The organism is Litorisediminicola beolgyonensis (genome assembly GCF_042679605.1).
GTDB classification, from domain to species: Bacteria; Pseudomonadota; Alphaproteobacteria; order Rhodobacterales; family Rhodobacteraceae; genus Litorisediminicola; species Litorisediminicola beolgyonensis.
The window spans coordinates 1-56,098 of the sequence record NZ_JBHTMU010000019.1 but is presented as its reverse complement, the minus strand read 5'-3'; the positions used below and the strand labels follow the sequence as shown (position 1 = coordinate 56,098).

Here is a 56,098-nt window from a genome sequence, read left to right as displayed (position 1 = left end):
ACGGCGAAGGAGGCCAGAAGCGGCGCGAAAAGCGACATCAGGATCACCGCGAAGGTGCCGCCGATGAAGGACGCGACCGCCGAGAGCGACAGCGCCCGGCCCGCGTCGCCGTTTCGGGCCATCGGGTTGCCGTCGAGCGTGGTCATCACCGCGCCCGCATCGCCCGGCACGTTCAGCAGGATCGAGGAGATCCGCCCGCCATATTCGGCGCCGTAATAGATGCCTGCGAGCAGGATCAGCGCGGATTCCGGCCCGAAGCCCAGGCCGTAGGCGATGGGGAGCAGGATCGCGACGCCATTGATCGGCCCGAGGCCCGGCAGCGCGCCGATCAGCGTGCCCGCGAAGCAGCCCGCGAGGACGAGGAACAGGTTGAAGGGATCGAGCGCGACGCCAAAGCCCGTCGCAAGCCCGGAAAACACGGCGTCCATCACGAAGCTCCTTGTTGGTCGGAGGCGGCCATCAGGTACTCGATCAACTCACCCTCGGGCAGGTTCAGCTCGAGCAAGGTCACGCAGAGCAGGTATCCCGCGACACCGGCGGACACGCCGAAGACCAGAGCGCGCACGATGCCGGCCCCCAGCATGGCGCAAAGCACGGTGCCGAAGAGGATGGTCGACAGGATGAACCCCAGCGGCTCGTAGAGCTCGGCATAGGCGCAGAGCAGGATGAGCGTGGCCGCAAGGCGGAACCAGGTGCTGCGCGTGACGCCCATATCAGTGGCGTCGGGTTTCCACAGGATCACGAGAAGGCACGCGATCGCGACGAGCGACAGGATCCGCGGCCAGCTTTCGGGGCCAAGCGGATCGTATTGGAACGGGGCTTTGATGGCAGTGAAGGCGATGACCGCGTAGGCCAGCGTCACGACCAGAAGCACCCCGGCAAAAATGCGGTCGACCATGACGGTCTCCTCAACTTCTGGGGTGAATTGGCAGATGAAAACCGGCCCGCCTCCCCGAAGGGCGCGGGCCGGAGAGAGATCAGGATCAGTTGCCCAGCAGACCGGCTTCGGTCGCGATCTCGCGCAGGGTCGCGACACTCTGCGCGATCCGGTCGGTCAGCGCGTCACCCGCCAGGTTCAGCGGCAGAAGACCGCGCTCTTTCTGAACGGCTGCGAACTCTTCGGTGGCATAGGCCGCCTCGAAGGCATCGACCCATTTCTGGTAATCCTCGTCGGACACCTCGCCGCCCATGTAGAAGCCGCGCATGATCGTCCACTCGACGTCGTAGCCTTGCTCCATCGCGGTCGGGATCTCCGCGAACGGCGCGTCCAGACGCTCGGGCGACATCACGCCGAGGATGCGCATCTGGCCGGATTCGATGTGCGGAACCATCTCGCCCACGTCACCCATATAGACCTCGATGGAGCCGCCGAGCAGCGCCGCGATGGCGTCGCCGCCCCCGTCGAAGGCCACGTAGCGCATGTCCATCGGCGAGGCGCCCGCCTCGCGCAGCAAGAGCGCGCCCTTCATCCAGTCCTGCGAGCCCACGGATCCACCCGCGCCCACGACGACCGATGCCGGATCGGCGGCGAAATCGTCCATCAGGCCCTTCAGATCGGTGTAATCGCTGTCGTTGCGCACGACGACCGCGCCGAAATCCGCACCCGCGGTGCCGACCCAGCGCACGTCTTTCTCGGTGAAATCGCCGTATTTGCCGGTCACGATGTTCAGCAGCGAGCCGGTCGAGAAGGCGACGATGGCCGAGCCGTCATCGGTGCGCGTGGTGTTGAAGAGGTTGTAGGCCACGGCGCCGATGCCGCCGGGCATGAAGGTGACCTGAACCGGCTCGGACAGGTGCGGCTCGAGGCCGGTCTGCGCGACGCGGCAGGTGAGGTCGAAGCCGCCACCGGGGTTTGCGGGCGCGACGCATTCCGGGTTGTCGATCTGGCTCTGCGCGAACGCGGGCGCGGCAAAAGCGGACGTGGCGACAAGGATCGTTGCGCCAAGGCGTGCGAATGACATGGATGTCCTCCCAAATTTCAAGCGTGCCGAGTCCTCCCCCGACATGAGCCCGTGTATCGCGGAGCAGCCTGAATGGGTCCTGACGCGAAGCTGACAGGACGCTGACTCGGGCCGGGCACCTCTTCGCCCTGCTTCCCGGCTTGTCCCGGCGCTGCTAGTTTGCCGCCATGCGCATGTTGCTTGTGGAAGACAATGACGACCTCGCGGAGACGATCATCGACCGGCTCCGGTCCGAGGGGCATTCGGTCGACCGCGAACGGGATGGCAACGAGGCCAACGAGCTGCTGCGTCACTTCAAGTTCGACCTGGTGCTTCTCGACGTGAACCTGCCGGGCCGAAGCGGCTACGAGATCCTGCGCTCGCTGCGCAGCCGCTCGGACGAGACGCCGGTGATCATCCTGACCGCCCGCAGCCAGATCGACGACCGCGTGATCGGCCTCGACGCGGGCGCGGATGACTACATGATCAAGCCGGTGGATTTCCGCGAGCTGTCCGCACGCTGCCGGGTCCTGGCGCGCCGCCGCTCGGGTCAGGCCAGCAATATCTTCTCCGCTGGAGCCCTGACCTTCGACCGCGCCGCCAAACGCGCGACCATCGACGGGAAAGACGCGCAGATGCGGGCGCGCGAGGTTCAGCTTCTGGAGATCATGATCGACAACATGGGACGGATGCTGACCAAGGAGGAGGTGGCCGACCGGCTCTACACCTTCGAGGAAGCGCCCAGCATGAACGCGGTGGAACAGCTCGTCACGCGCCTGCGCCGCAAGCTGGAAGGCACGCCACTGGTCATCAAGACCGCGCGCGGCCTCGGCTACATGGCCTATCTCTCGGACGATGACTGACCGCGCGGGCCATTCGCTTCAGAGGCGGCTTCTCGTGACCATGGCCGCGGGGTTCGCGATCCTGCTGGTTCTGATTTCGCTTCTGCTCTGGACCTATTCGCGCAACGCGGCGAACCAGACGCATGATCTGCTTCTCGCCGGGGCCGCGCTCTCGATCCTCGAACGGATGTCCGTGAGCCCCGATGGCATCACGGTGGACCTGCCGAACTCTGCGATGGAGATCCTCTCGCTCAACCCGGTCGACCGGGTGACCTACCGGGTCTTCGTTCCCGGCGAACGCACGATCACAGGCGCCGAGGACCTGCCCGCGCCGCCCGATCTGCGCCTGACCGCGACGCCCGAGTTTTTCGACATGCGCCATGACGGCACGGATTTCCGCTTTGCCCTTCAGGGCCGCCAATTGGCTATGGCACAGGGACGGCAATGGGTGGCGGTGCAGGTCGGGCAGACGGTCGAATGGCGCACCGAGCAGCAAATCTCGCTCTTCTCCACGGGCCTTGCCGGTCTCGCGGTGCTGTCGCTGATCGGTCTCGGCTTCGTCTGGGTCGCGATCCGGACCTCGCTCTCACCCTTGCGGCAGATCGCGTCCGACCTCGCGCATCGCGAACCTTCGGACCTCGGACTGGTGCAGGGCGCACCGCCGCGCGAAATCCGCGGGCTTTTCGACGCGATCAACGGCTTCATCGAAAGCCTGCGCCGCAATCGCACGCTGACCGAGACCTTCATCGCCGATGTCGCCCACCAGACGCGCACCGCTCTGTCGGCGGTGCAGGGCCATCTCTCCCTCGCCGCGGATGAGAAAGACCCCGAAAAGATGCGCTCGCGTCTGATCAAGGCGGACAGGCAGGCCGCGCGCACCGTGCGCCTGACGAACCAGCTTCTGGCCAACGCGATGGTCATTCACCGCTCCGACGGCGCAACGCTCCAGCCGCTCGCGCTGCGACCGCTGGTGCGCGATATCCTGGCCGAAAGCCTGCGCGACAGCCGGATGCGCGATGTCGCCCTGTCGTTCAACGGCGACGAGATCAAGGAAGGCGAGGACATGATCTGCGGAGATGCGGTCTCGATCCGGGAGGCGCTGCGCAACCTGATCGAAAACGCCCTGCGCCATGGCCCGCCCGACAACACGATCACGATCACCCTCGCCGCGACCGACAGCGATATCCGCCTCAGCGTCGAGGATGCAGGCCCCGGAATCCCCGACGCTGATCTCCACCGCGCCGCCGAACGCTTCACCTCACTATCCGAGAAGACGATGGGCTCGGGCCTCGGTCTTTCCATCGTGAAAGCGGTCGCCGAGGGGCACGGGGCCGAGCTGATCCTGCGCCGCTCCCGCCTTGGCGGTCTCGACGTGACCCTGATCTTCCAGCGCATCGCGGCCTTCTTGCTGCTCTTTGTCCTCGTCGCCGCGCAGCCTTCCGCAGGGCTCGCCCAGACGCTGCGGATTTTCAGCGCGACGGACACCCCCGCCATGCAGCCCCTGATCGCCGCGTTTTTGGCCGAAACGCCGGGCGCAGAGATTGACTACGTGGAGTTCCAGACCGTCGATCTCTACGAAGCCATGCTGGCGCTTGACGGCGCGACACCACCCGATGTCGTCATATCCTCAGCGATGGATCTGCAGGTCGATCTGGTCAATCGAGGCCTTGCCCGCCGCATCCAGCTGCCGCCGCAGGTCAGCCCGCCCGATTGGGCCACCTGGCGGTCCGAGATCTTCGGTTTTACCTTCGAGCCGGCCGTGATGGTCTACGACACGCGGGCCGTCGCCGCGTCAGAGCTTCCGGTCACCCATCGCGACCTCGCCACGTTCGTGCGCGAAAACGAGGCGCGCTTCCACGGCAGGATCGGAACCTATGACGTGGTCGCCTCGGGCATCGGATATCTCTACGCAACGCAGGACAGTCTACAGGGTCCGCAGGTTCTGCGCCTCTTCGAGAATCTGGGCCGCACCAATCTCAAGACCTTCTGCTGCACCTCCGACATGGTCGCGGCAACGGCGCAGGGGGAGCTGGCCTTCGCCTTCAACGCCATCGGGTCATACGTGTCAGAGCAGGTCGAGACCGATTCGCATCTCGGCCTCCATTTCTTCGACGACTACAACCTGGTGATGTCGCGTACCGCGTTCGTGCCGATGCGGGCGCCGAATGCGGAATTGGCGGCACAATTCATCACATTTCTTCTTTCGGCAGAGGGTCAACGGATCATTGCGGACCGAACTCCGCTGCTGCCACTTGTTCAACCACAACCGCCATCCACTCAGATCGGCAGACAGATCCAGGACCGGATCGGGACGTTCCTTCCGATACGGTTGACACCCAGCCTGCTGACCCATCTGGACGAGCTCAAACGACAGAGTTTTCTCTCCGCATGGAAAACGGCTTTGGGCAGGTAAGAGGGACTGGAAGCGTGGTTTCGTGCCGTTGTCACCGACAGTCCCCACGTCAGGCTGCCTGCCTTGGCCACCTGATCACGCTCGAACCTCTCCGACGGTTGGCGCTCCTATACCATTCGGTGGGACACTATCCCGAGATCACCGCACCCGCGCCGCCCTGACCACCACCATGAAGCTCAGCGGTTCGCCGCCCCGCCGGCCTATACGAACGCGCGTACCGACTGTATTGCTTCCAGAGCCCCAGTCGCCTCCGAGATGATGCCCGCCAAGCCCAGCATATTGTCCCGCCTGCACCTTCAGGGCCTGCGCCATCTCGAGGCGGTGGTGCGGCTCGGGACCTTCGATGCGGCGGCGCGCGAGTTGCATGTGACGCCGGGCGCGGTCAGTCAGCACATCAAGCGGCTCGAGGATCGGCTGGGCGTGTCGCTGTTCCACCGGTACGGCAACCGGTCCGAGCCGAACGATGCGGCGCGGCAGATCGCGCGGACCTTGTCCGACGCGTTCGAGCAGATCGAGCAGGCCCTGGAACAGGGCACCGGGCGGTCCGAGTCCGCATCGGTCAAGATCAAGCTCTACCAGACCTGGGCGAACCGCTGGCTCATTCCGCGGCTCGAGGCGTTCTCTGAGCAATACCCGGACATCTCGGTCGAGTTCGAGACCGGGATCGAGAGCGTCGATGCAGGGTGGGGCGATCTCGACATGGCGCTCAGCATGCGACCGGACACCTCGCCGAACTACACCCGCGTGCCGCTCTTCACGCCGCGCCTTCTGGCGGTCTGCACGCCCGCGGTCGCCGAGCGGCTCGGTCCCGAGGTGGACCTCTCGCGCACCGCGCGGATCGCCTCTCGCAACCGGATGGAGGACTGGCCGAACTGGATGGCGGCCGCCGGTCTCTCCGCGGACGACAAGAAACCCGTCATGGTGTTCTCGAACTCGACGCTGGTCTACGAGGCGGCGCTGGCGGGCTACGGGGTGGCCATCGCCCAGCTGGAACTGGTGCTTCAGGACCTGAGGGAGGGCCGCCTGGTGCGGCCCGCCCCGACCGTCATCGACGCGGCCTCGCCGATCGTCCTGTTGCAGCCGGTGTCGCGCGCGCGGCGCGGCGCCGCCCGACTGTTCCACAAATGGCTTGTGGTCGAGGCCGAGCGGCTGCGCACGCGCACGCAAGCCTATCTGGACGCCTCCGGTTAGGACGCGTCCGTCACGCGTTTGACGAAGGCGGTGATCTCGTCGGCGACGGGACCGGTGCGGAAGGCCTCGGCCCCGTGACCCACATGCGGCACGACCTGCAGGGTCGTGTTGACGCCCGCCTCGATCAGGCGCGTGGCGAACTCCGCGCTTTGCTGCCACGGCAGGACGTGATCCTCACGCCCGTGCAGAATGAGGAAGGGCGGCGCATCGGACCGGATGTAGCTCGCCGGGCTGACCTCGCGCAGGAGGTCCATGCGCGTCAGCGGCGGGGCGCCGAACATCAAACCCAAGGGGCTCTCTGCGCTGACATGGTCTGTCGAGAGATCCGTGGCGCCCTCGAGAAGCTTCGGCATGTCATAGGCGCCATAGACCGACACGATCCCGCGCGGCGCGAGCCCCTCGACCGGGTGAAAGGCGGCGTGGTCCTTGGCCAACACCGCGAGAGAGGCCAGATGCGCCCCCGCCGAAGTGCCCGCCAGCACCATGCGGTCGGGGTCGATGCCGTACTCGTCGGCGTGGTCGAGCAGATGGCGCAGCCCGTCATTAACGTCCTGCACCTGCGCCGGAAACCGGGCTTGCTGCGCGAGGCGGTAGCCGATGCTGACCAGAGCGAAGCCGTGCTCCAGCACGAACATGGTGCGCACCGCGCGCTTGTCGCGGCGCTGCCATGCGCCGGGATGGAGAAACACCACCACGGGCAGGGGGCGCGTCGCGCCTTCGGGCAGGTAGACGTCATAGGCCTGCCGCTCGTGCGCGCCGAAGGACACGTCGCGGATCACCTCGACGCCCGGCGGCACCTCGGGCAGGGGGATGGCGGTCCCGGTATGTTGCGGTTTCGCTGTGGTCTGCGTCTCGGTCATGCGAGATCCTCTTGGGTGGCCCGGACCTCCGCGGTCCGGGCAAGTCTTGGTTATTGAGCGAGGCTGAAGCCGACCGTCTCGGCGTACCAATCCGCGAGCCAGGCGCGCGCCTCGGGCGACATGCCGGTCACCGTGCCGCAGAGCGCCTGCGCATCCGCGCCGGTATAAAGCTCGTACCCGCCGAGCGCCTTTTCATTGGCGGCGCGGAACTCGGGATTGGCGATGACCTTCTCGAAGGCGGCGCTGTAGGCACCGACGACCTCGGAGGGGGCCGCGGAGGGCAGGACGATCGCCTTGCCGACGGTGATCGCGGCGCTGGTCAGGGCGTAATAGGCCTCGTAGGCCGGTCCGCTCAGCGGCGCGCCGTGGACCTCTTCGTAGAGCTCGATGAAGGTCGGCACGTCGGGGAAGTTCGGGTCGCGCACGATCTCGCCCGAGGGGGCGATGACGCCGCCCGCCATCAGCGTGACCGCCTTGCCCTCGTCGACCAGCGGCTGGACGCTCCGCAGGTAGGCGGCGGTGGTCTGGTGGTCGACATTGAACTCGCCGCGCTCGAAGCCGATCCGGCCGCCCCCGCGCTCCAGGCCCCAGACGGATTTCACGTCGAAGCCCAGAAGATCGAAGGACAACACGGTCAGGATATCGGCCGAGTCCTGGCGCCCGCCGCCGAAGACGAGGCTCGCGCCCTTTATCCCCGCGACGTCGCCCGTCTCCGTCGCCCCGGTCGAGGGCGAGACATAGTAGAGCGGCGCCATCGGAGCGATGAAGACCGGGACGAAATCGTCCATGGTGAAATCGATCTGCTTGGCGCCGAGCGTGTTGGCGATGAAGATCGACGAGGACATGGCAAGGAAGTCCGACCCGTCCGGGTTGGCGCGCTTGGCAAAGCGGTTCGACGCCGGAATGCCGCCGCCGCCCGGCTCGTTGCGCACGAGGATGGTCGGCTCGTTGGCAAAGGCGCTGGAGAGGTAGGGCGCGACCGCGCGCACCAGCGTGTCGCTGCCGCCGCCTTCGCCGAAGGGCACGGTGGCGTTGATCCGGCTCAGGCCGAGATCCTGGGCGCCGGCCGGCAGGGCGGCGGTTATGGCGACCGCCCCGGCCAGCAAGATGGACTTGAGTTTCATAGCTGTTTTCTCCACCTCAGAAGTAATCCCATGGGTTCAGCGACAGGACCCAGCCGTCCGGCAGGAAGGTCCCGGATTGATAGGTCAGGAACAGGTAGACGCCGACGATGGCCGAGACGCCCGCCAGCGTGGCGAGCGGGTGCGCACGCGCCTCGACCGTCAGGAACGACGCCATGAAAAGCGCGGCCCCGGCGAAGAAGCCGAAGCAGGCGATCGACAGCACCGCCGCGACCAGCCACGCCGCGGTGTGGGCAAAGGACACCGAGTAGCGCGGGCCGGTGACATGGCTGTCTTCCAGCGCCGAGGGCGCGCCGCGGCCAAGCTGCGCGAGGATCACCAGCGCGGCCACGAGCCCGAAGCCGCCCGCCACCACCGGGAACATCCGCCCGAGCGGCTGCAGGTCCCTCACCATCCAGAGGGCCGCGGCGAAGAAGGCCGCAAGAAGCGCGGGCAGGATCAGCTGCGCGGGCCGGGTCTGGCGGACGCGGTCGATCTCGTCCGACGGCTCCGCGGATTTCGCGAGCTGCTGCTTGATCGAATTGCCCAGGATCACCAGCACCACCACAAGGAGGATCAGCACGATGGGCCGCGAGAGAAACTCGGTCAGGCTGTAGAGCTGCGCCGTCTGGTAGAGCGACTTTTCGAGGTTCTGCTGCAGCACGACGCCGATCAGGAAGGCCGGGCGCGAGAAGCCGAAACGGCGCATCGCCACGCCGATCGCGCCGAAGATCAGGATCAGGAACAGGTCGCGCGGGTCGCGGTTGATCTGCAGCGTCGCAAAACTGATCGCCACGATCAAGAAGGGCGCGATCCACGCAAAGGGGATCAGCGTCAGCTTGGCCAGATGCCGCGCGAACAGGAAGCAGGCCCCGGCGCCCAGGATATTGGCGAGGGCAAGGCTCCAGATCATCAGGTAGGTCAGGTCGATGTCCTGCGTCAGCATCCCCGGTCCGGGCTGGATGCCGATCAGGATCAGCGCCGACAGGAGCAGCGCGGTCGAGCCCGAGCCCGGCACGCCGAAGAGGAGCGTCGGCACCAGCGCACCGCCCAGAACCGCGTTGTTCGAGCTCTCGACCCCGATCACGCCGCGCACGTCGCCCTTGCCGAACTTGCTCTTGTCCTTGGCCGACCGCACGGTCTGGCCATAGACGATCCAGTCCACGACCGCGCCGCCGACCCCGGGCATCGCCCCGATAAGGCACCCCACCGTCGCCGACCGCAGCACGATCCACTTGTTGCGCAGCACGTCCAGAACGCCCTGCCGCCTGCCGTTTCCGAGGCTCGGTCGGTCCGAGATCGAGCGGTTCTGCTGGATCAGGTCGACGATCTCGGGCACCACGAACACCCCGATCACGCAGGCGATCAGCGGCAGCCCGTCGCCCAGATAGAAGAGCCCGAGATCAAGCCGTTGCTCGCCGCTCGCCGGCGCGAAGCCGATGGAGGCGACGACCATGCCGAAGGCGCAGATCGCCACGCCTTTGGCAAGGCTCCTCCCCGAGAGCGCCGCGACACTGGCGACGCCGAAGAGGATCATCATCAGGATCTCGGGAATGCCGAACCACAGGATCACCTGTTTCGCCGATTGCAGCGTCAGCGTCAGGACGATCGCTCCGAAGAGCCCGCCGATCACCGAACTGAGGAACCCGGCCGACAACGCCCGCGCCGCCTGGCCCTGCTTGGCCATGGGAAAGCCGTCGAGCACCGTCGCCTGCGACGAGGCAGATCCGGGAACGCCCAGGAGAACCGAGGTGATCGTGTCGCCGGTGCTCACGGTCGCCAACATGCCGATGACCATCGCCATCGCCGCGCTCGGGTCCATGCCGTAGATGAAGGGAATGAGCAGCGAGAGCCCCGCCGCGCCGCCCAGAGCGGGGAGGATTCCGACGACGAGACCCAGCAAGGCCCCGAACATCAGGTAGAGCACCGCCGACGTGCCCGTCAGCGTCTGAAACGCCTCGATCATGCAACCTCCCAAAGCGGCTCTCCCTGCCGCTGGAGGTCACTGTCGCATCTGCGGAGGATTAGTTAAAATGACAAAATCTATCATTTCAATTAGCTGATCTAAAGCTCTGCGCCCCCGCGGTCTCCTGCAGATCGTCGTGCTGCCTCCGCAGCTAGCGCGTGAGCCGCCGCCATATCGCAAGCGGCGACCCGCAGGCGCACCGGAAGCGGCGGCTGAACTGCGCGGCGGCGGGCGAAACAAGCAGGCGTTCGATCCGCAGGCAATGTGCCGAGGATCGTTCCCCTGTCCCAAGCCGTGCCCCGGGCGTCGCGAGGATAACGATGCTCAGAACCGCGTCCCGGCGTTTCCGAATAGACAGGTCCAATCCCTCCGAAGGAGAAGGAAAACCGACCTCCCTCCGCGGCGCGATACAGGGTCGGGTATCGCGGAATACCGGCCAGCGCTGGAGGCGCCGGGTATCACTCAAGACCAAGCCGGTATTGGACTTTCGAGGCCGCGGCGCGGATTTTCGTGGGCAGTGAGCGCCCACGGAACGAGACCCAACGTGCCCCAGATCGACCGCATCGAGACGACCATCGTCGACCTGCCCACCATCCGCGGGCACATCCTGTCGATGACCACGATGACGGTGCAGTCCGCCGTCCTCGTCCGGATCCGCTTTTCCGACGGGTCGGAGGGGATCGGCGAGGGCACCACGATCGGCGGAATGAGCTACGGTGCCGAGAGCCCCGAGAGCATCAAATCGGTGATCGACACCTATATCGCCCCTGTTCTGGAAACGTGCGACGGCGACGGCATCAACGCGCTGATCGACGCGATGGAGCGCAGCGTGAAGGGCAACCCGATCGCGCGCTGCGCCGTCGAGACCGCGCTCTGGGACGGTCTCGCCCGGCGCCTCGGCGTGTCGGTCGCGCAGCTTTTCGGCGGCCCGGTCCGCACGGCGCTCCCGGTTGCCTGGACGCTGGCCTCGGGCAATTCCGAGACCGACATCGCCGAGGCGCGCGACCTGTTGGAGCGGCGGCGACACAACATCTTCAAGCTGAAGATCGGCACGCGCGACATGCGCGACGACCTGGCCCATGTCGCGACGATCTGCGAGGCGGTCGGCCGCGAGGCCTCGATCCGGGTCGACGTCAACCAAGCCTGGTCCCTGACCGAAGCGCGCTGGGGGCTGCGCGGCTTGCAAGAGATCGGCGTCGATCTCGTCGAGCAGCCGATCGGCGAGGATCACGTCGACCAGCTGAAGTTGCTGACCGACGGCTTTGAGATCGGCGTCATGGCGGACGAGGCGCTGAAGGGACCGAAGTCGGCGATGCGCGTCGCGGCAGGCCGGTCGGCCGATGCCTTCGCGGTCAAGATCGCCCAGTCGGGAGGCCTCAAGCGCGCCGCCGAGGTCATCGCCATCGCGCAGGCCGCGGGCATCGGCCTCTATGCCGGGACGATGCTCGAGGCGGGCGTCGGCACCGCCGCGGCGCTGCAGCTTTTCTCCACCGTGCCGGTGCTGGAGTGGGGGACGGAGCTCTTCGGTCCCTTTCTGCTCAAGGACGAGATCCTGACGCGCCCGCTCGAGTATCGCGATTTCGCCGTGCACCTGCCCGAAGGCCCGGGCCTCGGCGCCGAGATCGATCCCGAGCGGATCGAGCCGTTCCTGAGGGACAAACCCCGCCGGTCCTACATGGTCGGCGCCGGGACCTGACACGTGCGCTCGAGAGCAGGGGAGCGCCGAACAGACCCTGACCGGCTTGGAGACGCTGCTCGACAGTATGGTCGAAGAAGGAGACCCGACCGGTCTCTCCCGCGCAATCCGCGACATGTTCATCGAGGCCGGGATGATGCGCATCTCGTGAGAGCCAGATCCCGAGCCGACCGAGGGTCTGACGTCGGTCATCGTGCAGCTAATTCTGGACGAGCTGACGGAGCTGAAGCGCGGCGGCCTCGGAGGGGTAAATCGTCTGGACCGGACACCCGGCATGAGCCGCGCGGGTCCCGGGGCTGCATCGATCGCTCGGTGGCTGGCCCGTCAGAGGAGCTTACGCGCGACCTTCTGAGCGATCTCGATGAAGGTCTTCACATGCACGCCCTGTTCGTCGCAGCGGTAATTGATCGACAGGGCGGTTCGGCCGATCTCGGGCTCGATGTCGAGGAATTTCAAGTTCTTGCGCGGCGCGGATGAGACCGAGTCCGGCACGATGCACACGCCTTCGCCGACCGCCACGAGGCTGAGCGCGGTCTGCAGGTCCATGCACCACATCTTGAGCGGCACGTCGAAGCCCGCCGTCTCGCAGGCGTCCAGGACCACGTCCGCGTAGCTCGGCCGCGGGTGCTCGGGATAGAGGATGAGGTGCTGGTCCTTCAGCCGCTCGAGGCGCGCCACGCTGCGCCCGCCGGTGTCGATCTGGTCGGGCACGGCGAGGATCAGCTTCTCCTCCAGAAGCTCCCGGGTGATGAACTCGGGATCGGTCAGCGCCGGGCGACCGAAGGCCACGTCCAGCTCGCGCGCGACGAGCGCCCGGTGGAGCTGCGCATTGTTCATCGGGGTCAGGCTGAGGTTGACCTCGGGATGGCCGCGACGGAACGACTTGATGATGTTCGGCAGGATGCCAAAGGTCGCCGATCCCACGAAGCCGATCCGCAGCCGCCCCTCGGCGCCTTGTCCCAGTCGCTTTATCTCGAGCCGCTTGTCCTCGATCTGCGTCAGGATCGAGCGCCCGCGCTCCAGCAGGCGCTCGCCCGCCTGGGTGAGGGTGATCGCGCTCCGGCCCCGGTTGAAGAGCGTCGCGCCCAGTTCCTCTTCGAGCTGCTTTATCGCGCGGCTCAGGGGTGGCTGCGCCATGTCGAGCCGCTCCGCCGCGCGCCCGAAGTGAAGTTCTTCGGCGACGGCGATGAAATATCTCAGCTTCGTGACGTTCATGGGTCAGGGCCTCCAGGCCCGCGAAGGTGCAGCGCACCGGGGCAAAAAGAAAGCCTCCGCGAGGGAGGCTTCCAGTCGGTCTTCCGGGGGGGGAGGGTCCTATTCGGCGGCGATGCGGTCGCTGGCCGCGTCCTTCTTCAGCCTGAAGTCGAACGCGACATGCAGGTCGGTATCCAGGTCGGGACCGGCCTTGCGGAACTCGCCGATGAGGCTCTCCTTCACGGCGAAGACGCTGTCATTGTCCAGGTTCTTCGAGCTGCTGTCGTAGATCTGGCTGATCAGCGGACGGTAGCCGTCTTTCGAGACGATGAAATGCATGTGCCCGGGGCGCATCGGGTGGTGCCCCATGAAGCGCAGAAGCTCGCCCGCGGTCTCGTTGTCGGGGATCGGGTAGTCGACCGGGCGCAGCGCGCGGAAGGCGTAATGCCCGTTCTCGTCGGTCTCGAACCGGCCGCGCAGGTTGAACTCGGGCTGGTCGGGATCGTGGTTCTCGTAGAGACCGTTCGGCGCGTCCTCCCAGACGTCGATGGTCACGTCGGCCAGGGGCGTGCCGTCGGTGTCGCGGATATAGCCTTCGAAATACACGGTTTCCTGGTTCGGAAATTCCTTGATCACGGTCGAGGCGCCCTTGGGCAGGACCGGCGGGTTCTCGCGGTAGAACGGGCCCAGAACGGTGCTTTCGCTCTCGGTGCCGGTGACCGGGTTCGACAGCATGTCGACCAGCACCTCGACGCCGAGGATGTCGCCGAGCAGGATGAACTCCTGCCGTCCGCCGTCGCAGACGGCACCCGCGCGGGCGAGGAACTGGCAGGCCGCGATGAACTCGTGGTGCTGCAGCTTCACGTCCTTGCAGAAGCCGTGCAGGTGCTTGATCAGCGAGGTCATGATCTCGCGCTGGCGTGCGGAAATGTCGCCGTTCTTGCCGAGCGCGTCGGTGACTTCCTCGGTGATGTTGTCGAGCGTGATCTTGGCCATCCTGTGTCCTCCCTTGGATGCGGGTGCGTCTCGACGGCCAATCTCGCGATTGCGGCGGGCGCTTCCAATATCTCAGCCGGTATGAGGCGATACCCGGACGGTGCGGCGGGCGGCGGTCTCCTCGCATGCCCTTGAGGTCTGTGCCAGCGGGCGGGCCTCGGCAAGTTCGGGTCGACAAACGGGGGAGGGGCCGCGAGCTGATCGGCCTCTCGGAGACGCCAGAACGCACGCCTCTCGACATTCACGGCATCGTGCCGGTGGAGAAGCGGTCGCAACTCCCCGATCCGCAGGGGGTCCGGTTCCGGATGAGGCCGAGACCTTCTAGCGCGACGCTCTGGGCGCGCTCGGCCCGACGCACGACCGCTGTCGGAACCTGCTCCGCTCGATGACGCCGACCTCGCGGCCCGCGATGGGCGCCTGCGGTCCGAAGGTATCCGCCGATACCCGCGCCGTCATTGGAACAGGGGCGCGTCCCGGTCAGGGTGCCGACACGTCACGGAAGGAGGCCCGATGCGCGAAGAGGTTTTGCAGATGCAGTCCCGGCTGGAGGAACAGGCCCAGATCACCCGGCGGGGCCGGATGGTCTCGGAGACGGTGCTTCTGAAGATCGATGCCGATGAGCATTACCTCGTCTTCGAGAAGGGCCGGATCGCCGATGTGCTGCCCGGTCCCTCGAAGAAAATCCCGTACCGCTTCGCCATCGTCACCGATGGAGACGCGCTGGAGAAGTTCTGGGAGCCACGGCCCGAGCCCGGATTCCACGATCTCTTCGGGCTGGTGAAGATCGGCCGCGCGCAGATCCTCGGCGATATCCTGACGCTGGTGAAGAACCTGCGCTTCTTCAAGGACGTGCTGGCGCTCCCCCGGAAGAGCCGGACATGAGCATCGAACCCATCACCGGCCGCTACGTCACGGTCGAGATCGCCGGTCGTCCCCACCGCATCTATTTCGAAGAGGCCGGGTCGGGTCGCCCGGTTCTCTGCTTGCACACCGCCGGAGCCCATAGCGCGCAATGGCGGCACCTGATGAACGACGCCGAGATCACCGCGACGAACCGGCTGATCGCCTTCGACATGCCCTGGCATTCCAAATCCCTGCCGCCGGACGGCGCAGAGGACGAGGAGTACCTGCTGACGACCGAGACCTATATCGAGACCGTGCTCGCCGTGATCGACGCGCTCGGGCTGGAGCGCCCGGTGCTGGCGGGCTTCTCGATGGGGGGACGGATCGCCCTGCAGCTTGCCGCGCTGCGCCCAGAGCGGTTTTCCGGCTTCATCGCGATCGAGGCGTCTGATTTCCAGCCCGCATGGTACGATATCGACTGGTTTGACCGCCCCGACGCGCATGGCGGGGAGATGGGCGCGGCGCTCGTCTCGGCCAATATCTCACCCTACGCGCCGCATGCCGCGCGCTGGAACACGCTGTGGATGTTCATGCAATCGGGCCCGGGGGTCTTCCGGGGCGATCTCAGCTTCTACACGCAGGATGACAGCCTGATCGGAAGGCTGGGGCAGATCGACACCGCGCAGACGCCGGTCCACATCCTCGTCGGCGCCTATGACCTGACCTGCACCCCCGAGGACGCGCGCCGCACCGCGGACGCCATCCCCGGCGCGACCCTCGCGGTCATGGACGAGCTGGGTCATTTCCCCATGAGCGAGCACCCGGAGGGCTTTCGCCCGTATTTCCTGGATGCCCTGGACAGGATGCCGACCTGAAGAGAGGGCGGACCGAGGGGCGGGGTGCAATTTTCTAGACCTTCCGGACCGCTTGGGCTGAGGCATGTGCGCCTTGCGTTGTCGGTCTCCACGGATGAGCGCTCTGTCGCTCGGGTCTCGGGGGATCGAGTCATATGCCGTTCAGCGCTCTTCCTGGTGCGCAATGATCGGCCCTTCTTGGTTCACGTCCCGCTCTTGCTGACCGTCTCGGGGTAGGGGTAAATAGCCGCAAACCACTGAACTAAATACGTAAAAACACCGAAACTAGAAACGGCTTCCAATGTCCCTCGCCTTGTTATATGTAACACATAACGGGAGGCGATTTGATGAACGACACGACGGCAGCGACGGACGCTCTTGCGGCGCTGAGACGAGAGCTCGGTGCGAGCGGCTGTCTAGAAGGCGCCGATCTGCCCGCCCGCAATCGGACCGATTGGAGCTTCCTGCCGCAGACCTCGCCGCGCGCCGTCCTTCGCCCGACCTCGACCGAGGAGGTGGCCAGGATCATGCGCGAGTGCCACGCGGCGGGGTTCTCCGTGACCCCCCAAGGTGGCCTCACCGGCCTGTGCGGCGGGGCCCGCCCGGTCGACGGTGGTGTTGCGCTGTCGCTGGAGCGGATGTCCGGGATCGAGGCGATCGACCCCGCGGGCATGACCATGACCGTCCTTGCAGGCACGCCTTTGGAGAGGATCCAGACCGCGGCCGCGGAGGCGGGCCTCTATTTTCCCCTCGATCTCGGAGCCCGGGGCTCCTGTGCGATCGGCGGCAATCTCTCGACCAATGCCGGCGGCAACCGCGTGATCCGCTACGGCATGACCCGCGATCTGGTGCTCGGGCTCGAGGCGGTCCTCGCGGATGGCACCGTGGTCTCGATGCTGAACCGGATGATCAAGAACAACGCGGGCTACGACCTGAAACAGCTCTTCATCGGCTCCGAGGGAACGCTGGGCATCATCACCCGGGTCGTGCTTCGCCTGTTCCCGCAGCCCGCCTGCACGTCAGCCGCTCTCTGCGTCGCGCGGGACTATGACGCGGTCCTGGGCGTGCTCTCGGCCGCGCGACAGAAGCTCGGCCCGCTCCTGTCGGCCTTCGAGGTCATGTGGGCGGATTACTGGCACCAGGCGACCGAGAGGGTCGGGGTGCGCGCGCCGGTCTCGATGGGCGATGGCAGCCACGTGATCCTGATCGAGATGCAGGGGCTGGACGAGGCCATCGACGGCGCCCGGTTCGAAAGCCTCCTCGAGCATCTCCTGGAAGAGGACCTCGTTCAGGACGGCGCGGTTGCGCAGAGCCTGACCGACATCGCCGCGTTCTGGGCCACCCGCGACGCGGCGGCGGAGTTCGCCAATCCCGAGATCATCGGTCCGCATATCAGTTTCGACGTCGGGTTGCCGGTGTCGCGGATGGACGAGTTCGTCACCCGCGCGAAGGCCTCTCTGTCCGAGGGGATGGGCTGCCACTCGGTCTATTACGGCCATATCGGCGACGGAAACCTGCATGTCGTGGCCTGGGTGCCCGGTGCGGACCCGCAGCCGATCCCGGAGGCAAGCCGCATCGTCTACGGCCTGATCGGCGAGATGAACGGCACGGTGTCGGCGGAACACGGCATCGGCACGCTCAAGAAACCGTATCTCCCGCTTAGCCGCGGGCCCGCCGAGATCGACCTGATGCGGCGGATCAAGGCGGCCTTCGACCCCGAGGGAATTCTGAACCCGACGAAGATTTTCGACTGACCGCACCACCCAACCCGGACTGGAGGAGGATTCCGGCCGGACTGTCCTATCCAAGGAGGAGACCAAGATGACTTTCACCAAACGCAAGGTTCTGGCCACGCTGGCCGCGCTGATGACCACGACCGCCCTGCCTGCCGCGGCGCAGGACTGGCCCGACGGGCCGGTCACGATGATCGTGCCCTGGGGGGCCGGCGGCGGCACCGATGCCACCGCGCGGATGATCGGCTCGCTCCTGGAACGTAAGCTCGGCGTGCCGGTGCCGGTCGAGAACCGCACGGGCGGGTCCGGCGTGATCGGCCACACCGCGATTGCCGACGCGGCCCCCGACGGTCAGACCATTGGCGTCGCGACCCTGGAAATCGGCACGATGCACAATCTGGGCCTGACCGAGATCGACTACACGGCCTACACGCCGCTCGGCCTCTACAACTCCGACCCGGCTGCGATCTTCGTGAACACAAGCAGCGACTACGAGGATATCGGCGCGCTTCTGTCGGCGCTCGAGGAGATGCCCGATGGCGAGTTCAAGGGTTCGGGCTCGGCGCAGGGGGGCGTGAACCATCTCGCGCTCGCGGGGATGCTGATGGCCGCCGGAATGCCCGCCGACCGCGTGGCCTGGGTGCCCTCCGAAGGCGCCGCGCCCGGCCTTCAGGACCTTGCCGCGGGCGGTGTCGAGGTTGCCACCGCGTCTCTGCCCGAAGGTGCGGCGCTGATGGAGGCCGGGCTCATCCGTCCGCTGGCCGTCTTCGCGACATCGCGCATGGACGCGGCTCCGGATGTTCCGACCTTCAACGAGGCCACCGATTTCGAATTCGCCCTCGGCTCGTGGCGCGGGCTCGTCGCGCCCAAGGGCCTGTCGCCGGAGGTGGCCGAGAAGCTGACCGCCGTGCTGGGCGAGGTCGTGCAGGATGAGGAATACGTCAAGTTCATGAATGATCGCGGCTATGCCATGCAGTGGACGACCGGCGCGGAATTCGAGAGCTTCATGAAATCCTCCGACGACGCGCTGGGCGGAACGCTCAAGGCCGTGGGCCTGTCCAAGTAAGGACCCGCTCCCCCGGTGCCGGAGGCGATCCGGCGCCGGGGGCGCCGCGCGTGCAGAAGGGGTGAGGACGCATGAGATTCCATGACAGCGCCATCGGTGCCGTTCTGATCGCGTTCGGCGTCTGGATCGCCTGGACAGCCAGCGGCTTTCCCAAGCTCACCGGACAGCCGATCGGACCGGGCACCTTCCCCGTGGTCCTAGGCACGCTCTGCGCCCTCGGCGGAGCGGTGATCGCGATCCGGGGCGCGCGGGCAGGGGGGCCGCTGGTCGACGCCCATCCCGGGTGGCGTCGCCGCGACCGGCAGGCGACCGCCGTCGTGATGATCGCGGGCTCCGGCATCCTCGCGGTGTGGTTCGAGGAGATAGGCTTCGTCCTCGGGGGCAGCGTCTTGCTCGCGGCGCTCTTTTTCGCATCGGGCAAACGTCACCCGGTCTGGATCGGCGTCGGCGTGGCCTTCGTCACCCTCGTGCATCTCTCGCTGACCCGGTTCCTGAACGTGCCGCTTCCGGCAGGTCCGCTGAAAGGTCTGCTCTGATGCTCGGCCACCTGTCCGACGCGCTGCCACTCCTGATGTCCTGGGACCTGTTCCTGGTGATGCTCGGCTGTTCCGTCTTCGGCCTGTTCGTCGGCTCCGTTCCGGGCCTGTCGGCGACCATGGCGACGGCGATGCTGGTGCCGATCACCTTCTTCATGGACCCGGTGCCCGCCATCGCGGCCATCGTGACGACGGCGGCGATGGCGATCTTTGCCTCCGACATTCCCGCAGCACTCGTGCGCATTCCCGGCACCGCGGCCTCGGCCGCCTACATCGACGACCTGAACGCGCTCACGCGCGCGGGCAAGGTCGGGCGGGCCTTGGGGATCTCAGTCACGGCCTCGGCCATCGGCGGTATCTTCGGCTCGCTGGTGCTGATGGTCGCCGCACCGCAACTGGCGCTGGTCTCGCTGAACTTCACCTCGTTCGAGTATTTCTGGCTGGCGCTCTTGGGCCTGTCGGCCGCGGTCATGCTGGGAACGGGCTCGATCGTCAAATCGCTGATGTCGCTGCTCTTCGGCCTGCTGATCGCCAGCGTCGGGATGGACACCACCTCGGGCTATCCGCGGTTCACCTTCGGCGTCACCTCGCTTCTGGGCGGCGTCGCCTTTGTCCCCGCACTCATCGGCATGTTCGCGGTGCCCGAGCTGATCCGCACCTTCGTCAACCGCGAGGCGGTGCCCCCTGTGGCGCCCATCGGCAACCCCGCGCGCATGTTCCGCGGCATGGGAGCCCTGCTCTGGAAGACCAAGACCGGGCTCTTTCGCGGCTCGGTCATCGGCACCACCATCGGCATCCTGCCCGGCGCCGGGTCCGATATCGGCTCGTGGATTTCCTACGCGGTCTCCAAGCGCTTCTCGAAAAAGCCCGAGACCTACGGCAAGGGCAGCGAAGAGGGGCTGGTCGAGGCCTGCGCGGCGAACAACTCGGCGCTCTCGGGCGCCTATGTTCCGGCGATGGTCTTCGGCATCCCGGGCGACAGCATCACCGCCATCGTGATCGGCGTCCTCTACGTCAAGGGTCTGAACCCCGGGCCGATGATCTTCCTGACCTCCGGCGACAAGATCATGGCGATCTTTCTCGTCTTCCTGATCGCGAACCTGATGATCGTGCCCTTGGGCCTTCTGGCCGTGGCGCTGGCCTCGCAGGTGCTCCGGGTGTCGAAGCTCACTCTGGCGCCGCTGATCCTGGCCTTCTGCATCGTCGGCGCCTATTCGATCGACTCCTCGGCCTCCGGCATCGTGATCATGCTGGTCCTCGGCGTCTTCGCCTACCTGATGGAAGAGAACGGGTTTCCGGTCGCACCGGCGATCCTCGGCATCGTGATGGGGCTCCTCGTCGAGCGGAACTTCGTGACCTCGCTGATCAAGAGCGACGGTCTGCTCCTCGGATTTGTCGAACGTCCCATCGCGGCGGGTCTCGCGCTTCTGGTGTTGGTGGTCTGGACAGCGCCTGTTATCGTCTGGGCGGCGGGACGACGGAAGAAGAAGGCCCTGGCATGACCCTGACCCGCATTGTCCCCCAGAGATCGCTCACCGAGATGTCCGCGGAACGGATCCGCGAGGCCATCCTTTCGGGCGCGTTCCGCCTCGGAGAGAACATCTCGGAAGACCGTCTGGTCGAGATGCTCGGCGTCTCGCGCACGCCGATCCGCGACGCCATGGCGCTTCTGGCCCGCGAGGGGCTCGTCTTGGTCAGGCCCAAGCGCGGCTCCTTCGTGTTCGAGACCTCGCTCGAGGACATCGCGGCGATCTGCGACTACCGCGAGCTCATCGAGACGCAAGGAGCGCGCTTCGCGCTCCGCGTCGCGCGGGACGCCTACCTGTCCGAGCTGAACTCGGTGGTCTCCGCCATGCGCACGGCGCTCGACGAGGGCGATGTCGATGCCTATGGCACGCTCGACACCCAGTTTCACAACGCCGCGTTCCGCCATTGCGGCAATTCCTACCTGCAGGACGCGAACCTGCTTGCGGCCAGCAGGATCGCGGCGCTCCGCGCGAACATCACCGCGCCCTATGCAGAGCGCCGGGACGAATCCTTTGCGGAGCACGAGGCCCTGACCGACTTCCTCGCGCGCGGCGATCTTGCCGCCTTCGACGCCGCCCTCAGAACCCATATCCGCCGCACCGAAGAGGTCTACAGCAAGGCGCTGGAAGACGGCCACCTCGGCAATGCGGCCACGGCGAAGGCGCCCGCCCGATGAGACGGACCGGACTGACCGACGGGGCCACGCGCCTCCGCGCGCGCCTGGCCCAGCCGCATATCCTCGCCTGCCCGGGCGCGGCCGATCCCCTGACCGCCCGCCAGGTCGCGCTTGCGGGGTTCGAAGCCGTCTACATGACCGGTCTCGGTGCTACGGCGTCCCGGCTGGGGACGCCGGATCTGGGCTTCATGACGCAATCCGAGATGGCCGAGCAGGCCCGCGCCCTCGTCCGCGCCTGCGACATTCCCGTCATCGCCGATGCCGATACCGGCTATGGCGGTCCGCTGAACGTGCGCCGGATGCTTCAGGATTACGCCCTGTCGGGCGTCGCGGGGCTGCATCTGGAGGACCAGGTGAGCCCCAAGCGCTGCGGCCAGCTTTCCGGTGTCCGGCTCGTCGGACGCGCGGAGGCCGCGGCCCGTCTGCGGGCAGTCGTCGCCGCGCGAGAGGAGATGCAGGTCGACACCGTCCTGATCGGGCGCACCGACGCCTTGCAACCCGAAGGCCTCGCCAGCGCGCTCGACCGCGCGAAGGCCTATCGCGACACCGGCGTCGATCTCGTCTTTATCGACGGCGTGAAGACCCGCGCCGAGGTCGAAGGCATCGCCCGCGGGCTCGACGGCCCGAAGGTCGTGAGCCTCGTGGACGGCACCGACGCCGCGCTCCTGACCTTGCCCGAGCTCGAAGCGCAGGGCTTCACCGTCGCGCTCTACGCCGTGACCGCCCTGTTCGCAGCGATCGCGGGGGTGCAAAAGGCCCTGTCCGACCTCCACCGATCCCAGAAACCGGCATCCCCTCCACCCGCAAGCTACGAGGATTACGCCAGGATCGTGGATTTGGAAGGCCACCAGGCATTCTCAAGCGCATTCGAGGCGGACTGAGTGCGGTCCGGGAACGAGGCTCTTGCTCGTGCTGCGATCCTCCATGCCGTGCAGGAAACCCTGAACGGCAAGATGTGCAACCTCTCACGGCTGAACAAGCGGCGGCTGGCGCGCCTGAAGGCCCAGCTACCGCTCTCTCACGCGTAGCGTTCGGGGCCCAGATCCTCCATCGAGATCTCCGGGGTCTGCCCGAGGACCATGTCGGCGACCGCGCGGCCCGAGCCGCAGGCCATGGTCCAGCCGAGCGTGCCGTGGCCGGTGTTCAGGAACAGGTTGTCGAAGGGCGATTTGCCGAGCACCGGCGTGCCGTCTGGCGTCATCGGGCGGAGGCCGGTCCAGCCCTCGGCGCGGCCGAGATCGCCTCCTCCCGGGAAGAGGTCGTTGACCACGTAGCGCACCGTATCGGTCGCGTGGGGGCCGAGGCGGTTCGAATAACCGGCGATCTCGGCGGTGCCGGCGACGCGGATGCGGTCTCCGAGCCGGGTGATCGCGACCTTGTGGGTCTCGTCCATGATCGTCGATTGCGGCGCCCGTTCGTCGTCGAGAACAGGCAGGGTCACGGAGTAGCCCTTGACCGGGTAGATCGGCAGCCGGATCCCGATGGGATTGAGAAGCCGCGGGCCGTAGGTGCCGAGCGCGCAGACATAGGCGTCGCCCTCGAAGCGCCCGGCGATTTCGGTGTCGATCCCGGCGACCCGGCCGTTCTCGACGGTGATCGCGCGGATCGACTGGCCGTATTGGAACTCGACGCCCACCTCGGCGCAGCGATCGGCGAGGCCTTGGGTGAAGAGGCGGCAATCGCCGGTGCGGTCGGCGGTCAGGCGCAGGCCGCCGACGAACTTGTCCCGGACCCGGGCCAGCGCCGGTTCGGCGGCAATGCAGCCGTCGCGGTCGAGCACCTCGAAGGGCGAATCGAACTCGGCCAGAACCTCCTGGTCGGCCTTCGATCCCTTGAGCTGCTTCTCGGTGCGGAAGAGCTGCAACGTGCCCTGCGAGCGGCCGTCATAGGAAATGCCCGTCTCGGCGATGAGATCGGGCAGCAGGTCGCGCGAATAGTTGGAGATGCGCACCATCCGGCTCTTATTCACCCGGTAGCGCGTCTCGTCACAGTTGCGCAGCATCTGCGCGCCCCAGACCCACATGGTCGGGCTGATCAGCGGCCAGATGAAGAGCGGGCGGCGCTTCATGAAAAGCCATTTCAGCGCTTTCTTCGGAACGCCCGGCGCGGCCCAGGGCGAGGTCATGCCGTAGCTGAGCTCGCCCGCATTGGCGTAGCTCGTCTCGAGGCCGGGCCCGATCTGGCGGTCGAGCACCGTCACTTCGGCACCGCCCTTGGCCAGGTAATACGCGGTCGTCACGCCGATCACGCCGGCTCCCATCACCACGACCTTCATCGTCATCTCCACTCTGTCCGCACCAGCGTCTGCACCGGCGTCGCCAGTATATGGCTTTGCGGCGAGCTGTCAGGAGAAAGCCTTGAGAGGGTCTGTTCTCAGCGCGCGCGGGTGGGGCTTTCGCCGATTTCCTCGGCACAGCGCCCGTCTCTCCGCGGGTTCAGGGGCGGCTTCTCTGGACAGAAGCAGGAGGCTTTGGAGGTGTGTCTGGCGTTTTATTGGTTCATGCAATGCGTGAGAATTTGCGCTCAATAGTTTGGTAGATTTCAAAAAAATATAAATATCACACTTCCGTGATGACGAGAGCGGCCTCGGTTCAGCGCAATCTCCCGTTGCGCGTCAACCGGCAGGCGGCGAGCCCGCCAATGGCCGCTCCGGCCGCGGCGGCAACGAAGGTTGCCCAGACATTCTGACTTACGATCCAGGCGGTCGCGCTGGCGGTGAAGCCGCCGAGAGCGCAGAGCGGCAGGCATCGCACACCGCGCCCGACGCTCCTGCGAGACAGGTCGGGCACCACGACGGTAAAGGGGGTCTCTCTCCAGGACGCGGTCTCGGCGGGACCAGCCTGGTGCACGGGTTTGGCTGTGCGGGGTGAAATGACTTGTGACAATCGACGTCTCCGCGTTCTGCGACCCCAGAAAAAGGGGAATGCGAACTCTATACGAAAGGATAGTCTCAGGGTGTTGCGTCAGAGAAAAGGCGGGTTCTCGTAAAGGTTGTGAAAAAGACTGTTTCCTGTGTCTTTGAGTCCGCATCAGGCCCAGCGGGGCGGTGTCTTGTCGAGAAACGCGCCGATCCCGTGCGCCGCTTCCTCGCCCTCCCAGGTGTCGGCCAGCCGTCGGATGGTGTCCTCGATCACCGCGTCGTCGATTCTCGGCCCGAGGCTGCGCGCCAGCGCCTTGGCCGCGCCGACGGCCTTCGGGGCGACCGAGAGATAGGGCAGGACCTCGGCCTCGATGGCATCGTCGAGATCTTCGGGCGGCACGGCGCGGGCGATGATGCCCAGCTCGGCCGCTTCCTCCGCTTCGAAGAGACGGGCCGACATGAACACCCGCCGCGCCCGGCCTTCGCCCATGCGCGCCAGGACGTAAGGTCCGATCGTGGCCGGGATCAGCCCCAGCCGGGTCTCGGTCAATCCAAAGCGCGTGCCGGTCGCGGCGAGCGCCACGTCGCAGACGCAGGCCAGCCCGACACCGCCGCCCAGGGCCGCGCCGTGGAGCTTGCCGATCAGCGGTTTCGGCATCTCGTTGAGCGCGCGGAGCATCTGCGCGAGCTTCGTGGCCTCGCGGATGCGCGTCGCGCGGTCGGCGGCGATCTGCGCCTTCATCCAGGTCAGGTCGCCCCCGGCACAGAACACCTTGCCCGCGCCGGCCAGAACGACCGCGCGCATGGAGCCGTCGTCGCCAAGCGCGCCCGCGAGATCGGTCAACTCCGCGATCATCGCGCCCGACATGGCGTTGCGTGTTTCCGGCAGGTTCAGGGTGACCGTGACCACGCCACGGTCGTCGCGAGCAAGATCGAGCGTCTCGTAGGTCATTCTGCGCTCCTCAGGCTGCGCGCGAACTCCGCGGCGCGGTCGAGCGCGGCAATGTCGAGGCCGGTCTCGTAGCCCAGCCCGGACAGCCGCGCGACCACGGCCTCGGTCGCCACGTTTCCGCGCGCGCCCGGCGCGTAGGGGCAGCCGCCGAGCCCCGCGATGGCGCTGTCGAAGACCCGGAGACCGTGGCTCAGGCTCACCTCGATATTGTCCAGCGCGCGCCCGCCAGTGTCGTGGAAATGCCCCGCCAGCCGGTCGGGCGGGATCTCCGAGATCACCGCGGCCAGCATCGCTTGCGTCGTCTCGGGCGTCGCCGCGCCGATCGTGTCACCGAGGGACACCTCGTAGCAGCCGAGCGTGACGAGCGCGCGGGCGACGCGGGCGACCTCGGCCGGAGGGACGCTGCCGTCATAGGGGCAATCGGTCACGCAGGATACATAGCCGCGCATCGGCACACCGGCCGCGCGCGCGGCCTCGGCCACCGGCGCGAAGCGCTCGAGGCTCTCGGCGATGGAGCAGTTGATATTGGCGCGGCTGAACCCTTCGGAGGCCGAGGCGAAGATCGCCACCTCGTCGGCCTTCGCCGCCAGCGCCGCCTCGAAGCCGCGCAGGTTCGGCGTCAGCGCGGCATAGGACGTGCCGGGGCGGCGGGTGATCCCGGCCAGCACCTCGGCGGCATCGGCCATCTGCGGCACCCATTTCGGGCTGACGAAGCTCGTGACCTCGATCTTCGCGAACCCCGCTTCGGACAGGAGATCGGTCAGGCGGATTTTGTCGGCGGTCGCGATCTGCGCCTTTTCATTCTGGAGCCCGTCGCGCGGGCCCATCTCGAAGAGGGTGACCGAATCGCTCATGCCTCGTCCTCCAGCCGCAGCAGCAGCGTGCCGTCGCTGACCTGGTCGCCCTCGGCCACCAGAAGCTCGGCCACCGTGCCGTCGCGCGGCGCGGTCAGCGTGTGTTCCATCTTCATCGCCTCGAGCACGATGAGCGCGGCGCCGCTCTCGACCTCGGCGCCCGGCGCGGTCGAGACGCGCTTGACCAGACCCGGCATCGGCGCGGTGATCGCATCGCCGCCCGCGGCATCCGCATCGGCAAGCGCGAGCGGGTCGGGCAGGGTGAAGACCGCGCGGTGGCCCGAGGCGAAGACCGCGAGGGTCGATCCGATCCGCCGGATCTCGGCCGGGTAGCTTTGGCCGTCCTCGGTCACACGCAACTCCCCGCCCGCACGATCAAGATGCAGCGTGATCGCCTGCTCGTCCCAGCTGACCCGGACGCTCTGGCCGGTCTGCGCGACCTCCGCCGCAATCAGGGCGTCTCCCTGCATCACGAGCACCGTTCGCGTCGCCGGGCCGAAATGCCGGTAGCCCGACAGCCGGTCCCAGGGATCGTCGCCTGTGGCCGGACCGGTCAGACCCGCCGCCGCCGCGGCCGCGAGCGCGACCAGAGAGCCAACGACCGGGGCAGGGGCGGTCAGCGTGTCCTGGTCGCGGGCGATCAGACCGGTATCGACCTCGCCCCGTCCGAAGCCCTCATGCGCGGCCAGGGCCGAGAGGAAGTCGAGATTGGTCACGGTGCCCGCGACCTGCGTTTCTGCCAGGGCCTGGCGCAGGCGCGCCAGCGCGGCAGCGCGGGTGGGGCCGTGGGTGATGATCTTGGCGATCATCGGGTCGTAATGCGGGCTGATCTCGTCGCCCGAGCGCACGCCCGCATCGACCCGGACGGACCCGCGCGCGAACTCGGCGGCCTCGGGAAATTCCAGATGCGCCAGCGTGCCGGTCGCGGGCAAGAAGCCCCGCGCCGCGTCCTCGGCATAGAGCCGCGCCTCGAAGGCCCAGCCGTCGATGGAGAGATCCTCCTGCGCCATCGGCAGCGCCTCTCCGGCGGCCACGCGGAGCTGCAGCTCCACCAGATCGAGCCCGGTGATCGCCTCGGTCACGGGATGCTCGACCTGCAGCCGTGTGTTCATCTCCATGAACCAGAACCCGTCCTCGCGGAGCGGGCCGGAGCCGTCGGCGATGAACTCGACGGTGCCCGCGCCCCGGTAGCCGATGGCGCGCGCGGCCTCGACCGCGGCGCGGCCCATCGCGGCGCGCACCGCCTCGGGCATGTCCGGGGCAGGGGCTTCCTCGATCACCTTCTGATGGCGGCGCTGGAGCGAGCAGTCGCGCTCGAAGAGATGGAGGACGGTGCCATGCGCATCGGCCATGACCTGGATTTCGACATGGCGCGGAGAGGTCACGAATTTCTCGATGAGGCAGGCCGGATCGCCGAAGGCCGCCTGTGCCTCGCGCTGCGCGCTTTCCAGCGCAGCGGCGAAATCACCGGCGCGCTCGACGAGCCGCATGCCCTTGCCGCCGCCGCCAGCGCGGGCCTTGATGAGCACCGGATAGCCGATCGCTTCGGCCTCGCGCGCCAGATGCGCCGGGTCCTGATCGTCGCCGTGGTAGCCGGGCACGACCGGGACGCCTGCCTCTTCCATCGCGCGCTTGGCCGCGTCTTTCAGACCCATCGCGCGGATGGCGCTGGCGGGCGGGCCGACGAAGGTCAGCCCTTGGGCCTCGACCGCCTCCACGAAACCGGGATTTTCGGAGAGGAACCCGTAGCCAGGATGGATCGCGTCGGCGCCGGCCCTGCGCGCGGCGGCGAGGATCGCGTCCGCGTTCAGGTAGCTCTCGGAGGCCGGGGGCGGGCCGATATGCACGGCCTCGTCGGCCATCGCGACATGACGCGCGTCCCGGTCGGCATCGGAATAGACCGCGACGGTGCGGATCCCGAGGCGGCGGGCGGTGGCGATGACGCGGCAGGCGATCTCGCCGCGATTGGCGATCAGCAATGTGCGGATCATGCCGCCTCCTCCCCGAAATCATGGACGACCGCGAAGGTCTCGTAGATGAGCGGCAGGTCCTCGCGGAACCGACCCGCGCGCGTCAGGTAGGCGCGGTAGCCCGCGCGCCAGTCCGCCAGATCGCGGAACTCGCCCTGCGGCGGCACCCGGGCCTCGTCCATCTCGTCCCAGCGCAGCTGCTCCACCGCAAGCGTGCGCGTGGCGAGCGCGGGCTGTCCTGCCCAGTCGAGCGCGATATCCACCCGGCCGGGCTCCGGCGCGGGCTCTGCCTCGGAAAACTCCGAGAGCGCCGCGCAGGTCGCGGTCTTTCGCCCCGCCCGCATCAGGCCCAGGATCTCGGCGTTGAGCGCGGGTCCGTCGCCCGGCCGGTAGCGCACAGCGCCCGGAAAGAGCCGCTCCGCCGCATCGCCCGTCACATCCGGAACACGCCGAAGCGCGTCTCCCCGATGGGCGCGTTGAGCGCCGCCGAGAGCGACAGCGCCAGCACGTCGCGGGTGCGGCGCGGGTCGATGATGCCGTCATCCCAGAGCCGCGCCGAGGCATAGAGCGGATGCGCCTGCTCGGCGAACTGGTCGATCACCGGCTCTTTGAAGGCGCGCTCCTCCTCCTCGGACCAAGACCCGCCCTTGCGCTCGATGGCGTCGCGCTTGACGGTGGCCAGAACGCCTGCCGCCTGTTCGCCGCCCATGACCGAGATGCGGCTGTTGGGCCAGGTCCAGAGGAAGCGCGGATCATAGGCCCGTCCGCACATGCCGTAATTCCCCGCGCCGAAACTGCCGCCGACCAGAAGCGTGATCTTCGGAACACTGGCCGTCGCCACCGCCGTCACCAGCTTGGCGCCGTCGCGCGCGATGCCCCCGGCCTCGTATTTTCGCCCGACCATGAAGCCGGTGATGTTCTGGAGGAACACGAGCGGGATCTTCCGCTGCGCGCAGAGCTCGACGAAATGCGCGCCCTTCTGGGCGCTTTCCGAGAAGAGCACGCCATTGTTGGCGATGATGCCCACCGGAAGGCCCATCACATGGGCAAAGCCGGTCACTAGCGTGGTGCCGAAGCGCGCCTTGAACTCGTCGAAGCGGGAGCCGTCGACGATGCGGGCGATCACCTCGCGGATGTCATAGGGCGTCCGAAGATCGGCGGGGACGACGCCCAGAAGCTCCTCGGGATCGTAGAGCGGCTCTTCTGGGGTCTGGCGCGCGACGGTTACGGGCTTCTCGCCGTTCAGGTTGGCGATCGCCTGCCGCGCCAGCGCCAGCGCATGGGCGTCGTCCTCGGCCAGGTAATCGGCCACGCCCGAGAGCCGGGTATGGACGTCGCCGCCGCCCAGATCCTCGGCCGAGACGACCTCGCCCGTGGCGGCCTTCACCAGGGGCGGACCGGCGAGGAAGATCGTGCCCTGATCCCGCACGATGATGGTGACGTCCGACATCGCGGGCACGTAGGCCCCGCCCGCGGTGCAGGAACCCATCACCACGGCGATCTGCGGGATGCAAGCGGCGCTCATATTGGCCTGGTTGAAGAAGATCCGGCCGAAATGGTCGCGGTCGGGGAAGACCTCGTCCTGGTTGGGAAGGTTCGCACCGCCCGAGTCGACCAGGTAGACGCAGGGCAGGCGGTTCGCCTGCGCGATCTCCTGTGCGCGGAGGTGCTTCTTGACCGTCATCGGGAAATAGGTGCCGCCCTTCACGGTGGCGTCGTTGCAGACCACCATGACCTCGCGCCCCGCGACCCGGCCAATGCCCGCGATTGCGCCCGCTGCCGGGCTGGCGTTCCCGTACATGCCATGCGCCGCGAAGAGCCCTACCTCAAGGAAGGGCGAGCCGGGATCGAGGAGCCGCGCGATCCGCTCGCGGGGCAAAAGCTTGCCGCGCGAGACATGCCGCTCGCGCGCGGCCTCGCCGCCGCCGCGCTCGGCCCAGAGCGCGGCCTCCGCGACGGGCGCGAGCTGCGCCTCCTGCGCGGCGCGATTGGCCGCGAAACTCTCGGAGCGGGGCGAGATCTGCGAGGCCAGGACCGCCATCAGCGCATCGCCGCCATCAGCTCGCGCCCGATCAGCATGCGCCGGATCTCGGAGGTGCCTGCGCCGATCTCCATCAGCTTGGCGTCGCGGAACATCCGGCTGACGGGCGTCTCGTTCATGAAGCCCGACCCGCCCATCGCCTGCACCGCCTGATGGGCGACGGTCATCGCCTCTTCGCTGGCATAGAGCACGCAGGCGGCGGCGTCCTGTCGGGTCACCTCGCCCCGGTCGCAGGCGCGCGCGACCTCGTAGATATAGGCGCGGGCGGAGTTCAGCTTGGTGTACATGTCGGCGATCTTGCCCTGCATGAGCTGGAAATCCCCGATGGGTTTTCCGAACTGCTTGCGCTCGGCCAGGTAGGGCATGATCTCGTCGAGACAGGCGGCCATGATCCCGGTGCCGATCCCCGACAGCACGACCCGCTCGTAATCGAGCCCCGACATCAGGACCGCGACGCCGCGGCCTTCCTCGCCCAAGATGTTGTCATAGGGCACTTCGACCTCGTCGAAGCGCAGCTCCACCGTGTTCGAACCGCGCATGCCGAGCTTGTCGAAATGATCAGACTGGGTGAAGCCCGGCATGGTCTTTTCGATCAGGAAGGCGGTGATGCCGCGCGCCCCGGCCTCGGGATCGGTCTTGGCGTAGACGACGAGCGTGCCCGCCTCGCCGCCATTGGTGATCCAGTACTTGGTGCCGTTCAGCACGAAGCGGTCGTTCTTCTTCTCGGCGCGGAGCGACATGCTCACTACGTCCGACCCCGCGCCCGCCTCGGACATCGCGAGCGCGCCGACCCGTTCGCCCGAGATCAGGCCCGGCAGGTAGCGCGCCTTCTGTTCGGGCGAGCCGTTGAGGTTGATCTGGTTGACGCAGAGGTTCGAATGCGCCCCGTAGCTGAGCGAGACCGAGGCCGAGGCGCGGGCGATCTCCTCGACCGCGACGACATGGGCGAGATAGCCCATGCCCGCGCCGCCATCCTCTTCGGGCACGGTGATGCCCAGAAGGCCGAGCTCGCCCATCTCATGCCAGAGATCGTGCGGGAAGTCGTTGTCGCGGTCGATCGCGGCGGCCAGCGGCTTGACCCGCTCCTGCGCCCAGCGATGCACCATGTCTCGAAGCGCGTTCACCTCGTCACCGAGGTCGAACCGCATGGATGCGGTGAACATGATCCCTCCCATATGGTCCGTGCGGCGCCGCTGCGACGTGAGCCGTCGTCGGGTGCGCTCTTGGAGCCGAGTGTTCGGCAGGGCGCCTGGAAGGTCAATGGCCTGCGACCGCCGGAGCGGCCGATCTCCGTCGCGTCAGTCGCGGGTCTCGTCGAGCGTCGCCGGGGCCAGCGAGGCGTAATAGGCCGCCAGCGCCTCGATCTGCGCGTCGGTCAGCTCCTGCGCGGCGTGGTGCATCAATTCCGCCACGCGCCCGCCGCCCTGGATGCCCTCGCGCCAGAGCTCCAGCTGGGTCTTGAGATAGGGCGCGTATTGCCCGGCGAGCGAGGGGAAGGCCGGGTCGAGCGGCTTGTCCCAGGGGCCGTGGCAGGCGTTGCAGGCGGGAACCTCGACGGTGCCGCCCTCGGTCGCGAGCGCGCGGCCGGTCTCGGCCAGCTCCGTGTCGACGTCCCTAGCAGGCCCGCCCGAGGGCGCGTTCCCGGCGAAGGCGGCGGCGAGGCGCGGGATCGCGTCGGCGGGCACGTGGCTCATGGCCTCGGCCATGATGCCGCTGTCGCGGGTGCCCGCGGCATAGGCGGAGAGGCTCTGGGCGATATAGGTCTCGGACAGGATGTCGAGCCGCGGGATATGAGCGCTGCCCGAGACGCCGTCGAGACCATGGCACATCGCGCAGGTCTTGCCTTCGGGCTTGTCGGTCAGCTCGGCATAGCGCGGGCCGCTCATCTCGCCGACCTCCATCAGGAAGGCCACGACCGACCAGACCTCGTCCGACCGCTTCGCGGGCCAACCGGGCATGCCGCTCATCTTGACGCCCTGATGCACGATCCAGTGGAACTCGGACGCGGTCCAATCCCCGACCGCGTCGGTGATATGGGGCGGCTGCGGCACCATCGACAGCACCGTGGCCGAGCGCTCCTGCCCCGGAGCGGCGTGGCAATGGCGGCAGGCGCTGTCATAGTGGCCGGCCCCGAGCTTCACCCGGTCCTCGGTCTGAAGATCGGCGGGCGGCTCGGCATGGGCGCGCAGGTCGACAGAGTTGCGGAAGGTCTCGTGCAGGATCGGGCTGACGCCGGGCAGATGACCGACCTTGGCCGAGACGTTGTAGAGGCCGAAGGCCACCACCGCGCCGCCGCCCACCGCGCCCGCGACCGCCAGTGCGGCGACGAGGGTGCGGACCGTGCGCCAGTCGAGATCGGTGGTGAAGTGCCGCAGGAGCTTCATGCCGGGCGCTCCCGCAATTGCCGCGCGGTCAGGGCGAGACCGCCGAGAAGATAGACCGGCGTGCCGAGCGCCAGCATCAGAAGGCCGCCGAGCTGCTGACCGGCGAGGTCATGCGTCCCGTGCTCTGCGCCGTAAAGCGGCACCGGCGCCAGCACCAGAAGCGCGCCGAGAAGCGTCATGTGCATCGAGGTCAGAAGCAGCGCGCCCGCGCCCGCCAGAGGCGACGCGGGCGGCAGGGCGCTGGCCCAGACCGCCACTCCGACGGTCAGGAACAGCGCCTGTTCCAGCGCGAAGCCAAGGCCGCCCGCCTGCGACATGGCGTGGAGCGCGGGCAGGTGGAACGCCCAGACCACCGCGAACTCCAGCGCCGCGGCCAGTGCGACCGGCGGCGCGAGGCGCGCGAGCGCGGGCAGGGCCAAGACGAGGGCCGGGGCGGCGAAGGCCACCAGCGTCATGTGCCGCAGCATATGGGCGGGGAAGGGGCCGAAGACGCTCTCCCAGTCGGGTCCCCAGGCAAAGCCCAGAAGCGCCAACGCGGCGAGGGCAGGGACCGGGCGGATCACAGGCAGCTCCCGATCCAGAAGGCGGGGCTCGCGTTGAAGAGCACGCCGATGGCCGACACCAGCGCCAGGAGCCACCCGGCATGGCCCAGGAACTCGCGGCGGTGCTCCTCGGTCGGCTGGTCGTGCACGTAGTCGCGGTCGTCGAGGTAATCCCATTGCCGCCACGCCCGCCAGCCCGAGATCGCGATGCCGAGAAGCGCCGCGACGGTCGCCGCGACGATCCCGGTCCGCGCCAGCTCGGCATCGCCGGTCTTGGCGCAAACCGCGGCGGTCCAGCCGTAGATGACGCAGAAATGCAGCGCCCAGATCGTCGGCGCGGTGATCATGTGCCAGAGGCTGCGGTCGCGGCGCGGGATCATCAGAGCCCCCTCGGCACGAGGCCGATCATCGCGGCGGTCACGAGGCAGGTCACGACGAGGAAATGCCAGAAGAGCGTCGTGTTCCAGAGATCCGCGTCATAGCGCTGCGTCAGCTTGCCAGCAAAGGAGCCTGCGAGACAGTAGCACTGCATGATCACCCCGCAGAGAAGATGCGCGCAGGTCCAGACCACGAGCGCCCACATCATCGCGGGGTAGACATGGCTCGAGGGCGCCATGCCCGGCAGCCAGACCGCGCCGACCAGCGCCGCGCCGCCTGCGAGCCCCAGGAGAGGCGCGGCCCCGAGAAGCATCCGGGTGAGGCTCAAAGCGCCGCGCCGGTTCACGCCGCGCGCGGCGCGCGTTGCCGCCCAGCTTGCCGCCAGGAGGATCGCCGCCAGCGCCGTCAGCAGCGGGTGGGCATGGGTGGCGTCCTCGGGCGGGAAATCGGGGCGCGCGGTCCAGTAGAAGAACACGCCGAAGACGAGGCTCGCGAAGGCCGTGGCGTCGCCCAGCATGGTGATGAAGACCCCCCACCAGCCCGGCGCCTTCGCGCCCGAGACATAGACCGGCAGGCGCAGGCCGAGGCCCACATCTTTCATGGGCTTCTCCGGCACCTGCGCGGTCGAGGTCCAGAGCCAGTAGATCACGCAGGCGATGGCGAGCATGCCCGACACGATCGCGGGCGGATACCAGTGGAAGGTCGGAAAGATGAACGCGCCGCCGGTGAAGATCGCCGCCCAGACCGTGCACCAGGCGGGCCCGGTGATGCGCGCCACATGCTGCGGCTCGGCATCGACCGCCGAGGTCACGATGGTCTCGCGCAGGCCCTCCTCGGCATCGGGGATATAGAACCGCCCCGTGTCCAGCCGGTGCAGGAACTTGGGCTGGTCCCAGAGCGGGTAGCGCGAAGTGATGTAGGGCACGCCCCGGACACCCCAGCCCGGATCGGGGATGTCGTGGCTCCATTCCAGCGTGCCGCCGCCCCAGGGGTTGCGCTCGGTATAGGGCTGGCGCGACTTGGGCCGGATCAGGTCCCAGCCGAAGACCACGATGCCCGCGCCCACCACGAAGGCGCCCACCGTCGAGACCATGTTGAGCCAGTCCCATCCCAGATCGCCGGGATAGGTGTAGACCCGCCGCGGCATGCCCAGAAGCCCGGTCAGGTGCATCGGCAGAAAGCAGATGTTGAAGCCCACGAAGGTCAGCCAGAAGGCCCAGCGACCAAGCCGCTCGGACATCTTCTTCTTGGCGAAGAACGGGTAGTAGTAATAGACGCCGCCGATGATCGGGAAGATCATGCCTCCGAAGAGCGTGTAATGCAGGTGCGCCACGATGAAATAGGTGTCGTGGACCTGCCAGTCGAAGGGCGCGACCGCGACCATGATCCCGGTCAGGCCGCCCGCGGTGAAGACCGCCACCGCGCCCGCGATCCAGAGCATCGGCAGCGACATCTTCACTCGGCCGACCATCAGCGTGGCGACGAAGGCGAAGAGCTGCACCCCGGTCGGGATCACCACCGCCTCGGAGGCCGCCGAGAAGAACCCCAGCGAGATCGCGGGCAGGCCGGTGGTGAACATGTGGTGGACCCAGAGCCCGAAGCTCAGGAACCCGGTTCCGACGGCGGAAAGCACGATCCAGCTGTAGCCCACGATGGGCCGCTGCGCCGCGGTCGGCACCACCATCGCTGCGATGGCGATGGAGGGCAGGAAGATGATGTAGACCTCGGGATGGCCGAAGATCCAGAAGAGGTGCTGCCAGAGCATCGGATCGCCGCCCCGCTCGGGATCGAAGAACGGCCAGTCGAAGCTGCGCTGCATCTCGAAAAGGAAATCGCCCGCGATGAGCGGCGGGAAGGCGAAGAGGATCATGCCGCCGACGACCAGTACATACCAGGCGTAGAGCGGCATCAGGTTGATCCGCATTCCCGGCGGGCGGCACTTGACCACGCCCACGATCAGCTCGACCGCCGCCGCGATCGAGGCCACCTCGATGAAGCTCAGGCCCAGAAGCCAGATATCCGATCCCGGACCCTCGGCCTCGGTCGCGAGCGGGGGATACATGAACCAGCCCGAATCCGGCGCGACCCCGAAGAGAAGCGAGCCCAGGACGAAGAACCCGCCGATCAGGAAGGACCAGTAGCCATAGGCCGAGAGCCGCGGAAACGGCATGTCCCGCGCGCCAAGAAAGGCCGGCAGCAGCAGGATCGAGATCGCCTCGAACATCGGCACGGCGAAGAGGAACATCATCGCCGAGCCGTGCATGGTGAAGAACTGGTTGAACCGCTCGGCCGAGAGGAACTCGTTGTCGGGCACCGCGAGCTGGATGCGCATCAGGAGCGCGAGGATGCCCGCGACCATCATGAAGCCGAAGGCGGTCAGCGAATACCACGCGCCGACCTCGGAGTTGTTGACCGCGGACCAGTAGCGCCAGCCCTTGGGATCGTCCCAGACCGCGCGCAGCCGCTCTTCCTGCGCCTTCTGCAGCTCGGGATCGACCGGCTCGTCGAGCATCTCCTCTGTCGGCGGGTAGATGCCCTCGGGCGTCGGATCCTCGTAGGCCTCGCTCGGGGCAGGGATCGCGGTCTCGCGCCAGGTCTCGGTCATATCAGCCCCTCGAGATAGGCGGCGAGCGCCGAGAGATCCTCGTCGCTCAGGTGGTCATAGCCGGGCATCCGCGCGCCGGGTTTGATCGCGTCGGGTTTGCGCACCCAATCGATCAGCGCGGCGCGCTCCATCGGCAGGATGCCCGCCGCCAGCGTGGTGCGGCTGCCCATATGCGTCAGGTCCGGCCCGACCAGCCCCTGCGCCTCGGTGCCGCGCACCGCGTGGCAGGCGCCGCAGCCCTGCGCCGCGAAGATCGCCGCGCCGCGGATGGCCTCCGGACCCTCGGGCTCTGCGGCAGGCGCGGCTTCGCGCTCCAGCCACGCGGTGAAGTCCTCTTCGGTCATCACCACCGCGCCGAAGGCCATCTTGGCATGGCTGAGCCCGCAGAACTCGGCGCATTGGCCGCGATAGGTGCCGGGCTCTTCGGGTTTCAGAGACATCCGCGTCTCGCGGCCCGGGATCATGTCGGTCTTGCCGCCAAGTGCGGGGATCCAGAAGGAATGGATGACGCCGTTCGCGGCCAGCTCGATCTCGCTCCGCCGTCCCGCGGGCAGCCGGATCTCGTTGGCGCTGAGGATCGGCGCCTCGGCACCGTCGGGCGTGTAGGCCACGCGCCACCACCAGCTTTCGCCGACGACCCGCACGGTCAGCCCCTCGCCGGGCTCCCGCTGGCGCGGCATCTCGGAGAGCGCGTAGGACAGGAGCGCGGCCAGCACCACGGTTGGAAAGACGATGCCGCCGCCGATGATCAGGGTCTCCGCGGAACGGTGCGAAAACTGTCGCGGCGAAATGCGGGTGACGTAGATCACCAGACCGTTCATCGCGACCCAGAGGATCACCGCGCCGATAAGCATCACCCAGAAGAGATCGGCCAGAACACCCGCATCGCGCCCTGCGGGATCGAGCACCGATTGCGGCCCGCCACAGGCCGCCAGAGTTGCCACGAAAGACAGCAGGACGAACGGGCGGGGCGTCACGTGGGCTTCCAACTCCCTGGAAAAAATGACGCCCGGGTGCGCCTTTCCCCAGCAGATGGATCGACGCCAAATTTGTCAATGGAGAACGGCTGGGATTTCTTTTGATGGCGGATCGGTCGGCGGGCCTTGCTGGAAGTGGTCCCAGACAACCGGACAGTCAGCCGAGATGCATTGCAAACATCTTGAAGCGCGACTGGCGAAGCACCGACCGGTCGAGGGGATGGCTGATATGAGTGCCCGCAGCGGCAAGCCACAGAGGCCGACCGAGGCCGAGATCAGGGCTCTCCACGCCAGGATAGGGGGGCCGGTCCTCTTTCTAAGACACGCCTGTCGGCATCGCCGCGAACCGGCCGGCGATGATGGAGGACATTGCCCGGATGTGCCCCAGATACCCGTGCTCCGGGGCGCAAATGAACTCGGCCTGACTGTGAATAGAAGGCACGGTCGTCCTTCGGGACCGCGTCGCGCGGCTGACGGGCAGGATGGGCCGGAGCAATTCCGCGCCTGACCGCCTCACGCCTGACGATACATGTTGGGCGGGCTTGAAAGTGTGGAAATCGGCATGAAGTTAACATCATTACTCGGTATCAGGCCTGCAAAACTGTCCGAACAGCCGCAACCACGTCCGCTCTTCGCGCCGTCTTTCTTCCAACTTTTCAGGATGGTGCCTACATGAACATCTTTACCGGGACATCAGGACCGATGAGGTGAAATCGACCCGGTGGGCGTAGGCCAGTCGAACTGGTAAAGAGTTCCAGACCATCCGCGAGAGCCGACGTAGACCACGCTTTAGCAACGACGAGCCGAGGCTCCGAAGGAGCCGGAGGGCGGTGCAACAATTCGGGATAGGGTGCAACATGTGTTGCACCATCGCCGAAAACGCGGGCAAAAGGCCCCGAAACGGGAAAAGATCGGTCAGGTGGCCATGAGCACAGCGCCAGGAAAACAAGGGGTTTCGACCATCGAGAGGGCCGCGCGGCTAAGCGTGGCACCCATGATGGATTGGACCGACCGGCACTGCCGTGTGTTCCACCGTCACCTGTCGCGCGAGACGCTGCTCTATACCGAGATGGTGACCGCGCCGGCGTTGGTGCGCGGGGGCGCCGCGCATCTTCTGGACTTCTCGCCCGAGGAGCAGCCGGTGGCGCTGCAACTGGGTGGCTCGGAGCCCGGAGAGCTGGCCCAGGCGGCGCGGATGGGGGAAGAGGCGGGGTATGTCGAGATCAATCTCAATGTCGGCTGCCCCTCGGACCGGGTCCAGTCGGGCACGTTCGGCGCGGTCCTGATGACCACGCCCGACCTCGTGGCCTCCTCTGTGCGCGCCATGCGCGATGCGGTCGCGGTGCCGGTCACCGTCAAATGCCGGATCGGCGTGGACGATCAGGACCCCGAGACCGTGCTTCCGGACTTCCTCTCCCGCATCCGGGACGCGGGCTGCGAGCGGGTCGCGATCCATGCGCGCAAGGCTTGGCTCCAAGGCCTCTCGCCCAAGGAGAACCGCGATATCCCGCCGCTCGACTACGACCTCGTTCTGCGGATGAAGGAGCGCTTTCCCGACCTCCATGTCTCGGTCAATGGCGGCATCGGGTCGCTCGATGAGGCCGAGTGGTTCCTGGCCCAAGGCCTCGACGGCGTGATGATCGGGCGCGCTGCCTATCACCAGCCCTGGGATATCCTGGCCGATGCGGACGCGCGCATCTTCGGCAGCGAGCGCGCGGCGCCCGAGCCGGACGCGGTCGCGCGGCAGATGATGCCCTATGTGGCCCGGCATGTGGCCGAGGGCGGGCGCGCCCATCAGGTGACGCGCCACATGCTGGGGCTCTTCGCCGGACGGCCCGGAGCGCGGCTCTGGCGGCGGGCGCTGTCCGAGGGTGCGTCCCGACCCGGCGTCGGAGCCGAGCTGATCGAGGAGGCGCTCGCGGCCATGGAACGGGTGGCGGCAGAGGCGTGAGCGCGCTGGCCGACACGTTGACGGTGCGCGGCTGGGCGCGTCTTACGCTTGGGGATGCCGCCGCGTGGACCGAGGTTGCTCTCGCTCGCGCGCGCGAGGTCATCGCGGACCCCGGGATGCGGGCGCGTTGGCTGACCTGCGAGGACACGTGGTTCGTGGGCGTCGATGCGCTTCCGAGTGCGCCGGACGGATCGGTGGACGGCGTGCCCTTGCCCGGCACGCTGCGCGCGGCGCTCGATCTGCCGCCGCTCCATCCCGCCCAGATCTCTGCCGTCTGGCCCGGCTATCCGCGCCCGCGTGACGGCGAGAGCGAGGCCGCCTTCGGGTACCGGTTGCGGCGCGACGGGGCGCATCTGGACGGCGTTCTGAAAGAGGGCGGCGCGCGACGTGTGCGCGAGCCGCATGCCTTTATCCTCGGCCTGCCGATGACCGCAGCCGATCCCGGCGCGAGCCCGCTCGTGGTCTGGGAGCGCAGCCACGACATCCTCCGCGACGCGCTGTCCGAGGCGCTTTCCGGGCATCCGCCCGAGCGCTGGTCGGAGGTCGACGTGACCGACGCCTACACCGCCGCGCGCCGCGCCGTGTTCGAGCGATGCGAGCGCGTTCCGCTGCCCGCCCGTCCGGGCGAGGCCATCCTGCTGCACCGGCTCCTCCTCCACGGGATCGCGCCCTGGGAGCCGGGGGCGCAGGCCGCGCCAGAGGGCCGAATCGTCGCCTATTTCAGGCCGCCCTGTCCGGGGGGCGTGCGCGCGTGGCTGGGGCAGGAGACCCTGCCAAGCCTCTCGAATTAAGGCGAAACTCGGGCGTCAGCCTGCGGAAATCGGGTGATTGTTGCTGCGACGTGAACAGTAAGGGGCTGTCCCTTGTGCCGTTGCCGAAGCCGGTGCAACGTCGTTAGGACAAGTTAAAGTTCAAGGTATTGTGTCATGGGTCTGCTGAGTATCCTCCTGCCGTTTCTGCTGTTGTCGCCGCTCTTTGCTCTCTGGGGTGATGATGACGACGACAGTGATACATCGCCCGACGATGGCGGGTCGGGAGCGCCCGAGGACGAGGTGATCCTCGACGACGGGAACAATTTCTACGTCACCGATGACGCGGGCGAGGCGATCAACGGCGCCGGGGGCAATGACGAGCTTCTGGGCGGCGCGGGCGATGACACGCTCTTCGGCTCTGCAGGCGACGACGCGCTCCTCGGCGGCAGCGGCGACGACTGGCTTGCGGGCGGTCTTGGCGAAGATTTCGTGAATGGCAACGAGGGCGATGACACGGTCGGCGGCGGGTCGAATGACGACGCCGTCTTGGGCGGGCCGGGCGACGATCTCGTCGATGGCGGGCCGGGCAACGATTACCTCAATGGCGAAGAGGGCAATACCGAGCCGACGGGAGGCAACGATACGCTTACGGGCGGCGATGGGGACGACACGCTCGATGGCGAGGGCGGCGATGACGTGCTGTCCGGCGACGCAGGGGATGACGTGCTCCTCGGTCGCGAGGGGGCCGATCAACTCGACGGTGGCCCGGGCCGGGACCTTCTCTTTGGTGAACTGGGCGGCGCGGACACCTTGCTCGGCGGCGGCGGCAATGATGTGCTCTTTGGCGGACAGGTCCAGGACGGCGGCGCGGGCAGTGATCTGCTCTTCATCGCGGGTGTGGCCGAGGCCTCGGGCGGCGCCGGTGCCGATTTCTTCGCCCTCGACACGAGCGACGCCGAGGAGGCCGATAACGGGGTGCCGCAGATCCTCGATTTCGTCGGCAGCGGACCCGAGGCCGACCTGATCAGCGTGGCTGTCCCGGGCGCGGATATCTTCGATGCCGAACTCTCGGTCGCCGAGGATGGCGAGGATGCGCTGGTGCAGCTCGAGCTGGGCGAGGGTCCCGTCACCGTTGCGATCGTGGTCGGCGGGGCTGGCACCGTGGACGAAACCCACGTGATCCTCGAAGAGATCGAGTAACCCCTAGCGGTCCTTCAGGCGCGCGGCGCGGCCTCCGCGCCGCTGCGTGAGCTGCGGCGCGCGGTCGGGCAGTTCGGCCATGACAGCGCGCCGGGCCTCGGGCGTCATCCGCGACCAGGCGGTGATCTCGTCGATGGTGCGCAGGCAGCCGACGCAAAGCCGCGCGGTCGGATGGATCTGGCAGATATTCACGCAGGGACTGTCGATCTCGTTGCGTCTCCAGACAGGCGCGCTCATGCCAAGCTCCTCGAGGCCAGATGGCGCAGCCGGTCGAGCGCGCCTTGCAGGATGTAGGAGGCGGCGACATGGTCGATCACCTCGGCGCGCCTGCGCCGCGAGGTGTCGGCCTCGAGAAGCGCGCGTTCGGCCGCCACGGTCGAGAGCCGCTCGTCCCAGAAGGTGATCGGCCCGTCCCAGAGCCGCGAGAAATTGCGCGCAAAGGCCCGGGTCGACTGGCAACGCGGCCCCTCGGTCCCGTCCATGTTGCGCGGCAACCCGAGCACCACGCCGCCGATCTCGCGCGCGGCGAGGATCGCGAGAAGCCGCTCGGCATCGAGCGTGAACTTCTTGCGCCGGATCGTCTCGAGCGGGGTCGCGACCGAGCGCAGCCGGTCGGAGACCGCGACACCGATGGTCTTGTCGCCGAGGTCGAGCCCCGCCAGCGCGGTCATGGGCGCCATCGCGGGCAGCGCCGCTTCGACGCTCTCGAAGATCATTGCCCGATCCCGGCGCCTTGCGCCGCCTCGCGCACGGTCGCGAGCGCATCGTCGTTGCCCGCGAAGACCTCTTGCGCATCGGCATAGACCGCGATGGCCTGCTGGGGATCGCCGATCACGACAAGCGCGCCGATGAGCCGCGCCCATTCCTCGGGGGTGCCGCCCTCGGTGGCGAGCCGGTCGGAGAGACGTGCGACCATGCCGCGGATCATCTCCTGCCGCGCTTCCGGCGTCATGTCCTGCGCCGCCTCGACATCGGCCGCGCCGGGGCCGGGCAGGGCGGGGGCACGCGGAATGGGCGGGGTGTAGTCGGTCACGCCTGCGCGCGCCGCCATGTCCTCGATCTGCCCGGCGATGGGCGGCACCCAGGGGTCCTCGGGGGCGCTCCGCCGCAGAAGCGCGTCCCACATCCGGAAGGCGCGGTCGGGCCGTCCGGTCTGCGCCATGGTCAGACCGGCATAGTAGCGCGCCACGCCGTTCTCGGGATCGCGCGCGAGCGTCCGCTCCAGCACGCCTTCCGCCTCGGGCGAGACATAGCCCCCGGCGGCGAGCACCATCATGTCGGCGAGATCGGCATAGTCCTTGCCGGTGGCCGCATCGCCCTTGAGCTCGACGATCCGCTCCTGCGCCTCGTAAGCCGCGACGAAGTTGCCCAAGGCCGCCTCGGAGCGGGCCAGGAGCGTGTAGCCCTGCAGATCGTCGGGCCGCTCGGCGACCGCGCCGCGAAGCTTCTGGACGAGATCAAGATATTCCTCGGAGGGTTGCTGCGCCGGTTGGGTGGCGGGCACCTGCTCTTCGGCCATCGCCTGGCTCGGACGGGTGCGGCGCGCGTCCTCGGCCAGCTCGATGCGGGTGGCAAGCGAGAGATCGCCGTAACCCGGTGCACCGAGCTGGGCGTAAAGACCGTAGCCGCCACCGAGGATCAGGCTGGCGACCAGAAGTGCTGCTGCCAGGGTCGGGCCACGCCCGGCGCGGGACGAGCTCTCGGTTCCGGCGGCGGCATCGGCGGCGAGAAGGCGGCGGGAGACCTCGGTCTTCAGCCGCTCGGCCTCTTCCGGTGCGATGGTGCCGCGGGCGAGATCGCGGTCGACCTCCTTGAGCTGGTCGCGATAGACGGCGATGTCGAACGCAGTCGCATCGACGCTCCGCCGCCCGTGCAGAAGCGCCAGAACCAGAAGCGCCGTGACGGCAAGGCCACCGGCGCCGGTAATGATCCAGAAGACCGTCAAACCTCACTCCCAGGAAATCTTCCCCGGCGGCTGTCCTATCGTGGCGAGGGCCTCGACAAAAGGGAAAATCCCCGTGAGCGCCCCCATGTCGCAACTGCGCGAATTTGTGACGGTTGTGGTCGTGGACGCCGGGGGAGCGGGGTGCAAAGAGAGCGCGATATCGTCCGTCCTCTAGGAATCGCGAGCGCCCATGAAACGCTACTCCGTCTTCGCCGTCGCCCGAGAAGCCGCCCGCTACCACGAAGGCTGGGAGCGGGCCTGGAGAAAGGCCACGCCGAAGAAGAAATACGACGTCATCATCGTCGGCGCCGGCGGGCACGGGCTGGCCACGGCCTACTACCTGGGCAAGCGCCACGGCATCAAGAACGTGGCGGTGCTCGACAAGGGCTGGCTCGGCGGCGGCAATACCGGCCGCAACACCACGATCATCCGCTCGAACTACCTGCAGGACCCCTCGGCCGCGATCTACGAGAAGGCCCGCTCGCTTTACGAGACGATGAGCCAGGACCTGAACTACAACGTCATGTTCAGCCCGCGCGGCGTGATGATGCTGGCCCAGACCGAGCACGAGGTGCGCGGCTACATGCGGACCGCGCATGCCAACGCGCTGCAGGGCGTCGAGACGCGCTTCATCTCTCCTGAGGAGGTCAAGAAGCTCGTCCCGATCATCGAGCTCAAGGGACCGCGCTACCCGGTTCTCGGCGCGCTCTGGCAGGAGCGGGCGGGCACCGCGCGCCACGACGCGGTGGCCTGGGGCTACGCGCGCGCCTGCTCGGACATGGGCATGGACATCATCCAGAACTGCGCCGTGACCGGGGTGCGCTCCGAGAACGGCCAGGTCACCGGCGTCGAGACCACGCAAGGTTCGATCCACTGCGACAAGCTCGGCATCGTCGTCGCAGGCCATTCGGGCGTCCTGGCCGAGATGGCGGGCTTCCGCCTGCCGATCGAGAGCGTGGCGCTGCAGGCGCTCGTCTCCGAGCCGATCAAGCCCTGCATGGACGTGGTCGTCATGGCCAACACCGTGCATGGCTACATGAGCCAGTCCGACAAGGGCGAGATGGTGATCGGCGGCGGCGCCGACGGCTACAACAACTACACCCAGCGCGGCTCCTTCCAGCATATCGAGGAAACCGTGCGCTCGCTGATCGAGACCTTCCCGATGATCTCGCGGCTCAAGATGCTGCGGCAATGGGGCGGGATCGTCGACATGACCGGCGACCGCTCGCCGATCATCTCGAAAACGCCGCTCGGAAACTGCTTTATCAACTGCGGCTGGGGCACCGGCGGCTTCAAGGCGATCCCGGGCTCCGGCTGGGCCACCGCCGAGATGATCGCCAAGGGCGAGCCCGGCCCGCTGGCCCGCGCTTTCGGCCTCGAGCGCTTCCGCGAAGGCCGCTTCATCGACGAGAGCGTCGCGGCGGGGGTCGCGCACTGATGGCACAGCGTCCGCTCCCGGCTGCGCCCGAAATCCGCCATGAGCGGAATTCCGCGCGTGATGTGAATCTTTTCTGGAACCCGGACGCGATCGACCGTGTTCAGCCCGCAACTGACTGTTTTTCAGGAGCGAGCCTATGGCCGACCAACACGAGCGTCGCGACGCAACCCACAACACCACCACGACCACAACGACCACTTCGGGCGGTGGCTCCGGCATGGCGTTCATCCTCGGCATCGTCGTCGTCATCGTCGCCATCATTGCCTGGGTCATGTTCGCGGGCGGTGACGGGTCGACCGACAGCGCCGGTGGGTCGAGCGGCGGCTCCGATGTCAGTATCTCCGTCGAAGGCGGCGATGCGGACAGCTCCGCAGCGGCCACCGATGATGGCGCAGCCGCAGAGTCGAGCGCCGATGCCGGCTCCGACACCTCGTCGGGCGACAGCGCATCCGGTGACGGCGCCTCTGCTGAAGCGGGCGCAGCCGCGACCGATAGCGGCGCTGCAGCCGACGCTGAAGCCAGCAGCGGCAACTAGGCCTCTCTACACCTTCCGCGTGGCCCGTCCGGGCCGCGCGTCAGCCCATGCCATCCCGGTCGCTCTCGCGGCCGGGATTTTTGCGTCCTTTGCGTCCGAGGGAAGCCGCCCATGCTGATCCTGACTTGCCCCTATTGCGGCGTCGCTGCCGACGAGACCGAGCTGCATCCCGGCGGCGAGGCTCATCTCACGCGCGAAGGCCCCGAGAGCGGCGAAGAGGCGTTTCACGACTACCTCTTCCTGCGCCAGAACCCCAAGGGCGTGCATTTCGAGCGCTGGCGCCATTCGCATGGCTGCGGCAAGTGGTTCCATGCCGCGCGCTGCACCGTCTCGCTCGAGGTGTTCGGCACCTATCCCGCGCAGGTCTCCGAGCCGCCCGAGGATATCCTGTCGACCATCGACGCCCGGCGTCCAGGCTGGCGCGACACCGCCTGATGCCCGCGATCATGCCTCTCACCCCTGCCACTAACCCCCTCGGAGGGGCAGTCCGACCGACCGTCGCGCCGCTCTCTCCCTCCAGACCGGAGGTCCGGACATGAGCACCCGTCTCGCCACCGGCGGCCGCCTGATCGACCGCTCCGAGCAGACCCGCTTCACCTTCAACGGCCGCCACATGCGGGGCCTGAAGGGCGACACGCTGGCCTCGGCGCTTCTGGCCAATGACCAGATGCTGATGGGCCGCAGCTTCAAGTATCACCGCCCGCGCGGCGTCGTGGCCTCGGGAGCGGAGGAACCCAACGCGCTTCTGAGCATCGGCAAGGGCGACACGTTCGAGCCGAACCAGCGGGCGACCACGCAGGAGCTCTTCGACGGGCTCGCCGCCGAGAGCCAAAACCACTGGCCCTCGCTCGAGACCGATATCGGAGCGGTGAACACCGCGCTCGCGCGCTTCCTGCCCGCGGGCTTCTACTACAAGATGTTCATCCACCCGCGCCCCTTCTGGAAGCATGTCTACGAGCCGATCATCCGCAAATCGGCCGGTCTCGGGAAGGCGCCCGGCTCCGAGGCGCGCGATCCCGACCGCTACGAGCATTTCCATCACCACACCGATACCGTGATCGTCGGCGGCGGCGTCGCCGGTCTCCTCGCGGCCAAGCTTGCCGGAGAGCGCGGCGAGCGCGTCTTGCTGATCGAGCAGACCGGCCATTGGGGCGGTCGCGCGGTGGTCGATGGCGGCGAGATCGACGGCCTTCCGACCGAGGACTGGGTCTCCCGCACCGTCGCGGAACTCGAGGCGATGGAGACCGTGACGCTGCGCCTGCGCACCATGGCCTCGGGCGTCTACGACCACGGCTCGCTCCTGGCCTATGAGCGTCTGACCGATCACCTCTCCGACAAGACCGGTCCGCGCCACCGCCTCTGGCGGATCCGCACCGAGCGCATCGTCACCGCGACCGGCGCCATCGAGCGTCCGCTCTCCTTTGCCGGGAACGACCTGCCGGGCGTGATGCTGGCCTCGGCGGTGCGCGACTACGTCGTGAACTTCGCCGTCTCGCCGGGCGACCGCACCGTGGTCGTCACCAACAATGACGACGCCTATCGCACCGCGCTGATCCTGAAGCGCGCAGGCCTCGACGTGCCCGCGGTGATCGACGCCCGCCCCGAAGGCGGCGGCGCGCTGATGGCCGAGGCCGAGGCCGCAGGCATCCGCGTCATCAAGGGCCGCGGCATCGCCAAGGTCTCGGGCGGCAAGCGCGTCAAGAAGGTCGGCATCTGCGCGATGGCGGGCGAGGGCGGCGTTCTCGACGAGATCGCCTGCGACGCGGTCGCCATGTCCGGCGGCTGGTCTCCGGTCGTGCATCTCTGGTCCCATTGCGGCGGAAAGCTCAGCTGGGACGATGCGCAGGCGATGTTCCGCCCCGATCCCGAGCGCGCGCCGACCTCGCATGACGGCGAGCCCTTCGTCACCGCGCTGGGCAGCGCCAACGGCTATCTGGGCCTCGACGCCGTTCTCAACGACGCCGCGCAAGCGATGGGCGGCAACGCCCCCGCCGCCAGTGCAACCGAGGAAGCGCCGCTCGCGCCGGTCTGGCTGATGCCGCAGGGCGCCAAGCGCGCGCTCCGTTCCAAGGCCTGGCTCGACTACCAGAACGACGTCAAGGTCTCGGACGTGCAGCTCGCCGCGCAGGAAGGCTTCGAGTCGGTCGAGCACGCCAAGCGCTACACCACGCTCGGCATGGCGACCGATCAGGGCAAGCTCAGCAATATCAACGGTCTGGCGATCCTTGCTGGCGCGTTGAATGAAGCGATCCCGCAGGTCGGCACCACCACTTTCCGTCCGCCCTACACGCCGATCTCGATGGGCGCGATCGGCGGCGAGGCGCGCGGCGCGCTCTTCCAGCCGGTCCGGCGCACGCCGCTCCATGACTGGCACGAGGCCCATAATGCCGAGTGGGAACCGGTGGGCCACTGGCGGCGTCCCTATTGCTTCCCGCGCGCGGGCGAGACCAAAGAGCAGGCGGTCGCCCGCGAGATCACCGCGACCCGCAAGAACCTCGGGTTACTCGACGCCTCGACGCTGGGCAAGATCGTGGTCAAGGGTCCCGATGCCGGGCGTTTCCTCGACATGCTCTACACCAACCTGATGTCGAGCCTGAAACCGGGCTTTTGCCGCTACGGGCTGATGTGCTCGGAGAACGGCTTCCTGATGGATGACGGCGTGGTGGCGCGGATCGACGAGGACACCTTCCTCTGCCACACCACCACCGGCGGCGCGGATCGCATCCATGCCCATATGGAGGAGTGGCTCCAGACCGAGTGGTGGGACTGGCAGGTCTACACCGCCAACCTGACCGAGCAATACGCCCAGATCGCCGTGGTCGGTCCCAAATCCCGCGCGGTGCTCGAAAAGCTCGGCTCGGACATGGAGCTCTCGAAAGAGGCGCTGCCCTTCATGCAGTGGCGCGAGGGCACGCTCGCGGGCATTCCCGCGCGCATTTTCCGCATCTCCTTCTCGGGCGAGCTCTCCTACGAGGTCGCCGTGCCTGCGAACCGCGGGATGGAGCTTTGGGAGAAGCTGCACGCCGAAGGCTCCGAGTTCGGTGCCACCGCCTACGGCACCGAGGCCCTGCACGTCATGCGGGCCGAGAAGGGCTTCATCATGATCGGCGACGAGACCGACGGCACCGTGATCCCGCAGGATCTGGGTCTCGGCTGGGCGATCTCGAAGAAGAAAGAGGACTATATCGGCAAGCGCGCGCAGGCGCGGACCCACATGACCGATCCCGCGCGCTGGCAGCTTGTCGGGCTGAAATCCGAGGACGGCTCGGTCCTGCCCGAGGGCGCCTATATCCTGGCCGACGGGCGCAACGACAACCGCCAGTGCAACACGCAAGGCCGGATCACCTCGACCTACCACTCGCCGACGCTCGGCCACGGCATCGCCATGGGGCTCCTCCTGAATGGGCCGGACCGCATGGACGAGATCGTCGAGGTCAGCAATCTCGACGGCGCGCCGGTCAAGGCGCGCGTCGTGAGCCCCGTGTTCTACGATTCCGAGGGGGAAAAGCAGAATGTCTGACGTCCTGACCGCCCTGAACGGCCGCTCCGCCAGCGGCGCGATCACCGTCGCCGATGCCGGGCCGACCGGCATGATCACCATCCGCGGCGCGCTCGACGAGATCGGCATGGCCGTCTCGGACGCGCTGGGCCTCGGCGTGCCCGACACGCTTGGGGTCAGCGAGGGCGAGGGCCTCAGCCTTCTCTGGATGTCGCCGGACGAGCTTCTGGTGATCTGCGGATACGACGCCGCGCCCGACCTGGCCGGACGCCTGACCGAGGCGCTGTCGGACGCCCATTCGCTGGTCGCCGTCGTGTCGGACGCCCGCAGCCTGATCGCTCTTGAGGGCCCCGAGGCGGCGCTCCGCGAGACCCTCGCCAAGCTCACGCCCGCCGACATGTCCCCGGGTGCCTTCGGCCCCGGCATCGTCCGCCGCACGCGGCTCGCGCAGGTCGCGGGCGCGGTGTGGCTGGTCGAGGGCGGCGCGCGGGTGATCTGCTTCCGCTCGGTCTCGGATTACGTGTTCGGCCTTCTGGAGGTCTCGGCACGGGACGACGCGCGGGTCGGCGTCTTCTGATCCGGCAGCGCGGGAACCACCAAGAATATCGAGGGCGTCGGGACCGGTTCCGGCGCCCTTTTTCGTGCCTCACCGACCAAAGGGCGATTTGCCCGGCCTGATCCGCACTTCCTCGGAACAAGGGCGGGTGCCTTGCGTTTATTGAACAAGCCTGCCCGGAACGGAGGTCTGCGCCCTTGACGGGTGTGCTCCTCCGCGACAGGTAGCAATATGTCATAGATTAATCCGAAGGGACCCCGACCATGGCTTTCGAACTTCCCGATCTTCCCTATGCCCACGACGCGCTTGCCTCCAAGGGCATGTCGCAGGAGACCCTCGAGTTCCACCACGACATCCACCACAAGGCCTATGTCGACAATGGCAACAAGGCCATTTCCGGCACCGAGTGGGAAGGAAAGTCGGTCGAGGAGATCATCAAGGGCACCTACGATCCGAACGCGGTCGCCCAGTCCGGCATCTTCAACAACGCCTCGCAGTACTGGAACCACAACCAGTTCTGGGAGATGATGGGCCCCGACAGCTACAAGATGCCCGGCGAGCTTGAGAGCGCGCTGACCGAAAGCTTCGGCTCGGTCGACAAGTTCAAGGAAGAGTTCGCCGCTGCCGGCGGTGGCCAGTTCGGCTCCGGCTGGGCATGGCTCGTCAAGGACACCGATGGCGGCCTCAAGGTCACCAAGACCGAGAACGGCGTGAACCCGCTCTGCTTCGGCCAGACTGCGCTTCTGGGCTGCGACGTGTGGGAGCACTCCTACTACATCGACTTCCGCAACAAGCGTCCGGCCTACCTGACGAACTTCCTCGACAACCTCGTCAACTGGGAGAACGTCGCCAGCCGGATGTAATCGGCGCGATCCGTTCCAATTTGAGCCGCCCCGTGGGTCCGTCCCGCGGGGCGGTTTGCATTTCAAGGGGCTGTAATGGCGGGGAAATTACGGGTCCTTGTCCTCGCGCAAGGACGCATTCGGGCGTGCGGGCTACGCTCCCGCTCCAAACTGCCGCCAGATCCGGGCCACAGCCTCTCGCTGACCCTGCGATTTCCGAAGCCCGTCGGAAAAGGACCGTCTTTCCAAGGAACAGCGCCCGTCACCGCGCGTTTTCCTTCAGATACCCATAACACATTTCAGGAGGGCCCCATGGCCGAGCGACACAGATCCAAAGACGGCGTCAGCGAGACCGAAGAGCTTCTGGACGGCGCGCCCGACGCGCCCGAAGAGCAGGGCCGCTCCGGCGGTCGGATCGCCACCAAGACCGGCACCCGCGACGAGAAGAAACAGCTCGACGAGACCTCCTCGGGCGCGACCCGCCCCCTTGCCCAGGATCAGGACAAAAGCGGCAACAAGGAGAGCGTGTGATGTCGGTTCTGACCAAGGACACCTGGGTGCTCGTGACCGACAGCGAAAAGGCGCTCTTCCTGCGCAACGATGTCGATGCCGAGAACCCCGACCTGAACGTGCTCCGCATTGAGGAGCAGGACAACCCGCCGAACCGCGAGCAGGCCGCCAACCGGCGTGGCCGCATGAACGACGGCGCGCCGGGCCAGCGCTCGGCGCTCGACGACACCGACTGGCACGAGCTTGCCAAGGAGCGCTTCGCCGAGGATCTCGCCGACATCCTCTACACCCAGGCGCATAAGGGCGCGTTCGAGCGCATCGTGATCGTCGCGGGACCGAGCGTTCTCGGAAACCTGCGCGACGCCCTGCACAAGGAAGTGAGCGACAAGGTGGTCGCCGAAATCGACAAGAACCTTGCAGGCCACCCGATCGACGAGATCGAGAAGGCCCTGAAGGACGCGCTGGCAAACTGAGCCTCTCACCTCACCGGGCACCCAAACTTGCCCGGTGAGGCCGCGCATGGCACTCTGAGGCAGACCTACCGACAGGAGGCTGCCATGATCGCCGTCATGTTGCCGCGCCGTGCCCATGACGCGGCCCGCGCCCCCTCAGACGGTCCCCGGACATGACGTCGCGCCGCATCTGCCAGGCCGTCATCGCGATCTATGTCCTCGTGTGGCTCGCGGCCCTTTCGCTCTTCGCGATCGGGACATTCGGGCTGTTCGGTCAGACCGCCGACCCTCTGGCAGGGATTTTCCTGATTCCGGTCGGGCTCCCCTGGACCCTGATGCTCGAGTTTGTCGGACCGCTCGCGCCGGTCCTGGGACTGCTTGCACCGGTGCTGAACCTGATCCTCTTCATCGCCTTCTGCCGCCTCTGGCGGCGCTGAGACGCGCCGCGCTTTCCCTCGTGCGATCAAGCGGGTAGGGCAGGAGCGGACAAGAGGAATCGCGCCATGACACAGACCGGATCGGGCATCGCGGCGGTGATCGCCGCCTGTGTGATCTGGGGCCTGTCACCGCTCTACTACCGGGCGCTCGACGCGGTGCCGCCGCTTGAGATCCTCGCCCACCGGACCTTCTGGTCGCTGGTCTTCTTCGCCACGCTTCTGGGCGTTCAGGGACGGCTTGGACGGCTGCGCGCGGCGCTCTCGGACCGGCGCTCGGCGCTAATCATCCTCGCCGCGGCGCTGATCATCTCGATCAACTGGTTCCTCTTCATCTGGGCGATCCACAACGCCCGCGCAACCGAGGCGAGCCTCGGCTATTACATCTTCCCGCTGGTCGCGGTGGCTCTGGGCCGTATCGCCTTCGGAGAGCGGCTCGACCGCCTCCAGATCGCCGCCGTCGCGCTTGCGGTGGTCGCGGTCAGCGTCCTCGCCGTCCGGCAAGGCGCGCTGCCCTGGGTGTCGCTGGTCCTGGCCACGTCCTTCGGCATCTACGGTCTCCTGAAGAAGCGGCTCTCCGTCGGCGCTGTGACTTCGGTGACCGGCGAAGTGCTCCTGATCCTGCCGATCTCGGCGGGCTACCTTCTGTGGCTGGGCCTCACGGGGCAGGGCGCGTTCGGCGCGGATCTGGGTCTCGCGCTCCTCCTCATCGGATCGGGACCGGTCACGGCCCTGCCGCTCATCCTCTTTTCCCACGCCTCGCAGCGGGTTGCCTACGGGACCATCGGCCTTCTGCAATACGTCAACCCGACCCTGCAGTTCCTGATCGCCACGGTGATCTTCCGAGAGCCGTTCGGCACCGCGCAGGCCCTGGCCTTCGGGCTGATCTGGGCGGCGCTGGCGCTCTACTCCGCCGCGCTCCTGCGTCAGGAAAGGGCGTCGAAAGCCGCCTCGATATCGGTGCAGAACGTCACCTGACCCAAGAGGCTCTCGCCCGCGAAGCCCTGCGCCACGACGTGATCCACGAGCGCCCGCAGCGGGGCCCAGAACCCCGCGATATCGAGCACGAGGATCGGCTTGTCGTGCAGGCCGAGCTGCCGCCAGGTCAGCACCTCGAAGAACTCGTCGAGCGTGCCCGCCCCGCCCGGCAGCACCATCACCGCATCGGCGTTCATGACCATGACCTTCTTGCGCTCATGCATGGTCTCGGTGACGACGAAGCGCGTCAGGTCGGTCTTGCCGACCTCGAGCTGCAGGAGATGGGTGGGGATCACCCCGAAGGTCTCGCCGCCCGCGTCCTGCGCGGCGCGCGCTACCCGGCCCATCAGGCCGACATCGCCCGCGCCGTAGACAAGCCGCCAGTCCCGCTCGGCCAAGCCGCGCCCCAGGGCATCGGCGGCCTCGGCATAGGCCGGGTCGCTCCCGTCGCGGGAGCCGCAATAGACGCAGACGGATAGGTTTGCCATGAGGAGTTCCCGCGAAATCAGTATGTTTTGACCGGACATAACGCCATTGCTATCCTCCCTCAACCGACGAGGGCGCACCTGCCGCAAAGGGGAGGCAGGCGGCCCGGTGCCTTGGGGACCACGGGGGAAGGCGATGGGCATCTACCTGCGCAAGGGGACGCGCGCGACGCTTCTGGGCGGCGCCCTGGCGCTGGCGCTGGTGATCGGCGGTGCCGTGGGCTGGCAGATCTTCGACGAGTTGAGCGGAGAGCGGGGGGATGAGCGCGCGGACGCGCCCGATCCGTCCCGCGCGACCGAGGAGGTCGCCGTGTCCAAACCTCCGCCGAGCGACACGGGCGCCGTCGAGACAAGCGTGGATACCAGCGCCGAGAGGGCGGTCGCGGTCGAAGAGCCGGTTGCCACCGACCCAGCCGACACCTCCCCAGCCGAGACAGCCTCGACGGAGCCCGCCACCACCGCCGATCCCGCGCCCGAGGACATGCAGGTCGCGGAGAACGCGCCCGAGACCGCGCCGGACCCGTCCGCCGCGCTCGGCGTCGATCTCGTGCGCCGCGAACGCGACGGACAGACGCTCATGGCGGGCCGCGCGCCCGCGGGCTCGGTGGTCTCGGTGCTTCTCGACGGCGCGGAACTGGCGCAGGCCGAGGTCGGGGGCGACGGGCGCTTCGTGGCCTTCCTCGATCTCCCCGATGCGCCCGAGCCGCGCATCCTGAGCCTCGCGACCGGGGCCGGACCAGAGCGCCTGATGTCGCGCGACGAGGTGATCCTCGCGCCCGCGCAACCCCCAGGCGCCTTGCCCGAGACCGAAGGAGCGGCCCCCCCGCCCACGGTCGCAGCAGACGTCACGACCGCCGACACCGCTCCGGCCGCTCCCGAAGCGCCCGCGGCCGAGCCCGCCGCCAGCCCGCCGCCCGAGCCGTCCTCGGCGGTGCTTCTGGCCTCGCCCGAGGGGATCGAGCTCTTGCAGCCCGCAGCCCCTGAGACCGCGCCGGTGCCGCTCGCGCTCGACACGATCAGCTATGCGGCGGATGGGGGCGTGTCGCTCTCTGGGCGGGCGCAGGGCGAGGAGGGCGAGATCCGCATCTATCTCGACAACGACCCGGTCAGCCGCACGCCGGTCGCCGCGGGCCGCTGGCGCGTTCGCCTGCCCGACGATGTCGGCTCGGGCACCTACACGCTCCGCGTCGACCGGATCGACGCCGACGGTCGCGTCGCGCAGCGGATCGAAAGCCCGTTCCTGCGCGAGACCCGCGAGGCGCTCGAAGCCCGCGGCCCCGGCGAGGCGCGTGTCGCTGCGGTTACCGTCCAGCCCGGCAACACGCTCTGGGCCATCGCGCGCGAGCAATATGGCGAGGGCGTGCTCTATGTCCGGGTGTTCGAGGCCAACAAGGGCGCGATCCGCAATCCCGACCTGATCTATCCGGGCCAGATCTTCACCATTCCCGACTGAGCCGCGCCGGTCCCGCACATCCGGTCATGGCGCAAATTCAGGTGCCGCCCGATGCATCGGCGGCCGTTCACACACAGCGATGGTGTGGCGCAGGGCCAGATGCCGAGGCGCGTTCGGTCCTTCAGGCCAGCGCTCCGCGCCCGGGTCGCCTCAATCCCGCTTGCCCGAGAACCTGGCCTGCCACTCTTCCCGCTCGGCATCGGCGATCTTGCGGAAGGTCACCTCCGGCACGGTGAAGGCATGGCCGGGCGCCAGCGCCTGAAGCGCGGTCTCGACGCTCTCGGGCCAGGCGGCATCGGTGGCGGCGAGGGCCTCGAGAAGCTGCGCCGAGGCGTCGGGGATGAAGGGCTCGGAGAGCACCGCGTAGAGCCGGATCAGGTTCAGGCCCAGCCGGATCTGCATGGCCGCGGTCTCGGGGTCCTCCTTGAAGGTCGCCCAGGGCGCGGCCTCTTGCAGGTACTCGTTGCCCGCGACCCAGATCGCCCGCAGCGTGGCCGCCGATTTGCGCACCTCCATTGCGTCCATCTGCGCCTCGTAGGCCTGAAGCTTCTCGCCCAATTCCGCCACGAGCGCCTCTTCGCGCGGCCCCCAGGACCCGCCCTCAGGCACGGTCTCGCCGAATTTCGAGCGGCAGAACTTGGTCACGCGGCTCGCGAAATTGCCGAGAACATCGGCCAGGTCCTTGTTCACCGAGGCCTGGAAGTTTTCCCAGGTGAACTCGGCATCCGAGCTTTCCGGCGCGTGGCTCAGGAGCCACCAGCGCCAGTAATCCGCGGGCAGGATCTCGAGCGCCTGGTCCATGAAGACGCCGCGCCCGCGCGAGGTCGAGAACTGCCCGCCTTCGTAGTTCAGGTAGTTGAACGACTTGATGTAATCGACGAGCTTCCACGGCTCGCCCGAGCCCAGGATCGTGGCCGGGAAGGAGAGCGTGTGGAAGGGCACGTTGTCCTTGCCCATGAATTGCGTGTAGCGCACGTCCCCGGCGCCCTTGTCGGTGCGCCACCAGCGCTCCCAATCGGTGCCCTTGCCCGCGCCGACCCATTCCTGCGAGGCGGCGATGTATTCGATGGGCGCGTCGAACCAGACGTAGAAGACCTTGCCCTCCATGCCCGGCCAGTCCGCATCGCCCTTCCTGACCGGGATGCCCCAGTCGAGATCGCGGGTGATGCCGCGATCCTGCAGGCCGTCGCCGTCATTGAGCCATTTCTTGGCGATCGAGGTGGTCAGCACCGGCCAGTCGGTCTTCGAGTCGATCCAGGCCTCGAGCTCGTCCTTCATCTCCGATTGGCGCAGGTAGAGATGCTTGGTCTCGCGCATCTCCAGATCGGTCGCACCCGAGATCACCGAGCGCGGGTCGATCAGGTCGACCGGGTCGAGCTGCTTGGTGCAGTTATCGCACTGGTCGCCGCGCGCATCCTCGAAGCCGCAGTTCGGGCAGGTGCCCTCGATATAGCGGTCGGGCAGGTAGCGCCCGTCGGTGGGCGAATACATCTGCGTCTCGCTGACCTCGCGGATCAGCCCGCGCTCGGCCAGGACACCGGCGAAATGCTGGGTGAGGCGGTGGTTCTCGGGGCTGGAGGAGCGTCCGAAATGATCGAAGCTCAGGCGGAAGCCCTGGGCGATTTCGGCCTGCACGCCGTGCATCTCGGCGCAGTACTCCGCGACCGGCTTTCCGGCCTTGGCCGCCGCCAGCTCGGCGGGCGTGCCGTGCTCGTCGGTGGCGCAGAGAAACAGGACCTCGTGGCCCCGCGCGCGCTGGTAGCGGGCAAAGAGGTCGGCGGGCAGCTGGCTGCCCACGAGATTGCCGAGATGCTTGATCCCGTTGATATAGGGGATCGCCGAGGTGATGAGATGCCGTGCCATGTCCGTCCCGCGCCTGTCTGGGTCGTTTGGCGTCCCTCTTAGGACAAGCGCGCGCGACTGAACAGACCCGGGAGTTTTCGCTCGCCAAAGGTGTTCTGCGCGCGCATGTCTCCGGTGACCCGGTGACCCGGTGACCCGGTGACCCGGTGACCCGGTGACCCGGTGACCCGGTGACCCGGTGACCCGGT

At 67.7% G+C, this 56,098-nt stretch carries 52 protein-coding genes (1 of these 52 cut by a window edge); 27 read left to right on the top strand and 25 right to left on the bottom strand.

Features of this window, described 5'->3' with window-relative positions; genetic code table 11:
* From ACFQ4E_RS11990 to ACFQ4E_RS11980, 3 genes are all read right to left on the bottom strand, one after another.
* A protein-coding gene (locus ACFQ4E_RS11990; protein ID WP_386803831.1) for a tripartite tricarboxylate transporter permease crosses the window boundary here: on the bottom strand, positions 1-428 show its beginning. Its footprint begins 1,090 nt before the window's first position; 428 of the gene's 1,518 nt are visible here — the first part of the coding sequence; it begins with the start codon at positions 426-428; the stop codon falls past the left edge of the window.
* On the bottom strand, positions 428-898 hold the full coding sequence (locus ACFQ4E_RS11985; protein WP_386803829.1) for a tripartite tricarboxylate transporter TctB family protein: 471 nt from the start codon (positions 896-898) through the stop codon (positions 428-430). Before ACFQ4E_RS11985 ends, ACFQ4E_RS11990 begins: the two co-directional genes overlap by 1 nt.
* A gap of 85 nt (positions 899-983) precedes the next feature.
* Complete coding sequence (locus ACFQ4E_RS11980; RefSeq protein WP_386803828.1) at positions 984-1,961, bottom strand: Bug family tripartite tricarboxylate transporter substrate binding protein; 978 nt, start codon at positions 1,959-1,961, stop codon at positions 984-986.
* Positions 1,962-2,128: 167 nt separating this feature from the next.
* Between ACFQ4E_RS11980 and ACFQ4E_RS11975 the strand changes: the two genes are divergently transcribed.
* From ACFQ4E_RS11975 to ACFQ4E_RS11965, 3 genes are all read left to right on the top strand, one after another.
* Positions 2,129-2,803 (top strand): response regulator transcription factor, encoded by a 675-nt coding sequence (locus ACFQ4E_RS11975; protein WP_386803826.1) that lies wholly within the window; start codon positions 2,129-2,131, stop codon positions 2,801-2,803.
* The gene (locus tag ACFQ4E_RS11970) at positions 2,796-5,195 is read left to right on the top strand and encodes a sensor histidine kinase (RefSeq protein ID WP_386803824.1); all 2,400 of its coding nucleotides are present in this window, start codon (positions 2,796-2,798) and stop codon (positions 5,193-5,195) included. The genes ACFQ4E_RS11975 and ACFQ4E_RS11970 overlap by 8 nt, the downstream gene beginning before the upstream one ends.
* A 279-nt stretch (positions 5,196-5,474) precedes the next feature.
* Positions 5,475-6,386, top strand: a complete 912-nt coding sequence (locus ACFQ4E_RS11965; protein ID WP_386803822.1) for a LysR substrate-binding domain-containing protein — start codon at positions 5,475-5,477, stop codon at positions 6,384-6,386.
* On the opposite strand, the gene ACFQ4E_RS11960 is transcribed toward ACFQ4E_RS11965, so the two are convergent.
* From ACFQ4E_RS11960 to ACFQ4E_RS11950, 3 genes are read right to left on the bottom strand one after another with little or no spacing between them, the layout of a single operon-like run.
* On the bottom strand, positions 6,383-7,246 hold the full coding sequence (locus tag ACFQ4E_RS11960) for an alpha/beta hydrolase fold domain-containing protein (protein WP_386803820.1): 864 nt from the start codon (positions 7,244-7,246) through the stop codon (positions 6,383-6,385). The two genes, ACFQ4E_RS11965 and ACFQ4E_RS11960, sit on opposite strands and share 4 nt — an antisense overlap.
* 50 nt (positions 7,247-7,296) lie before the next feature.
* Positions 7,297-8,370, bottom strand: coding sequence for a tricarboxylate transporter (locus ACFQ4E_RS11955; protein WP_386803818.1), 1,074 nt, complete (start codon positions 8,368-8,370; stop codon positions 7,297-7,299).
* A 16-nt stretch (positions 8,371-8,386) separates the two neighbouring features.
* Positions 8,387-10,333 carry a tripartite tricarboxylate transporter permease gene (locus ACFQ4E_RS11950; protein ID WP_386803816.1) on the bottom strand — a complete coding sequence of 649 codons (1,947 nt, stop codon included), beginning with the start codon at positions 10,331-10,333 and terminating at the stop codon, positions 8,387-8,389.
* A gap of 544 nt (positions 10,334-10,877) precedes the next feature.
* On the opposite strand from ACFQ4E_RS11950, the gene ACFQ4E_RS11945 reads away from it, so the two are divergent.
* Entirely contained in the window at positions 10,878-12,029 is a 1,152-nt protein-coding gene (locus tag ACFQ4E_RS11945; RefSeq protein WP_386803814.1) for a muconate cycloisomerase family protein, read from the top strand.
* Positions 12,030-12,353: 324 nt separating this feature from the next.
* Here the strand turns inward: ACFQ4E_RS11945 and ACFQ4E_RS11940 are convergent, their stop codons facing one another.
* Positions 12,354-13,244, bottom strand: a complete 891-nt coding sequence (locus ACFQ4E_RS11940) for a LysR family transcriptional regulator (RefSeq protein ID WP_386803812.1) — start codon at positions 13,242-13,244, stop codon at positions 12,354-12,356.
* 99 nt (positions 13,245-13,343) lie between these two features.
* The gene (locus tag ACFQ4E_RS11935; RefSeq protein ID WP_386803811.1) at positions 13,344-14,219 is read right to left on the bottom strand and encodes a dioxygenase family protein; all 876 of its coding nucleotides are present in this window, start codon (positions 14,217-14,219) and stop codon (positions 13,344-13,346) included.
* Positions 14,220-14,729: 510 nt separating this feature from the next.
* Here ACFQ4E_RS11935 and ACFQ4E_RS11930 point away from each other — a divergent pair.
* The 9 genes from ACFQ4E_RS11930 to ACFQ4E_RS11890 all read left to right on the top strand — a co-directional run bounded on the left by ACFQ4E_RS11930 (position 14,730) and on the right by ACFQ4E_RS11890 (position 22,482).
* Positions 14,730-15,101 (top strand): hypothetical protein, encoded by a 372-nt coding sequence (locus tag ACFQ4E_RS11930; protein WP_386803809.1) that lies wholly within the window; start codon positions 14,730-14,732, stop codon positions 15,099-15,101.
* Positions 15,098-15,937 (top strand): alpha/beta fold hydrolase, encoded by an 840-nt coding sequence (locus ACFQ4E_RS11925; protein WP_386803807.1) that lies wholly within the window; start codon positions 15,098-15,100, stop codon positions 15,935-15,937. The genes ACFQ4E_RS11930 and ACFQ4E_RS11925 overlap by 4 nt, the downstream gene beginning before the upstream one ends.
* A gap of 326 nt (positions 15,938-16,263) precedes the next feature.
* A complete protein-coding gene (locus tag ACFQ4E_RS11920; RefSeq protein WP_386803806.1) occupies positions 16,264-17,670 on the top strand; it encodes an FAD-binding oxidoreductase in 1,407 nt (468 codons plus the stop codon).
* 67 nt (positions 17,671-17,737) lie between these two features.
* The gene (locus tag ACFQ4E_RS11915) at positions 17,738-18,715 is read left to right on the top strand and encodes a Bug family tripartite tricarboxylate transporter substrate binding protein (RefSeq protein ID WP_386803805.1); all 978 of its coding nucleotides are present in this window, start codon (positions 17,738-17,740) and stop codon (positions 18,713-18,715) included.
* A 71-nt stretch (positions 18,716-18,786) separates the two neighbouring features.
* Positions 18,787-19,251, top strand: coding sequence for a tripartite tricarboxylate transporter TctB family protein (locus ACFQ4E_RS11910; protein ID WP_386803803.1), 465 nt, complete (start codon positions 18,787-18,789; stop codon positions 19,249-19,251).
* Complete coding sequence (locus ACFQ4E_RS11905) at positions 19,251-20,753, top strand: tripartite tricarboxylate transporter permease (protein WP_386803801.1); 1,503 nt, start codon at positions 19,251-19,253, stop codon at positions 20,751-20,753. The genes ACFQ4E_RS11910 and ACFQ4E_RS11905 overlap by 1 nt, the downstream gene beginning before the upstream one ends.
* Positions 20,750-21,454, top strand: coding sequence for a GntR family transcriptional regulator (locus tag ACFQ4E_RS11900; protein ID WP_386803799.1), 705 nt, complete (start codon positions 20,750-20,752; stop codon positions 21,452-21,454). The genes ACFQ4E_RS11905 and ACFQ4E_RS11900 overlap by 4 nt, the downstream gene beginning before the upstream one ends.
* Positions 21,451-22,335: an isocitrate lyase/PEP mutase family protein gene (locus ACFQ4E_RS11895; RefSeq protein ID WP_386803797.1), complete on the top strand. Its 885-nt coding sequence runs from the start codon at positions 21,451-21,453 to the stop codon at positions 22,333-22,335. Before ACFQ4E_RS11900 ends, ACFQ4E_RS11895 begins: the two co-directional genes overlap by 4 nt.
* Positions 22,336-22,482 (top strand): hypothetical protein, encoded by a 147-nt coding sequence (locus ACFQ4E_RS11890; RefSeq protein ID WP_386803795.1) that lies wholly within the window; start codon positions 22,336-22,338, stop codon positions 22,480-22,482.
* Here the strand turns inward: ACFQ4E_RS11890 and ACFQ4E_RS11885 are convergent.
* The 12 genes from ACFQ4E_RS11885 to ACFQ4E_RS11830 form a co-directional block, all read right to left on the bottom strand.
* Positions 22,473-23,729 (bottom strand): D-amino acid dehydrogenase, encoded by a 1,257-nt coding sequence (locus ACFQ4E_RS11885; RefSeq protein ID WP_386803855.1) that lies wholly within the window; start codon positions 23,727-23,729, stop codon positions 22,473-22,475. The two genes, ACFQ4E_RS11890 and ACFQ4E_RS11885, sit on opposite strands and share 10 nt — an antisense overlap.
* Before the next feature lie 754 nt (positions 23,730-24,483).
* Positions 24,484-25,266: a crotonase/enoyl-CoA hydratase family protein gene (locus ACFQ4E_RS11880; RefSeq protein WP_386803793.1), complete on the bottom strand. Its 783-nt coding sequence runs from the start codon at positions 25,264-25,266 to the stop codon at positions 24,484-24,486.
* On the bottom strand, positions 25,263-26,120 hold the full coding sequence (locus ACFQ4E_RS11875; RefSeq protein WP_386803791.1) for a hydroxymethylglutaryl-CoA lyase: 858 nt from the start codon (positions 26,118-26,120) through the stop codon (positions 25,263-25,265). The genes ACFQ4E_RS11880 and ACFQ4E_RS11875 overlap by 4 nt, the downstream gene beginning before the upstream one ends.
* Positions 26,117-28,111, bottom strand: coding sequence for an acetyl/propionyl/methylcrotonyl-CoA carboxylase subunit alpha (locus tag ACFQ4E_RS11870; protein WP_386803789.1), 1,995 nt, complete (start codon positions 28,109-28,111; stop codon positions 26,117-26,119). Before ACFQ4E_RS11870 ends, ACFQ4E_RS11875 begins: the two co-directional genes overlap by 4 nt.
* The gene (locus tag ACFQ4E_RS11865) at positions 28,108-28,527 is read right to left on the bottom strand and encodes an ASCH domain-containing protein (protein WP_386803787.1); all 420 of its coding nucleotides are present in this window, start codon (positions 28,525-28,527) and stop codon (positions 28,108-28,110) included. The genes ACFQ4E_RS11870 and ACFQ4E_RS11865 overlap by 4 nt, the downstream gene beginning before the upstream one ends.
* A complete protein-coding gene (locus ACFQ4E_RS11860) occupies positions 28,524-30,131 on the bottom strand; it encodes a carboxyl transferase domain-containing protein (protein ID WP_386803785.1) in 1,608 nt (535 codons plus the stop codon). The genes ACFQ4E_RS11865 and ACFQ4E_RS11860 overlap by 4 nt, the downstream gene beginning before the upstream one ends.
* Positions 30,131-31,294 carry an acyl-CoA dehydrogenase family protein gene (locus ACFQ4E_RS11855; RefSeq protein ID WP_386803783.1) on the bottom strand — a complete coding sequence of 388 codons (1,164 nt, stop codon included), beginning with the start codon at positions 31,292-31,294 and terminating at the stop codon, positions 30,131-30,133. The genes ACFQ4E_RS11860 and ACFQ4E_RS11855 overlap by 1 nt, the downstream gene beginning before the upstream one ends.
* Before the next feature lie 135 nt (positions 31,295-31,429).
* Positions 31,430-32,515: a c-type cytochrome gene (locus ACFQ4E_RS11850; protein WP_386803781.1), complete on the bottom strand. Its 1,086-nt coding sequence runs from the start codon at positions 32,513-32,515 to the stop codon at positions 31,430-31,432.
* A complete protein-coding gene (locus ACFQ4E_RS11845) occupies positions 32,512-33,078 on the bottom strand; it encodes a cytochrome c oxidase assembly protein (RefSeq protein WP_386803779.1) in 567 nt (188 codons plus the stop codon). Before ACFQ4E_RS11845 ends, ACFQ4E_RS11850 begins: the two co-directional genes overlap by 4 nt.
* Positions 33,075-33,437 carry a hypothetical protein gene (locus ACFQ4E_RS11840; protein ID WP_386803776.1) on the bottom strand — a complete coding sequence of 121 codons (363 nt, stop codon included), beginning with the start codon at positions 33,435-33,437 and terminating at the stop codon, positions 33,075-33,077. The genes ACFQ4E_RS11845 and ACFQ4E_RS11840 overlap by 4 nt, the downstream gene beginning before the upstream one ends.
* A complete protein-coding gene (ctaD, locus tag ACFQ4E_RS11835) occupies positions 33,437-36,040 on the bottom strand; it encodes a cytochrome c oxidase subunit I (RefSeq protein WP_386803774.1) in 2,604 nt (867 codons plus the stop codon). The genes ACFQ4E_RS11840 and ctaD overlap by 1 nt, the downstream gene beginning before the upstream one ends.
* A complete protein-coding gene (locus ACFQ4E_RS11830; protein ID WP_386803772.1) occupies positions 36,037-37,017 on the bottom strand; it encodes a cytochrome c oxidase subunit II in 981 nt (326 codons plus the stop codon). Before ACFQ4E_RS11830 ends, ctaD begins: the two co-directional genes overlap by 4 nt.
* A 925-nt stretch (positions 37,018-37,942) precedes the next feature.
* Here ACFQ4E_RS11830 and dusA point away from each other — a divergent pair.
* The 3 genes from dusA (at position 37,943) to ACFQ4E_RS11815 (ending at position 40,920) form a co-directional block, all read left to right on the top strand.
* Positions 37,943-38,968, top strand: a complete 1,026-nt coding sequence (gene dusA / locus ACFQ4E_RS11825; RefSeq protein WP_386803770.1) for a tRNA dihydrouridine(20/20a) synthase DusA — start codon at positions 37,943-37,945, stop codon at positions 38,966-38,968.
* The gene (locus tag ACFQ4E_RS11820; RefSeq protein ID WP_386803769.1) at positions 38,965-39,759 is read left to right on the top strand and encodes a hypothetical protein; all 795 of its coding nucleotides are present in this window, start codon (positions 38,965-38,967) and stop codon (positions 39,757-39,759) included. The genes dusA and ACFQ4E_RS11820 overlap by 4 nt, the downstream gene beginning before the upstream one ends.
* 135 nt (positions 39,760-39,894) lie before the next feature.
* Positions 39,895-40,920, top strand: coding sequence for a calcium-binding protein (locus ACFQ4E_RS11815; protein ID WP_386803767.1), 1,026 nt, complete (start codon positions 39,895-39,897; stop codon positions 40,918-40,920).
* A gap of 3 nt (positions 40,921-40,923) precedes the next feature.
* On the opposite strand, the gene ACFQ4E_RS11810 is transcribed toward ACFQ4E_RS11815, so the two are convergent.
* The 3 genes from ACFQ4E_RS11810 to ccmI are packed head-to-tail and all read right to left on the bottom strand — an operon-like array spanning position 40,924 to position 42,865.
* On the bottom strand, positions 40,924-41,157 hold the full coding sequence (locus ACFQ4E_RS11810) for a DUF1289 domain-containing protein (protein ID WP_386803766.1): 234 nt from the start codon (positions 41,155-41,157) through the stop codon (positions 40,924-40,926).
* Positions 41,154-41,636 (bottom strand): Holliday junction resolvase RuvX, encoded by a 483-nt coding sequence (gene ruvX / locus ACFQ4E_RS11805; RefSeq protein ID WP_386803764.1) that lies wholly within the window; start codon positions 41,634-41,636, stop codon positions 41,154-41,156. The genes ACFQ4E_RS11810 and ruvX overlap by 4 nt, the downstream gene beginning before the upstream one ends.
* Positions 41,633-42,865: a c-type cytochrome biogenesis protein CcmI gene (gene ccmI / locus ACFQ4E_RS11800; protein ID WP_386803762.1), complete on the bottom strand. Its 1,233-nt coding sequence runs from the start codon at positions 42,863-42,865 to the stop codon at positions 41,633-41,635. The genes ruvX and ccmI overlap by 4 nt, the downstream gene beginning before the upstream one ends.
* 190 nt (positions 42,866-43,055) lie before the next feature.
* On the opposite strand from ccmI, the gene ACFQ4E_RS11795 reads away from it, so the two are divergent.
* From ACFQ4E_RS11795 to rarD, 10 genes are all read left to right on the top strand, one after another.
* Positions 43,056-44,303 carry a sarcosine oxidase subunit beta family protein gene (locus ACFQ4E_RS11795; RefSeq protein ID WP_386803760.1) on the top strand — a complete coding sequence of 416 codons (1,248 nt, stop codon included), beginning with the start codon at positions 43,056-43,058 and terminating at the stop codon, positions 44,301-44,303.
* A gap of 136 nt (positions 44,304-44,439) precedes the next feature.
* The gene (locus tag ACFQ4E_RS11790; RefSeq protein WP_386803759.1) at positions 44,440-44,838 is read left to right on the top strand and encodes a hypothetical protein; all 399 of its coding nucleotides are present in this window, start codon (positions 44,440-44,442) and stop codon (positions 44,836-44,838) included.
* Positions 44,839-44,949: 111 nt separating this feature from the next.
* Positions 44,950-45,273 (top strand): sarcosine oxidase subunit delta, encoded by a 324-nt coding sequence (locus tag ACFQ4E_RS11785; protein WP_386803757.1) that lies wholly within the window; start codon positions 44,950-44,952, stop codon positions 45,271-45,273.
* 100 nt (positions 45,274-45,373) lie between these two features.
* Positions 45,374-48,358, top strand: coding sequence for a sarcosine oxidase subunit alpha family protein (locus ACFQ4E_RS11780; protein WP_386803756.1), 2,985 nt, complete (start codon positions 45,374-45,376; stop codon positions 48,356-48,358).
* Positions 48,351-48,914 carry a sarcosine oxidase subunit gamma gene (locus tag ACFQ4E_RS11775; protein ID WP_386803754.1) on the top strand — a complete coding sequence of 188 codons (564 nt, stop codon included), beginning with the start codon at positions 48,351-48,353 and terminating at the stop codon, positions 48,912-48,914. Before ACFQ4E_RS11780 ends, ACFQ4E_RS11775 begins: the two co-directional genes overlap by 8 nt.
* A gap of 242 nt (positions 48,915-49,156) precedes the next feature.
* A complete protein-coding gene (locus ACFQ4E_RS11770; RefSeq protein ID WP_386803752.1) occupies positions 49,157-49,756 on the top strand; it encodes a superoxide dismutase in 600 nt (199 codons plus the stop codon).
* 291 nt (positions 49,757-50,047) lie between these two features.
* Entirely contained in the window at positions 50,048-50,266 is a 219-nt protein-coding gene (locus tag ACFQ4E_RS11765; RefSeq protein WP_386803750.1) for a hypothetical protein, read from the top strand.
* Positions 50,266-50,718, top strand: a complete 453-nt coding sequence (locus ACFQ4E_RS11760) for a host attachment family protein (RefSeq protein ID WP_386803747.1) — start codon at positions 50,266-50,268, stop codon at positions 50,716-50,718. Before ACFQ4E_RS11765 ends, ACFQ4E_RS11760 begins: the two co-directional genes overlap by 1 nt.
* A 152-nt stretch (positions 50,719-50,870) precedes the next feature.
* Complete coding sequence (locus ACFQ4E_RS11755) at positions 50,871-51,134, top strand: hypothetical protein (RefSeq protein ID WP_386803745.1); 264 nt, start codon at positions 50,871-50,873, stop codon at positions 51,132-51,134.
* A gap of 66 nt (positions 51,135-51,200) precedes the next feature.
* On the top strand, positions 51,201-52,109 hold the full coding sequence (gene rarD / locus ACFQ4E_RS11750; protein WP_386803743.1) for an EamA family transporter RarD: 909 nt from the start codon (positions 51,201-51,203) through the stop codon (positions 52,107-52,109).
* Here the strand turns inward: rarD and ACFQ4E_RS11745 are convergent.
* A complete protein-coding gene (locus ACFQ4E_RS11745; RefSeq protein ID WP_386803740.1) occupies positions 52,058-52,597 on the bottom strand; it encodes an LOG family protein in 540 nt (179 codons plus the stop codon). The two genes, rarD and ACFQ4E_RS11745, sit on opposite strands and share 52 nt — an antisense overlap.
* A 133-nt stretch (positions 52,598-52,730) precedes the next feature.
* On the opposite strand from ACFQ4E_RS11745, the gene ACFQ4E_RS11740 reads away from it, so the two are divergent.
* Entirely contained in the window at positions 52,731-54,047 is a 1,317-nt protein-coding gene (locus ACFQ4E_RS11740; protein ID WP_386803739.1) for a LysM peptidoglycan-binding domain-containing protein, read from the top strand.
* Positions 54,048-54,197: 150 nt separating this feature from the next.
* On the opposite strand, the gene metG is transcribed toward ACFQ4E_RS11740, so the two are convergent.
* Positions 54,198-55,910: a methionine--tRNA ligase gene (gene metG / locus ACFQ4E_RS11735; protein ID WP_386803737.1), complete on the bottom strand. Its 1,713-nt coding sequence runs from the start codon at positions 55,908-55,910 to the stop codon at positions 54,198-54,200.
* Positions 55,911-56,098: the final 188 nt, after the last annotated feature.

Excerpts from the sequence above, each read along its gene's own strand:
- ACFQ4E_RS11985 (WP_386803829.1), bottom strand. The coding sequence starts at position 898 with ATGGTCGACCGCATTTTTGCCGGGGTGCTTCTGGTCGTGACGCTGGCC.
- ACFQ4E_RS11780 (WP_386803756.1), top strand. The coding sequence starts at position 45,374 with ATGAGCACCCGTCTCGCCACCGGCGGCCGCCTGATCGACCGCTCCGAG.
- ACFQ4E_RS11875 (WP_386803791.1), bottom strand. The coding sequence starts at position 26,120 with ATGAGCGATTCGGTCACCCTCTTCGAGATGGGCCCGCGCGACGGGCTC.
- ACFQ4E_RS11905 (WP_386803801.1), top strand. The coding sequence starts at position 19,251 with ATGCTCGGCCACCTGTCCGACGCGCTGCCACTCCTGATGTCCTGGGAC.
- ACFQ4E_RS11910 (WP_386803803.1), top strand. The coding sequence starts at position 18,787 with ATGAGATTCCATGACAGCGCCATCGGTGCCGTTCTGATCGCGTTCGGC.
- ACFQ4E_RS11885 (WP_386803855.1), bottom strand. The coding sequence starts at position 23,729 with ATGAAGGTCGTGGTGATGGGAGCCGGCGTGATCGGCGTGACGACCGCG.
- ACFQ4E_RS11880 (WP_386803793.1), bottom strand. The coding sequence starts at position 25,266 with ATGACCTACGAGACGCTCGATCTTGCTCGCGACGACCGTGGCGTGGTC.
- ACFQ4E_RS11855 (WP_386803783.1), bottom strand. The coding sequence starts at position 31,294 with ATGTTCACCGCATCCATGCGGTTCGACCTCGGTGACGAGGTGAACGCG.
- ACFQ4E_RS11740 (WP_386803739.1), top strand. The coding sequence starts at position 52,731 with ATGGGCATCTACCTGCGCAAGGGGACGCGCGCGACGCTTCTGGGCGGC.
- ACFQ4E_RS11860 (WP_386803785.1), bottom strand. The coding sequence starts at position 30,131 with ATGGCGGTCCTGGCCTCGCAGATCTCGCCCCGCTCCGAGAGTTTCGCG.
- ACFQ4E_RS11840 (WP_386803776.1), bottom strand. The coding sequence starts at position 33,437 with ATGATCCCGCGCCGCGACCGCAGCCTCTGGCACATGATCACCGCGCCG.
- ACFQ4E_RS11955 (WP_386803818.1), bottom strand. The coding sequence starts at position 8,370 with ATGAAACTCAAGTCCATCTTGCTGGCCGGGGCGGTCGCCATAACCGCC.
- ACFQ4E_RS11745 (WP_386803740.1), bottom strand. The coding sequence starts at position 52,597 with ATGGCAAACCTATCCGTCTGCGTCTATTGCGGCTCCCGCGACGGGAGC.
- ruvX (WP_386803764.1), bottom strand. The coding sequence starts at position 41,636 with ATGATCTTCGAGAGCGTCGAAGCGGCGCTGCCCGCGATGGCGCCCATG.
- ACFQ4E_RS11755 (WP_386803745.1), top strand. The coding sequence starts at position 50,871 with ATGACGTCGCGCCGCATCTGCCAGGCCGTCATCGCGATCTATGTCCTC.
- ACFQ4E_RS11975 (WP_386803826.1), top strand. The coding sequence starts at position 2,129 with ATGCGCATGTTGCTTGTGGAAGACAATGACGACCTCGCGGAGACGATC.
- ACFQ4E_RS11795 (WP_386803760.1), top strand. The coding sequence starts at position 43,056 with ATGAAACGCTACTCCGTCTTCGCCGTCGCCCGAGAAGCCGCCCGCTAC.
- ACFQ4E_RS11765 (WP_386803750.1), top strand. The coding sequence starts at position 50,048 with ATGGCCGAGCGACACAGATCCAAAGACGGCGTCAGCGAGACCGAAGAG.
- ACFQ4E_RS11815 (WP_386803767.1), top strand. The coding sequence starts at position 39,895 with ATGGGTCTGCTGAGTATCCTCCTGCCGTTTCTGCTGTTGTCGCCGCTC.
- ACFQ4E_RS11770 (WP_386803752.1), top strand. The coding sequence starts at position 49,157 with ATGGCTTTCGAACTTCCCGATCTTCCCTATGCCCACGACGCGCTTGCC.
- ACFQ4E_RS11785 (WP_386803757.1), top strand. The coding sequence starts at position 44,950 with ATGCTGATCCTGACTTGCCCCTATTGCGGCGTCGCTGCCGACGAGACC.
- dusA (WP_386803770.1), top strand. The coding sequence starts at position 37,943 with ATGAGCACAGCGCCAGGAAAACAAGGGGTTTCGACCATCGAGAGGGCC.
- ACFQ4E_RS11810 (WP_386803766.1), bottom strand. The coding sequence starts at position 41,157 with ATGAGCGCGCCTGTCTGGAGACGCAACGAGATCGACAGTCCCTGCGTG.
- ACFQ4E_RS11960 (WP_386803820.1), bottom strand. The coding sequence starts at position 7,246 with ATGACCGAGACGCAGACCACAGCGAAACCGCAACATACCGGGACCGCC.
- ACFQ4E_RS11850 (WP_386803781.1), bottom strand. The coding sequence starts at position 32,515 with ATGAAGCTCCTGCGGCACTTCACCACCGATCTCGACTGGCGCACGGTC.
- ACFQ4E_RS11980 (WP_386803828.1), bottom strand. The coding sequence starts at position 1,961 with ATGTCATTCGCACGCCTTGGCGCAACGATCCTTGTCGCCACGTCCGCT.
- ACFQ4E_RS11790 (WP_386803759.1), top strand. The coding sequence starts at position 44,440 with ATGGCCGACCAACACGAGCGTCGCGACGCAACCCACAACACCACCACG.
- ACFQ4E_RS11915 (WP_386803805.1), top strand. The coding sequence starts at position 17,738 with ATGACTTTCACCAAACGCAAGGTTCTGGCCACGCTGGCCGCGCTGATG.
- ACFQ4E_RS11925 (WP_386803807.1), top strand. The coding sequence starts at position 15,098 with ATGAGCATCGAACCCATCACCGGCCGCTACGTCACGGTCGAGATCGCC.
- ACFQ4E_RS11895 (WP_386803797.1), top strand. The coding sequence starts at position 21,451 with ATGAGACGGACCGGACTGACCGACGGGGCCACGCGCCTCCGCGCGCGC.
- metG (WP_386803737.1), bottom strand. The coding sequence starts at position 55,910 with ATGGCACGGCATCTCATCACCTCGGCGATCCCCTATATCAACGGGATC.
- ACFQ4E_RS11900 (WP_386803799.1), top strand. The coding sequence starts at position 20,750 with ATGACCCTGACCCGCATTGTCCCCCAGAGATCGCTCACCGAGATGTCC.
- ACFQ4E_RS11920 (WP_386803806.1), top strand. The coding sequence starts at position 16,264 with ATGAACGACACGACGGCAGCGACGGACGCTCTTGCGGCGCTGAGACGA.
- ACFQ4E_RS11775 (WP_386803754.1), top strand. The coding sequence starts at position 48,351 with ATGTCTGACGTCCTGACCGCCCTGAACGGCCGCTCCGCCAGCGGCGCG.
- ACFQ4E_RS11870 (WP_386803789.1), bottom strand. The coding sequence starts at position 28,111 with ATGATCCGCACATTGCTGATCGCCAATCGCGGCGAGATCGCCTGCCGC.
- ctaD (WP_386803774.1), bottom strand. The coding sequence starts at position 36,040 with ATGACCGAGACCTGGCGCGAGACCGCGATCCCTGCCCCGAGCGAGGCC.
- ACFQ4E_RS11930 (WP_386803809.1), top strand. The coding sequence starts at position 14,730 with ATGCGCGAAGAGGTTTTGCAGATGCAGTCCCGGCTGGAGGAACAGGCC.
- ACFQ4E_RS11940 (WP_386803812.1), bottom strand. The coding sequence starts at position 13,244 with ATGAACGTCACGAAGCTGAGATATTTCATCGCCGTCGCCGAAGAACTT.
- ACFQ4E_RS11950 (WP_386803816.1), bottom strand. The coding sequence starts at position 10,333 with ATGATCGAGGCGTTTCAGACGCTGACGGGCACGTCGGCGGTGCTCTAC.
- ACFQ4E_RS11935 (WP_386803811.1), bottom strand. The coding sequence starts at position 14,219 with ATGGCCAAGATCACGCTCGACAACATCACCGAGGAAGTCACCGACGCG.
- ACFQ4E_RS11760 (WP_386803747.1), top strand. The coding sequence starts at position 50,266 with ATGTCGGTTCTGACCAAGGACACCTGGGTGCTCGTGACCGACAGCGAA.
- ACFQ4E_RS11970 (WP_386803824.1), top strand. The coding sequence starts at position 2,796 with ATGACTGACCGCGCGGGCCATTCGCTTCAGAGGCGGCTTCTCGTGACC.
- rarD (WP_386803743.1), top strand. The coding sequence starts at position 51,201 with ATGACACAGACCGGATCGGGCATCGCGGCGGTGATCGCCGCCTGTGTG.